45 protein-coding genes (2 of these 45 running past the window's edge) are annotated in these 57671 nt (G+C 44.7%); 29 read left to right on the top strand and 16 right to left on the bottom strand.

Features of this window, described 5'->3' with window-relative positions:
- A protein-coding gene (locus M2470_RS01440) for an MG2 domain-containing protein (protein WP_280743087.1) crosses the window boundary here: on the bottom strand, positions 1–5228 show its 5' portion. The gene continues 310 nt to the left of window position 1, outside the view; the window shows 5228 of its 5538 coding nt (coding positions 1–5228); the start codon lies at positions 5226–5228; its stop codon lies beyond the left edge, outside the window.
- 439 nt (positions 5229–5667) lie between these two features.
- On the opposite strand from M2470_RS01440, the gene M2470_RS01435 reads away from it, so the two are divergent.
- From M2470_RS01435 to M2470_RS01425, 3 genes are all read left to right on the top strand, one after another.
- Entirely contained in the window at positions 5668–5982 is a 315-nt protein-coding gene (locus M2470_RS01435) for a helix-turn-helix transcriptional regulator (protein ID WP_280743088.1), read from the top strand.
- A gap of 5 nt (positions 5983–5987) precedes the next feature.
- On the top strand, positions 5988–7250 hold the full coding sequence (locus M2470_RS01430) for a HipA domain-containing protein (RefSeq protein ID WP_280743089.1): 1263 nt from the start codon (positions 5988–5990) through the stop codon (positions 7248–7250).
- Between the two features lie 179 nt (positions 7251–7429).
- Complete coding sequence (locus M2470_RS01425) at positions 7430–9121, top strand: NERD domain-containing protein (protein WP_280743090.1); 1692 nt, start codon at positions 7430–7432, stop codon at positions 9119–9121.
- 118 nt (positions 9122–9239) lie between these two features.
- Here the strand turns inward: M2470_RS01425 and M2470_RS01420 are convergent, their stop codons facing one another.
- Positions 9240–10127 (bottom strand): AraC family transcriptional regulator, encoded by an 888-nt coding sequence (locus M2470_RS01420; protein WP_280743091.1) that lies wholly within the window; start codon positions 10125–10127, stop codon positions 9240–9242.
- Positions 10128–10221: 94 nt separating this feature from the next.
- On the opposite strand from M2470_RS01420, the gene M2470_RS01415 reads away from it, so the two are divergent.
- Genes M2470_RS01415 through M2470_RS01385 form a run of 7 tightly spaced genes read left to right on the top strand, consistent with a single transcriptional unit; the run spans position 10222 to position 21340 of the window.
- Positions 10222–11643 carry a rhamnulokinase family protein gene (locus tag M2470_RS01415; protein WP_280743092.1) on the top strand — a complete coding sequence of 474 codons (1422 nt, stop codon included), beginning with the start codon at positions 10222–10224 and terminating at the stop codon, positions 11641–11643.
- Positions 11644–11670: 27 nt separating this feature from the next.
- A complete protein-coding gene (locus M2470_RS01410) occupies positions 11671–12930 on the top strand; it encodes an L-rhamnose isomerase (protein WP_280743093.1) in 1260 nt (419 codons plus the stop codon).
- 6 nt (positions 12931–12936) lie between these two features.
- Positions 12937–13959 carry an L-rhamnose/proton symporter RhaT gene (rhaT, locus tag M2470_RS01405; protein WP_280743094.1) on the top strand — a complete coding sequence of 341 codons (1023 nt, stop codon included), beginning with the start codon at positions 12937–12939 and terminating at the stop codon, positions 13957–13959.
- A gap of 11 nt (positions 13960–13970) precedes the next feature.
- The gene (gene rhaD / locus M2470_RS01400; RefSeq protein ID WP_280743095.1) at positions 13971–14780 is read left to right on the top strand and encodes a rhamnulose-1-phosphate aldolase; all 810 of its coding nucleotides are present in this window, start codon (positions 13971–13973) and stop codon (positions 14778–14780) included.
- Positions 14777–16525, top strand: a complete 1749-nt coding sequence (locus M2470_RS01395) for an alpha-L-rhamnosidase C-terminal domain-containing protein (RefSeq protein ID WP_280743096.1) — start codon at positions 14777–14779, stop codon at positions 16523–16525. Before rhaD ends, M2470_RS01395 begins: the two co-directional genes overlap by 4 nt.
- A gap of 46 nt (positions 16526–16571) precedes the next feature.
- Complete coding sequence (locus M2470_RS01390) at positions 16572–19160, top strand: family 78 glycoside hydrolase catalytic domain (RefSeq protein WP_280743097.1); 2589 nt, start codon at positions 16572–16574, stop codon at positions 19158–19160.
- Entirely contained in the window at positions 19157–21340 is a 2184-nt protein-coding gene (locus M2470_RS01385; protein ID WP_280743098.1) for an alpha-L-rhamnosidase C-terminal domain-containing protein, read from the top strand. Before M2470_RS01390 ends, M2470_RS01385 begins: the two co-directional genes overlap by 4 nt.
- A gap of 18 nt (positions 21341–21358) precedes the next feature.
- Here M2470_RS01385 and M2470_RS01380 read toward each other — a convergent pair whose 3' ends face one another.
- Both M2470_RS01380 and M2470_RS01375 read right to left on the bottom strand, forming a co-directional pair.
- Positions 21359–22042 (bottom strand): response regulator transcription factor, encoded by a 684-nt coding sequence (locus M2470_RS01380; RefSeq protein WP_280743099.1) that lies wholly within the window; start codon positions 22040–22042, stop codon positions 21359–21361.
- Between the two features lies 1 nt (position 22043).
- The gene (locus M2470_RS01375; RefSeq protein WP_280743100.1) at positions 22044–23456 is read right to left on the bottom strand and encodes a HAMP domain-containing sensor histidine kinase; all 1413 of its coding nucleotides are present in this window, start codon (positions 23454–23456) and stop codon (positions 22044–22046) included.
- A gap of 137 nt (positions 23457–23593) precedes the next feature.
- On the opposite strand from M2470_RS01375, the gene M2470_RS01370 reads away from it, so the two are divergent.
- Both M2470_RS01370 and M2470_RS01365 read left to right on the top strand, forming a co-directional pair.
- Positions 23594–25948, top strand: coding sequence for an outer membrane beta-barrel family protein (locus tag M2470_RS01370; protein ID WP_280743101.1), 2355 nt, complete (start codon positions 23594–23596; stop codon positions 25946–25948).
- A gap of 86 nt (positions 25949–26034) precedes the next feature.
- On the top strand, positions 26035–27381 hold the full coding sequence (locus M2470_RS01365) for a PhoH family protein (RefSeq protein ID WP_280743102.1): 1347 nt from the start codon (positions 26035–26037) through the stop codon (positions 27379–27381).
- A gap of 28 nt (positions 27382–27409) precedes the next feature.
- Here M2470_RS01365 and M2470_RS01360 read toward each other — a convergent pair whose 3' ends face one another.
- Positions 27410–28315, bottom strand: coding sequence for a cation diffusion facilitator family transporter (locus M2470_RS01360; RefSeq protein ID WP_280743103.1), 906 nt, complete (start codon positions 28313–28315; stop codon positions 27410–27412).
- A 1-nt stretch (position 28316) separates the two neighbouring features.
- The gene (fsa, locus tag M2470_RS01355) at positions 28317–28973 is read right to left on the bottom strand and encodes a fructose-6-phosphate aldolase (protein ID WP_280743104.1); all 657 of its coding nucleotides are present in this window, start codon (positions 28971–28973) and stop codon (positions 28317–28319) included.
- Positions 28974–29298: 325 nt separating this feature from the next.
- Between fsa and M2470_RS01350 the strand changes: the two genes are divergently transcribed.
- Entirely contained in the window at positions 29299–30456 is a 1158-nt protein-coding gene (locus M2470_RS01350; protein ID WP_280743105.1) for a DUF6261 family protein, read from the top strand.
- A 21-nt stretch (positions 30457–30477) separates the two neighbouring features.
- On the opposite strand, the gene M2470_RS01345 is transcribed toward M2470_RS01350, so the two are convergent.
- A complete protein-coding gene (locus tag M2470_RS01345) occupies positions 30478–31821 on the bottom strand; it encodes a hypothetical protein (protein WP_280743106.1) in 1344 nt (447 codons plus the stop codon).
- Between the two features lie 38 nt (positions 31822–31859).
- Entirely contained in the window at positions 31860–33107 is a 1248-nt protein-coding gene (locus tag M2470_RS01340; protein ID WP_280743107.1) for a DUF5103 domain-containing protein, read from the bottom strand.
- 128 nt (positions 33108–33235) lie between these two features.
- On the opposite strand from M2470_RS01340, the gene M2470_RS01335 reads away from it, so the two are divergent.
- The 7 genes from M2470_RS01335 to M2470_RS01305 all read left to right on the top strand — a co-directional run bounded on the left by M2470_RS01335 (position 33236) and on the right by M2470_RS01305 (position 41187).
- Complete coding sequence (locus tag M2470_RS01335) at positions 33236–34585, top strand: Na(+)-translocating NADH-quinone reductase subunit A (RefSeq protein WP_280743108.1); 1350 nt, start codon at positions 33236–33238, stop codon at positions 34583–34585.
- 22 nt (positions 34586–34607) lie between these two features.
- Entirely contained in the window at positions 34608–35810 is a 1203-nt protein-coding gene (locus tag M2470_RS01330; RefSeq protein WP_280743109.1) for an NADH:ubiquinone reductase (Na(+)-transporting) subunit B, read from the top strand.
- 21 nt (positions 35811–35831) lie between these two features.
- A complete protein-coding gene (gene nqrC / locus M2470_RS01325) occupies positions 35832–36515 on the top strand; it encodes an NADH:ubiquinone reductase (Na(+)-transporting) subunit C (protein WP_280743110.1) in 684 nt (227 codons plus the stop codon).
- A 5-nt stretch (positions 36516–36520) separates the two neighbouring features.
- Positions 36521–37150: an NADH:ubiquinone reductase (Na(+)-transporting) subunit D gene (gene nqrD / locus M2470_RS01320; protein WP_280743111.1), complete on the top strand. Its 630-nt coding sequence runs from the start codon at positions 36521–36523 to the stop codon at positions 37148–37150.
- A gap of 27 nt (positions 37151–37177) precedes the next feature.
- On the top strand, positions 37178–37795 hold the full coding sequence (gene nqrE / locus M2470_RS01315; RefSeq protein ID WP_280743112.1) for an NADH:ubiquinone reductase (Na(+)-transporting) subunit E: 618 nt from the start codon (positions 37178–37180) through the stop codon (positions 37793–37795).
- Between the two features lie 25 nt (positions 37796–37820).
- Entirely contained in the window at positions 37821–39083 is a 1263-nt protein-coding gene (gene nqrF / locus M2470_RS01310; protein ID WP_280743113.1) for an NADH:ubiquinone reductase (Na(+)-transporting) subunit F, read from the top strand.
- Between the two features lie 358 nt (positions 39084–39441).
- Entirely contained in the window at positions 39442–41187 is a 1746-nt protein-coding gene (locus M2470_RS01305; protein ID WP_280743354.1) for a glycoside hydrolase family 9 protein, read from the top strand.
- Here the strand turns inward: M2470_RS01305 and M2470_RS01300 are convergent, their stop codons facing one another.
- Positions 41188–41643 (bottom strand): type I restriction enzyme HsdR N-terminal domain-containing protein, encoded by a 456-nt coding sequence (locus M2470_RS01300; protein ID WP_280743114.1) that lies wholly within the window; start codon positions 41641–41643, stop codon positions 41188–41190. It abuts the gene before it with no gap.
- Between the two features lie 43 nt (positions 41644–41686).
- On the opposite strand from M2470_RS01300, the gene M2470_RS01295 reads away from it, so the two are divergent.
- The 5 genes from M2470_RS01295 to M2470_RS01275 all read left to right on the top strand — a co-directional run bounded on the left by M2470_RS01295 (position 41687) and on the right by M2470_RS01275 (position 46752).
- On the top strand, positions 41687–42463 hold the full coding sequence (locus tag M2470_RS01295; RefSeq protein ID WP_280743115.1) for an AMP nucleosidase: 777 nt from the start codon (positions 41687–41689) through the stop codon (positions 42461–42463).
- A gap of 10 nt (positions 42464–42473) precedes the next feature.
- Entirely contained in the window at positions 42474–43496 is a 1023-nt protein-coding gene (gene holA / locus M2470_RS01290; RefSeq protein ID WP_280743116.1) for a DNA polymerase III subunit delta, read from the top strand.
- Positions 43497–44528: 1032 nt separating this feature from the next.
- Complete coding sequence (locus M2470_RS01285) at positions 44529–45002, top strand: helix-turn-helix transcriptional regulator (RefSeq protein ID WP_280743117.1); 474 nt, start codon at positions 44529–44531, stop codon at positions 45000–45002.
- A 71-nt stretch (positions 45003–45073) separates the two neighbouring features.
- Positions 45074–45853 (top strand): dihydroorotate dehydrogenase electron transfer subunit, encoded by a 780-nt coding sequence (locus M2470_RS01280; protein ID WP_280743118.1) that lies wholly within the window; start codon positions 45074–45076, stop codon positions 45851–45853.
- Positions 45841–46752 carry a dihydroorotate dehydrogenase gene (locus M2470_RS01275; RefSeq protein WP_280743119.1) on the top strand — a complete coding sequence of 304 codons (912 nt, stop codon included), beginning with the start codon at positions 45841–45843 and terminating at the stop codon, positions 46750–46752. Before M2470_RS01280 ends, M2470_RS01275 begins: the two co-directional genes overlap by 13 nt.
- 6 nt (positions 46753–46758) lie before the next feature.
- Here the strand turns inward: M2470_RS01275 and M2470_RS01270 are convergent, their stop codons facing one another.
- Positions 46759–47520, bottom strand: a complete 762-nt coding sequence (locus tag M2470_RS01270; protein WP_280743120.1) for an exodeoxyribonuclease III — start codon at positions 47518–47520, stop codon at positions 46759–46761.
- A gap of 89 nt (positions 47521–47609) precedes the next feature.
- Here M2470_RS01270 and M2470_RS01265 point away from each other — a divergent pair, with 89 nt between their 5' ends.
- A complete protein-coding gene (locus M2470_RS01265; protein ID WP_280743121.1) occupies positions 47610–48326 on the top strand; it encodes an MgtC/SapB family protein in 717 nt (238 codons plus the stop codon).
- On the opposite strand, the gene M2470_RS01260 is transcribed toward M2470_RS01265, so the two are convergent.
- From M2470_RS01260 to M2470_RS01250, 3 genes are all read right to left on the bottom strand, one after another.
- On the bottom strand, positions 48323–48625 hold the full coding sequence (locus tag M2470_RS01260) for a Dabb family protein (protein WP_280743122.1): 303 nt from the start codon (positions 48623–48625) through the stop codon (positions 48323–48325). The genes M2470_RS01265 and M2470_RS01260 overlap by 4 nt on opposite strands.
- Before the next feature lie 21 nt (positions 48626–48646).
- Positions 48647–49873, bottom strand: coding sequence for a phosphoserine phosphatase SerB (gene serB / locus M2470_RS01255; RefSeq protein ID WP_280743123.1), 1227 nt, complete (start codon positions 49871–49873; stop codon positions 48647–48649).
- 65 nt (positions 49874–49938) lie between these two features.
- Complete coding sequence (locus M2470_RS01250) at positions 49939–50871, bottom strand: magnesium transporter CorA family protein (protein WP_280743124.1); 933 nt, start codon at positions 50869–50871, stop codon at positions 49939–49941.
- Positions 50872–51060: 189 nt separating this feature from the next.
- On the opposite strand from M2470_RS01250, the gene dnaB reads away from it, so the two are divergent.
- Together dnaB and M2470_RS01240 are read left to right on the top strand one after the other, a co-directional pair.
- Complete coding sequence (gene dnaB / locus M2470_RS01245; RefSeq protein WP_280743125.1) at positions 51061–52572, top strand: replicative DNA helicase; 1512 nt, start codon at positions 51061–51063, stop codon at positions 52570–52572.
- A gap of 9 nt (positions 52573–52581) precedes the next feature.
- Positions 52582–53514 carry a DMT family transporter gene (locus tag M2470_RS01240; RefSeq protein WP_280743126.1) on the top strand — a complete coding sequence of 311 codons (933 nt, stop codon included), beginning with the start codon at positions 52582–52584 and terminating at the stop codon, positions 53512–53514.
- A 96-nt stretch (positions 53515–53610) separates the two neighbouring features.
- Here M2470_RS01240 and M2470_RS01235 read toward each other — a convergent pair whose 3' ends face one another.
- Both M2470_RS01235 and ettA read right to left on the bottom strand, forming a co-directional pair.
- The gene (locus tag M2470_RS01235; RefSeq protein WP_280743127.1) at positions 53611–54258 is read right to left on the bottom strand and encodes a DUF1080 domain-containing protein; all 648 of its coding nucleotides are present in this window, start codon (positions 54256–54258) and stop codon (positions 53611–53613) included.
- A 58-nt stretch (positions 54259–54316) separates the two neighbouring features.
- Complete coding sequence (gene ettA, locus M2470_RS01230) at positions 54317–56002, bottom strand: energy-dependent translational throttle protein EttA (protein WP_280743128.1); 1686 nt, start codon at positions 56000–56002, stop codon at positions 54317–54319.
- Positions 56003–56341: 339 nt separating this feature from the next.
- Between ettA and M2470_RS01225 the strand changes: the two genes are divergently transcribed.
- Positions 56342–56869, top strand: coding sequence for an FHA domain-containing protein (locus tag M2470_RS01225; RefSeq protein ID WP_280743129.1), 528 nt, complete (start codon positions 56342–56344; stop codon positions 56867–56869).
- A gap of 452 nt (positions 56870–57321) precedes the next feature.
- On the opposite strand, the gene M2470_RS01220 is transcribed toward M2470_RS01225, so the two are convergent.
- On the bottom strand, positions 57322–57671 hold the end of the coding sequence (locus tag M2470_RS01220) for a universal stress protein (RefSeq protein ID WP_280743130.1). It continues 769 nt past the right edge of the window; the window shows 350 of its 1119 coding nt (coding positions 770–1119); the start codon falls outside the window, past its right edge; its stop codon occupies positions 57322–57324.

Here is a 57671-nt window from a genome sequence, read left to right as displayed (position 1 = left end):
GGGTTTCGTACCGTTACAACAGCTGTAAAGTTGGTACCCTGCTCCAGCTTGCTTACATCTACGGTTTTACCGCTTGCGTCCTGATAACTTACACTCAGGGTGATACCGTTGGCATAAGCTGTTTCTTCCCCTTGTTCGGGTATGCCTTCCATAACAACGCGTCCGAAGAGTGTACCTTTCGTTTCGTTTTTCACTTCCAGACTGGCTGTTGAATTGCCTGTGTCAAACAGTGTTTCCGACCAGATATTCTTGTTTGTGCCAATCGATTGTGACTGACCATTACAGGTATAGCTAAAGCTTAGATTGTCAGAAGTTTTATACCGGCTCATATAGCTGGAAACACCAATCAGTGCATAAGCTGTTTCCTGTGTACTTAGCCAGGTTTCAGACGATAATATGTCCGATATCTGCCGGATAAGGGCAGAAGCCTCTTGTCCCTTTTTCAGTATACTGAGCGTCTGCAAGCGGATACCCATATCGCGGAAGGTACTACCATAGGTATAATCGTAGGAGGTATAACTGTCTGTTTGCGCTGTTGTGCTGGCTATGATCTCGTTGCCTACGTCTTCCCGTCCTACCAGGGCATAAGCTGCAGCAAGCATCCAGCGGCTTGTATTGCCTAGTTTTGTGCTTTCTTTCAGGCGGTTCATGGCTCCCAGTTCGGGTTGTGTGGCCAATGCCAGTACATATAGGCGATAGGCTTGTATCATCTCTTCCGAATGGTAGTAATATGAATTGGATACCTGTTTCCAGTTACGGGCTGATTTTTTCAGGTAATTAAGGGCATTCCGCTTGATGGCATCGGGCACCAGATATCCTCTGTTTCCTGCTTCAACCATAAAGTGAGTAGCATATACCGTTCCCCAGCCATTGCTGCTTGAACCGCCCGGCCAGTAAGCAAATGCTCCTTCGGCCATCTGGTAGGAGCGATAGCGTTGCAGTACCGATTTAACAGCCGTTTCTACAGAGGCCTCCTGTTTCTTAGATAGAGAAGCAAACTCTTTCAGATACAGCTGCGGGAAGGCCTTAGAGGTGATCTGTTCCAGGCATCCGTGCGGATATCCCAGCAGGAATTGCTGACGTGAGGCCAGGTTGAGAGGCGGAACATCCGACATCTCAAGCATCAGCGAGTTGGTACCGCTTACTCCCGGTAAGCTAAGCGACTCTTTCCATGTTTTTCCGGCATCCAATGTAAAAGCTTGGAGCTTCTTCAGCGGACGGCGTACCGAGCGTATCTCTATATCTGTTTCGTAAACGGATTTCTCTCCTTTACCGCTGGCTGTTATTGTTACCTTGGCAGCTCCGGCCTGGTCTTTCACCCGGATGCGGAACAAGGCTTGCTTATCTTCTATCTGGCTGAAGTTCAAGTCGTGTGTAGAACTGCCTATGATCTCCATATTGTCAGAGCAGGTAATAGATACCTTTACATTTCCTACATTATTTTCAGTAGCAAATACAGTAGCCGGAACAGCCATTTCTTCGCCTACACCTATCACACGAGGCAATGTACCCAGCAACATGACAGGCTTACGTACCATGACACTCTTCTCCGTGTGTCCATAAGCCGAGCCGTCACCGGCAATTACCATCACACGTACCCGTCCGTTATAATTAGGCATCGTATAGGTATGACGTTTCTTTTCTCCCTTTTTCAAGAGGAAAGGCCCTTCAAACTGTACCACCGGTTTGAAGCGGTTTACAATGGCTTTCGGACCTTTATTCAGGGCATCGTCCCCCCCTATGCTGAACAACTGCTCGATACGTCCTCCGTAAGCGCCTAATACACTGTTGTACAAGTCCCAGGTAGATACACCCAGGGCTTCTCTTGCATTAAAGGCTTTCCAGGGGTTGGGGGTTGGGAAACGGGTCAGATCCAGTAGACCTTCGTCTACAATCGCCAAGGTATAAGCCATCTGGCGTCCTTTCTCTTCGGAAACTGTTACACTGTACTTTTCTTCCGGTTTAAACTCGGCTGTCGAAGTGCTGATAACAGGATGCAGATAGCTGTCCGGCGAATTTACATTAAAGGGCACAACACCATACAGGCGAATCGGCAAGTCATTCGTGGTATTGCCGTAGGGCTGTAATAAGGTGATGTAAATATAGGCATTCGGCTGCATTTCGAGTGTTACCTCTATCTGGAGGGTTGTTTCCCCGGCCTGGCAAAGGTGTTCACTGATAGCCAATACCTTTGAGCCATTCTCTATATTTACGATAGCACGGCTTCCTTCAGGTGAGGGGAAGGTAACCTGCATTTTTTCTCCCGGAGTATATGTTTCTTTATCCGTCTTGAAGCTCAGCATGGTAGGAGCCGAACCGGCTTCTCTGTTACGTAAGGTGCCATAGTCCGGCCAATCGAAATAGCTCATAATACCGGTGGAATGGTTGCCATTCTCGTCCAACACACGGATCAGGTAGGTTCCCCATTCTTCGTAAGCCATATTCAACTTGAAACTGCCTTTACCATTGGCATCTGTCTTTATTTCCAGTTCTTCACGGGGTGAATAATAGGAGTCCGAAATGTAATTGGCCAACTGCTCATTGGAGGAGTTCCACCACCAGTACCAGCTTGTCTTGTAGACTTCTATCTTCAAGTCGGTAGGAGAGGGCTTGCCTTCATAATCTACCGATACCACTTCAAAGGTATGGTCTTTATCGGTTACCAACTGAGTTTTATCCGTCTGTGGCGACTTAATCCCTACATAGCGTTTGTAAGGTGAATAAAGTATGCTGGAACCATCGATACTGAACTCTCCCGACTCTTCAAACACACGGGTAGTAAGACTGGCCATCAGCATACCCGGAGCCGAATTGCCTACGTCGAAACGGGCATCGATACTAGCATCGCCTACATTGTCGGTAACGCCTTCTATCAGCTTGCTTTCTTCACTGCTGAATACCTTGGCAGGATCATCAAACTGGAAGTTCACATAGTTCTTAAAGCTCGTCTTGGTAGAGGTAAACACTCCCTGGATATCATATTTCAAATTACGCGCTACCGCTCCATGCAGCCACTCCGTATGTAACGGGATGCGTACAGATTCCGCTCGTAGAGCCGGTTTTTCCGGTATTGTAAGGTTTATCTTCAAGCGGTTTGGCTTGATTGTTTCGATACGGATATTCTTAGAGAAGGTAACACCTCCCACTTGTACTGTTGCATTCCAAACACCCGTAGGAGCATCCGACTCGGTAGGCATGGGGAATGAATACAAGCCCAGTTCATTATGCGTCACTGTTTTGCGCAGATACGACTGTCCCAGCGGATTGAGCAATTCCATCGTCACCGGATGGTTGGCCGGGATGCTCTTCAGTTTGTCGTTCAACATAAAGCTCAGGAACAAGGTATCACCCGGCCTCCAAACGCCTCGGTCGCCATAAATAAAGCCCTTAATGCCTTTCTGCACCACTTCGCCCGATACATCAAAGGAACTGAGCGATAGCGACGATCCCGGATCAATGCGCATATACGAACGCTGCTTGTCCAAAGAGGCAATCATATAATAGGGCCTGCCTTGTGTAAGAGACATTTTTACCTGCCCTTTATCATCTGTTATACCCGAGCCAATCACCTGATGCTGATAGTTGTAAAGCGAAACATTCACCCCCTTCTCCGGATAGGTGGTAATCAGGTTATGCACAATAGCTGTCATCTCGTTATTGCCACCCATCATGGCCATCAGCCCCAAGTTGGTAGCTAATATATTTTTGGCCCTTACCTTGTTGTAATAATAGCTGGTAGAGCAAGGATTCTCCCTATCGTAATACTCATAGTCATCGTAATCTACATCGCCATAGTAGTAGTAATAGCCTCCTTCATCAAACTTAGCCGATTCTTCCTTAAACTTCACGGCATCTTCTGCCAGTAGCTGTTCCTTGGTTTTCTGAACGATATCGTCGCAGGGATAGGCAGACAAGTCTCGGTTATACGACAGCTCAATCCTGTAAATGGCACCCGGTTCGGGAGTAATTAAGTCATTCAGTTTAAGAGCATACGTCTTCCATTCACTCAGATTGCCTTCGCCTTCTTCGTCCAGAAAGATCGTTTTGCGCATCACCAAACGGCCTACCCGCATCAACTCATTTGTTCCACCCAGCGAATTATATTGCAGGAACTGCCCCATATTCTTCTCCAATACCTTGATAACACGTACTACAACCCCGCGCAGATACACAGCCTGGAAAGGCACATTCAGGTCTTGCGACTGAGGAATGATCGTCCCTTCACCCGTAAACTTCACATCCGGCAACGCATCTATTATCTCTATTTCTTCTTCTATATCCCTTCCAAGCGTACGTCCGTTCTTACTTTTGATACTGCTACTCAGAAATATGGTTTGTGCCCCAACGCGCTTCACATCAGGGAAGAGGCGTAGTTTATTATCCTCACGTTGCACTGTTTCATTCTGATTTCCTTTAATGTAAGCCAGTCCTTCCAAGCCTTGCGATTCATCCAGCGGATCGGTAAATGTTACCTCAATATAACGTTCTGGTTCTTTTACAAACTTCAGCTCATAAATAGAAAAGTCATTCATAGCCGGAACATTGGAAGAAATGATATTTTCCTCCTTCACTCCCAGCTTATTAGAAGCTACAGACAACTTCAAGATACGCCCTCCATCCGTATCACTCACTATATTTTTTATGGTTAGCTGGTGACTCTTTTCGTCGGCATTATGTACCCATTCCAGTTCCGCTTTTTCAGAAACCTTTATTAATGATTCGATAGTTTCAGGCGTTTCCCGATCGGGGGTAGAAACGGTAAAAACAAAGTCATAGCCATTTTCATTGTCTGGATTAATATTGATAGACTCCAGGTTGGCCCGAATAACAAGCGGAAGAGTCGTAAACTTAAAGGTAAACAGCTTGTCACTCCCTTGAGCATCAAAAAAGTAACCCATATCAGCCGTAATCGTATATTCCGTATCCCGATTCAAAGCCTCTGCCGGCCTGAATACAAGCGTACGATTATTCTCGAAAGCAAATTCACCTTTCACCTCCGGTTTGATTTTCATGTACTTACCCACATCGGCATTTTCCATTTTCCCTGCCGCCAGGTCTTCATTAAAAATCAGGAAAGCCGGAGAAAAACGTGACACTTTACCAGAAGTAAACGCTTCTACATAAGGGCTAAAAGGCAGCCCCTCTTTATCCACACTCTTAGATTTACACCCTGACAATAACAAGATGAACAAACAAACGGCTAATAACAAATGGAAGGGTTTGAACATAACTATTTAGTTTTAAAAGAACATAATACTGACAAATATAATATTTTAATAAATAGTACAAAAAGAATGCACAGATATTATTATACTACAATTCTAATCCTGAAAGTTTCACCTATTTTTATTCAATGAAGCTAAAAGTTTCACCTAGGTGATCTTAAAGGATCACTGCGAAGATCTTTAAAGATCATTGGGCTGATCCTTGAGTATTTTCCAGGTGAAACTTAAAGTTTCACACCATAAAAAATAGTGAAACTCACAATACGCTGTCAATCAACTGTTTGCTACTGTAGGATTGATAAGTATAACCGGAAAACAAGGAGCGTAATCCGATATAACTATTAATCTGTTAATCCTGGAGAGTAGCAAACATGCCATTCTTCGGGATTAATGCTTTATATCTAAAACAAAAACATTATCTTTGTGTAAAATATAAAACATTATGAAAGGGACAAAAACGATATTATTGCCTCGACTAACCAGAATACTGGAAGAAATGGGTGGAAACATAAAGCTAGCCCGTTTGCGAAGAAAGTTGACAGCAGAACAAGTTGCTGAACGAGCCAGTATATCTCGTTCTACCTTATGGCAGGTTGAAAAAGGATTGTCAAGTGTTTCTTTCGGAACTTATGCACAAGTACTATTTGTTCTAGGTTTGGAAAAAGATTTGCTATCTATTGCCAAAGATGACATATTAGGCAGGAAATTGCAGGATGCCGAATTGACTGTTGGAAAGCGTGCTCCCAAAACGAAATAATCACGATGAAGCAGGGAAAGAGAAAAATATATGTCTATGCCGATTGGGTGGAGCTTGAATCTCCGACCCTAATGGGTTTTCTTTCCGTCGAATATTCAAGGGGGAAAGAAATCTTTTCTTTTGAGTATGCGGAAGAATGGTTGAATTCTGATAATACACGAATGTTAGATCCGGATCTTGGGCTATACTCCGGAGTTCAATATCTAAGGGACGAAAAAGCGAACTTTGGATTATTTTTAGATTCTTCTCCTGATCGGTGGGGGCGAGTATTGATGAAACGAAGAGAAGCAATTCTTGCTAAATCTGAGGGGAGACCAATTAACACACTTCACGAATCGGATTTTCTGTTAGGAGTTTATGACTTGCATCGCATGGGTGCATTGCGATTCAAACTTGATCCAGACGGGGATTTCTTAGATAATAATAAAGACTATGCAGCTCCCCCATGGACTTCCATACGAGAATTGGAGCATGCAAGTCTTGAACTAGAAAAGAATATTGAACAAGATAACCCCGATATATTAAAATGGCTGAATATCTTAATGGCTCCTGGTTCTTCATTGGGAGGAGCCAGACCCAAAGCAAGTGTACAACACACAGATGGTTCTCTTTGGATTGCAAAATTTCCCAGCAATAATGATGATACGGATATTGGTGCATGGGAAATGGTTGTAAATAAATTAGCACAAAAGTCTGGAATAACTATGGCGAAAGCAACTGCTAAGAAATACAATAGCAAGCAACATACTTACTTAACAAAACGTTTCGACCGGACAGCGGAGGGGAAACGGATTCATTTTTCTTCGGCAATGACTTTATTAGGATATACGGATGGAATGGGCGCGGAAGAAGGTGTTAGTTATCTTGAATTAGTTGAATTCATTATTCAACATGGAGCTAATGTGAAAGAAGATTTGACGGAACTATTCCGGCGAATTGTATTTTCTATTGCTATTAGTAATACGGATGACCATTTGCGAAATCATGGTTTTATCTTGACAAAATATGGATGGATATTATCTCCGGCTTATGATATTAATCCCAATCCATATGGAACAGGATTAAAACTTAATATCTCGGAAGAAGATAATTCTTTGGATTTCGATTTAGTATTAAGCGTTGCTCCTTATTTCCGATTGGCAGAACAAGAAGCGGGTGGTGTAGTTGAAAATATCAAGCGAGTGGTGTCAGAGTGGGAAGATATTGCTGTTAAGTATCAAATCTCTAAATCGGAACGAGATATGATGAGTGTAGCTTTTAGATATTAGCAAAAAACAACTAAGAATTCTCTCTAAACATGCAAAATATAGAGTTACAATCAAAGAATCTGAAAACTTATATATCACAATTTGATATAAATAAAGCAATTCCATTGTGGATATTTTTTTTCAATTGTCAAATAAAGACAGAGAGTAAGTTTATTCGATTAACTTCTATAGTTAGACAAATGGCATATCTAATAAATTTAGGATTGTCCAATTCTAAAAAAGGCAAAGACTCTATTTATAGTTTTTCTGAGATAGTAGAGATGCTTGAGAATGTTGAAAAATACTACAAAGAACAATATGACTTCAACGAAGTTGTAGATTATTACGGAGAAGCTTATAGAAAGAATTTAGTGGCACAAACTACTTATCTTAACTACTTCCTCAACACTTCTTTAGTATATGTTGAACAAGTAATTGAACGAATTCAAGGAACATTCTCATCACTGGATGATTTTGTAAACAATTCTATAAATATTAGCATAAATGATTTAATAACATTTTATTTTGAAACAACACAAATATCATCTTTAAGATTCTTTGAATGTTATTCTAATTTTATTAGTCAAAATGTTGATAAAAATGCTGATGGTACATATTGTTATCCTAGTTCCGAAAACGAAAGCGATGTCAAATTTATATCTTTCGATCTTGTAAATCAACAAACATTTTCGATTAATGATTATAATAGATTAGAAAAATCAAAAATTAAGAGAATCTTATCTTTATTATCTCTTAAACAGACTTCTAATTTGGATTATTTATATTATACCGACTCTTGTGAATTACTGAACAAACCAGTAATACAGCTTTCAAATGATCGATACATTTTGTTTTTTAATAATCAATTAATTATAGCCATCTATAATCTTTTATATAATTTATGTAAAGATAAATCTGGTAAAAATAGTGATCGAGCAAGAGCTATATATTTAGAGGAAAAAGCTGTAGATATTTTCACAGAGTTTCTTCCTCAAGATGAAATCAAGATATATACAAACTATTATATTAATGGACAGGATAAAGAAAAAGATATTTTAATCTTTCATAGGAGGACAGCATTTATAATAGAATGTAAATCAGATTTCTACAAAGAACCTTTTAGAGATGTAGAAAAATCGTATAAAAGAATAGAACGGGAATTTAAAACATCCATTCAAAAGGCATATGATCAAGCACTAGAAGTCCAATATGCAATCTACAATGAAAATGAATTAACTATTTCAGATAAAAATAAGAATAAAATAGAATGTATAAAAACTAATAGGATAGAAAATGCTTTTATTATTCTAGTCACACAAGAGCGTTTTGGTCAAATACAATGTGATCTTGGTTTACTATTGGATAAGGAAGAAAGTGCATTTTATCCATGGTCTGTTTCAATCGATGATATAGAGTCAATCTTATTAACAATCTCGAGAAAAGAAAATGCAGTCGGAGAGTTAATAACATATTTGATTAATCGTGAAAAACTGCATGAAAGACTGATATGCTCTGATGAATTAGATATCGTAGGTTATTTTATAATGCAACGACAGATTTTTATTAAAAATTGTAATAGAGACGAAATATATATCACCTTTCCTGATATTTGTCAGCTTTTTGATGACCTTTACTATTATGGAGGATTCGGCTTTAAAAATGAGTTGTATTTGAATACTAAATTTGAAGTTTCAATACCAGCTTTTATAACTTCTGAATTATGTAAGAAACTTAGATTAAGGACTCCCCATAATATTCAAAAATTTAAAAAGGAGAATAATATTGATAATAAGCGAATGAATGAATTCAGGAAAAAATTCTACGATACTACAGAAATTCTCAAAAAACATCCTGAAAAGAAAGATTTATTAAAACAAGTATTGGGAATATAATTTTCTATTATAAAAATTATTTTGAACCATGTCTATAAATTGGAATAATATAAGACCTTTAAATAATAGCCTAAATGATGGATTTGAAGAATTAATCTGCCAGTTAGCAGAACAGGTCTTAATGGGCTCTTTCGCGGAATTTGGAGGGGGTTAGGCCTTCTTTTTTCTTGAAGAAAGTGGAGAATTGGCTGGCGTTTTCGAACTTTAGAGCGTAGGCTATTTCGCTGATGTTGAGAGAGGTGGTGGTGAGTAGTTCCTTGGCTCTTAATAGCTTCTGCTGTAGTTGGTATTGGGCGGGGGATACGCCGGTGTATTCCTTGAACATGCGACGAAACCAGGAGTAGCCCAAACCCAGTCGGGAGGCTATTTCTTCGGGGCTGAGCGGGTGTTCTGTCTGTTCTTTCATCAGGATGCGGGCTTCGTTGATCTTGTCTACTACATAAGCGTTTGTAAACGAGATATTTCTTTTCTTATAATAAACAGAACCCAGGATGTGTAATACGATACTGGATATCATCTGTTGGTAGCCTGCTTTTTCTAACGAAGCGAGCTTTAAGATATCATTGTACAATCCTACAATAGTGGCACTTAAGCCGATATGGTGAAGTGGTTCTTTCATGTTGAAAAACTGTTTTTCTACCCTTCGGTCGATGTGCGGTCCCCGGAATCCCACCCAGTATTCGTCCCATCCGGTCTCAGGGTCGGGATAGTAGCTGTGCCATTCGCCGGGAAAGAGCAAGATCATAGTTCCGGTGGATATTTTCTGTCTGCCGGGGCAAGACTGCGAAGAGAAATATCCGCTACCTTTGGTGATGTAAACCAACTGATATTCATTGAGGATACGTCCGTTTTGCGGTTTGAAATCATAATCCTCGGGATGGCGCGAAAGGGGATAGCGGCCTTTAGGAGGTACAAACTGGTAGCCGACAGTCGTAACCACAATTCCCCAGTCTTCATCCATGTTGCTGATAGTCAGATAGCGCAGTTGATCGTTTTGTTTATTCATGTCAGATTTGAAAGGTTTAATATCATTTTCGTAAGCAAAGATAAGAAACTAAGCATTATTTTTGTATCATTACCGGAAGTAATATTTTCGTACCATGAAGAAACATAACTTTTTAGCCGTTGATATCGGCGCAACGAGCGGACGGGCTGTCGTAGCTTCCGTGAGCAGTGGCAAATTTGAAATGCAGGAGATACACCGGTTTCCGAATAATATGCTTGAACTGCATGGCCGCTATTACTGGGATATATTCAGTTTATATGAATCGATAAAAACCGCTCTTAGCATCTGTTCCCAACAAGGAATAGCGATTGATTCTCTGGGAATTGACACCTGGGGGGTAGACTATGGCTTTGTTGGAGCCGACGGCACCTTAACAGGTATTCCCCGCGCATACCGTGACCCGTATACAGACGGGGCTCCCGAAGATTTTTTCAAGATTATACCCCGCGACAAAGTATATCAGCTGACCGGTATACAGATCATGAATTTCAACAGCTTATTTCAGCTATATCGGTCTAAACAACAGAAGTTTACATCCCTTCATGCGGCGGAAGAAATATTGTTTACACCGGATTTGCTATCGTATATGCTGACCGGTGAACGGGTATGCGAATATACGATTGCCTCTACCTCACAGATACTGAATCCGGTAACAAAGCAATTTGAGACATCTTTGCTAGAAGCAGCAGGGGTTTCGCCAAGTATCCTACGCAAACCGATTATGCCCGGTACGCGTGTAGGGTATCTGACAGATGCTTTGGCAAAGGAAACAGGTATCGGTAAAGTTCCCGTTATAGCAGTTGCCGGACATGATACAGCCTCGGCAGTAGCAGCTGTTCCGGCTACAGATACTCACTTTGCCTATCTGAGCAGTGGAACCTGGAGCCTGATGGGGATTGAAGTAGAAGAACCCATTATCAACGAAGCTTCCTTCAATCATAATTTCACCAATGAAGGTGGCATTGAGGGTACAACACGCTTCCTGAAGAATATTACAGGGATGTGGCTACTCGAACAATGCAGGAAAGAGTGGGAGAGAAGCGGTAAAACCTACACCTATCACCAGATAGTAGAAATGGCGGAAACGGCCTCCTCTTTTACCTCTATCGTAAACCCGGACGATGCCTTGTTTGCCAATCCACCCAGTATGACGGAAGCGATTGCTACCTATTGCAAAGCCTCCGGACAAGCCGCCCCGGCTACCGATGCGGAATATATACGTTGCATCTTCTGCAGCCTGGCCGCCCGCTACAAGGAGGTCCTGGATGTATTGAAAGAATTGGCACCCTTTCCGATAGAAAAACTCCATGTAATAGGAGGAGGTTCACGAAACGGCCTGTTGAATCAATTTACAGCCAATGCTATCGGCATACCTGTAATAGCCGGGCCTGCAGAGGCAACAGCCATTGGTAATGTGATGATGCAAGCCAAAGTAGCTGGATTGGTGAAGGATCGCTGGGAGATGCGCCAGCTAATTGCAGAGGTCTTCTCTCCCGAAACATTTTTACCTGAATAAGAATCCATCATAAAAATAAAGCAAACCATGAAGAAAGAACAAAGCATTCAAGCCGCTTTTGAGGCAGCCACAGAGCGCTACGCCGCCTTGGGCGTCAATGTAAACGAAGCCTTGAGTAAAATGAATAAAATATCCCTGTCCCTGCATTGTTGGCAGGCAGACGACGTGAGCGGTTTCGAGAATCAGGGAGGCGAGCTGACCGGAGGTATACAGGTTACAGGAAACTATCCCGGACGCGCCCGTAACATTGACGAATTACGCGCCGATATTAAGGAAGCTACCTCTTATATAGCAGGTACTCATCGCTTGAGCCTGCATGAGATATATGGGGATTTCGGAGGCAAAAAAGTAGATCGCAACGAGGCAGAACCTTCTCATTTTACATCCTGGATGCAATGGGCAAAGGACAACAACATGAAACTGGACTTCAACTCCACCTCCTTCTCCCACCCAAAGAGCGGCGACCTGACATTGGCCAATCCGGACAAGGACATCCGCAACTTCTGGATCGAGCATACCAAGCGTTGCCGCTGGATCAGTGACGAAATGGGCGCTTTCCAAGGGGATCCTTGCATGATGAACCTATGGATCCATGACGGCAGCAAGGAAGTTCCGGCCAACCGCCTGAAATACCGCCGCCTCTTGGAGCAGTCATTAGACGAGATATTCGCCACAGAGTACAACAACATGAAGGATTGCATCGAGGCCAAGCTGTTTGGCATCGGCCTGGAGAGCTACACCGTTGGCTCATACGACTTCTACTTGGGCTATGGGGCCAAGAAGGGCAAGATCGTAACCTTGGATACGGGCCACTTCCACCTGACGGAAAGTGTAGCGGATAAAATATCCTCCTTGTTGCTCTTTACCCCTGAGATCATGCTGCACGTGAGCCGTCCGATACGCTGGGACAGCGACCATGTGGTGATACTGAATGACGACTTGCAAGACCTGGCACGCGAGATCATCCGCTACGACGCCCTGGATCGTGTACACATCGGGCTGGACTACTTTGATGCTACCATCAACCGTATCGGTGCATACGTCATCGGCTGCCGGGCTACTCAGAAAGCCTTCCTGATGGCTCTGTTGGAGCCGTCCGCCCTCTTGGAGCAGTACGAGGCCGAAGGGAAATACTTCGAGCGCTTAGCCTTGCAGGAAGAGGCCAAATCCCTCCCCTGGAATGCCGTATGGGATATGTACTGCCTCAAGAGCAACGTCCCCGTAGGCGAAGACTACATCCCGGCCATCCAAGGCTACGAGAAGAATGTAACAAGCAAAAGGAACTAAGGCTGTATGAATATACTAATAGGCTTAATAATCATCGCGATAGGCAGCTTCGGGCAGAGTAGCTCGTATGTGCCGATCAATAAGGTAAAGTCCTGGAGCTGGGAGTGCTTCTGGCTGGTGCAGGGGATCTTTGCCTGGCTGGTTTTTCCCTTTTTAGGCGCTTTATTAGCTGTTCCGGCAGAGAGTAGTCTGATACAAATTTTGTCTGTCGATTCGTCAGCCACTTTTAAGGCCATGGGCTTTGGGGTCTTGTGGGGAGTAGGAGGGCTTACCTTCGGGCTGAGTATGCGCTACCTGGGGATTGCCTTGGGGCAGTCCATCGCCTTGGGCACCTGCTCGGCTTTCGGTACCCTTATCCCTGCCTTGATGAAGGGTACGGATCTGTTCCGGGGAAATGGCTTGATCTTGCTTATCGGCGTATGTATCACCCTGGCAGGTATCGCTGTAATCGGTTATGCCGGAAGTCTTCGCGCCAAAAATATGACGGAAGAAGAGAAAAAAGCGGCTGTTAAGGATTTTGCACTGACGAAAGGTTTGCTGGTAGCCTTACTGGCAGGGGTAATGAGCGCCTGTTTTGCCTTGGGGCTGGAAGCTGGAGCTCCCCTGTTTGTATCAGGCACAAACGAGTTATTCAAAACATTGCCTGCAACGCTTATGGTAACAACAGGAGGCTTCTTTACCAATGCCGTTTACTGCATTTTCCAGAACATTAAAAACAAAAGCGGGAAAGATTATTTCACCGTTTCTGGCGGAATTTTAGTAAATAATGTGTTATTTTGCGCATTGGCCGGTATCTTGTGGTATTCCCAGTTTTTTGGGCTTAGCATGGGTAAAAGTTTCTTTACGGAATCGCCCGTTATGCTGGCATTTTCATGGAGTATACTGATGTCGCTTAATGTCATATTCAGTAATGTATGGGGAATTGTGCTGAAAGAATGGAAAGGGGTAGGTAGTAAAACCATCCTTGTCCTGACAATCGGTATTTGTATTCTTATATTTTCATTGTTTTTCCCCAATATAGCAGGTTAATTAACTAAGAAATGATGATACGAAATAACAAAGAATTAATGGCCGAAATAGGCCGTATTGCCGAAGTAGCCGGATACCTGTGGACCAAAGGCTGGGCCGAACGTAACGGGGGAAATATCTCCGTAAATGTAACTGCTCTGGTACGCGAGGAAGAGAAAAAAATGCCGGCTATAACTCCTCCGATTGCCTTGCAGGAAGCTGTTCCTGCGCTTGGTGGACATATCTTTTATGTAACGGGAACAGGTAAACGGATGCGCTACGTAGCCAAAGAGCCATTGGCCAACGGTTCTATTATCCGTATCTCGTATGACGGGATGTCGTTTGAGATCATTGCCGAAGAGGCCATTGCCCCAACTTCTGAGCTACCATCTCATTTGCTGATGCACAACTATCTTCGCTCATCCGGAAAGGATAGCCGGGTGGTATTACATACACATCCTACGGACCTGATCGGGCTAAGCCATTGCAAACCCTTTATGCAGTCGGAAACGATCACCCGTTTATTGTGGAGCATGATTCCGGAATGCCGGATTATCGTACCCAGAGGTATTGGTATCGTACCTTACGAAATACCCGGTACGATAGAGCTGGCGCACGCTACGATCAAACAACTTCAGAAACATGATGTGGTATTTTGGGAGAAACATGGTATACTGGCTGTAGGAGAGGATATTATTGATTGTTTTGATGCGATTGATACACTCAGTAAATCGGCCCAGATATATTTCTCTGCCCGCATGGCAGGTTACGAACCGGAAGGTATGACAGACAAACAATTAGAAGATCTGGTTCCGGCTTTCGGACTGGATAAAATAGGATGAAAAAAACGCTGCTTTTATTTTTACTGTTGCACTCTATAATAGCTCTGAGCCAACAACGAGACAAGAGGGTAAGAGAATATATACCGCCTGTCAGAATCGTATGGCAACAGGGAGATACGTTGATTAAAGGAGCCGACAATCTCCTGCTGCCGGGAAACGGACAGGCAGATATGTCAAACACCAATCTATGTGTATTAAGGAGTACGGAATCGGAGTGTTCGGCTCTGCTGCTTGATTTCGGAAAAGAGTTGCAGGGAGGTATCCAACTGGTAACGGGAATGCCCTCTTCATCAACACCTGTAGAGGTACGTATACGCTTTGGTGAATCGGTGAGTGAAGCCATGAGTGATATAGGAGAGAAAGGGGCTACGAATGATCATGCCATGCGCGATTTTACAGTTAAGCTACCTTGGCTTGGTGTAATGGAAGTAGGGAACTCCGGCTTTCGCTTTGCCCGGATAGACCTTGTTACCCCATCGACCGAATTACATCTGAAAGAGGCCAGAGCCATCTTTTCCTATCGCGATATTGCCTACAAAGGCTCCTTCCGCTGCAATGACGAACGCTTAAACAAGATCTGGCAGACCGGCGCCTACACAGTTCACCTGAATATGCAGGATTACCTGTGGGATGGCATCAAGCGAGACCGCTTGGTGTGGGTTGGCGACCTCCATCCGGAGGTAATGACCATCAATTCCGTGTTCGGATACAACGAATGCGTACCGAAAAGCTTAGACCTGATACGGGACATCACTCCGCTACCTTCATGGATGAATGGCATCAGTTCGTATTCGATCTGGTGGATACTCATTCAGCGCGACTGGTATTACTATCAGGGAGATATCCGCTACCTGAAAAAGCAACAAGCCTACCTAACCGATTTATTGCGTCTACTGATCAGTAAAACAGACAAAGACGGGAAGGAACAGTTAGATGGGCACCGTTTTCTGGACTGGCCCTCCAGCGAAAACAAAGAAGCTATTGATGCCGGACTGCAAGCTCTTATGATCATGGCATTCAGAGCGGGAGAAGAGCTCTGTGCCATCCTGGGAGAGTTTGACCTGGCAACTCAATGTAATAAAGCTGCCAAGAAGGCTCTTAAAGCCTCTTCCAAGGTACAACAAGCGCTGGTTTCCTCGTCCAAAGAGCCAGACGCTCCCGGTTCTAAACAGGCGGCTGCTCTGATGGCGTTGGCAGGTATGATGCCGGCTGACGATGCCGATAGCAAGTATCTGTCGGTCAACAACGCCAAGGGTTTCTCTACTTTCTACGGATACTACATGTTGCGAGCTATGGCAGCAGCAGATAATTATCAGGGAGCCTTAGACGTAATCCGCCGCTACTGGGGAGCGATGCTCGACCTGGGAGCCACCACCTTCTGGGAAGACTTCAACATAGACTGGCTAACCGATGCCGGGCAGATAGACGAGCTTATACCCGAAGGAAAGAAAGACATTCACGGCGACTATGGCGACTATTGCTACAAAGGCTTCCGACACAGCCTCTGCCACGGTTGGGCTTCCGGACCCACCTCCTGGCTGAGCGAATACGTCCTCGGTGTACAAGTAATAGAGCCCGGTTGCTCCAAGGTGAGGATCAAACCGAACTTAGGCGACCTTCAATGGGTAGAAGGAAGCTTTCCAACACCCAAAGGCATCATCAGCATCCGCCACGAAAAGAAGCCCGACGGCCAGATCGAAAGCTCCATCAAAGCCCCCGAAGGAATAATAATCGTAAAGGATTAAGTTCATTAAGTCTATTAAGTCCATTATACTTACTAAGTCTACTATTATGAAAACAAAAGTCTTTATCGTTGTCTGTACCGTTGCCCTGTTCTTTTTGTACATGTGTAAGTCGGAAAACAAGGATATAAAGCCTGTTGACTTACGCACCGAATATCTGGTAGATCCTATTGGTATCGGGACATCTGCTCCGCGTTTTACATGGATCTATGATGATATAAATGAAAGCCAAACCACCATCTCACGACACCAGATCAACATCGGGACAGACCCCAAAAACCTGCAGCCCTATCAGGAAGATATGCAGTTTGAACCACACACCCGTTATTACTGGAGCGTTACAGTCTGGGATGATAAAGACAGAAAATGCCGCCCTTCAGAGATAGCCTCTTTCGAGACTGCCAAACTGGAATCCTCCGACTGGAGCGCCCAATGGATCACCGATCAGTACGACAAAGAACACGAGCCGTCTCCACTCTTCCGAAAGAAAATCTCACTTGAAAAGAAGGTAAAAGAGGCTCGCATATACATTGCTTCGGCTGGCTATTACGAGTTGTTTATCAACGAAGAACGGGTAGGGGATAACTACCTCGACCCAGGCTATACACACTTCGACAAACGTATCCTGTATGTTACACACGACGTCAGTAGTCATCTGAAAGAAGGCGACAACATCCTGGCCTCCGTCCTTGGAAATGGCTGGTACAACGAACAGTCGGTAGCCGTCTGGAACTTCCATGAGGCTCGCTGGCGTGATCGTCCACGCCTCCTCTGCGAATTGCGTGTTACCTACGAGGACGACAGTGTAGACACCTTTGGGACAGACGAGAGCTGGAAAAGCTCGACCGGCCCTTACCTGTATAACAACCTCTACAGCAGCGATATATACGACGCTCGCTTGGAGAAAGGTTGGAAAACCTTAGCTTACGACGACTCCCATTGGCAAATGGCTCAAAAGACCTCCGCGCCCGCTCCCCTCGTCGTAGCGCAACATGTACCGGGGATTACCATTACGGATGCTTTCATGGCCGACTCTGTCCGGAAGTTCAGCGACCGGCTTTATGTCTTCTCTTTCCCTAAAAACATAGCGGGCTTGTGCCAACTCTACGTCAAAGGCCCTGCCGGAACCAAAATAACCCTGAAATACGGCGAATTGCTGAAAGCCGACGGTCGGCTGGAGCAAGGCAATATTGATGTTTACTACCATCCGGTGAAGCCGTACGAGATTTTCCAGACAGACGTCTACTACCTGGCAGGCGAAGACGAGGATGAAGTCTTCATGCCTTCTTTCTCGTATCATGGTTTCCAGCATGTAGAAGTGGAGGCCTCCGCGCCTATTGAGCTAAGCTCCGAAAGTCTGCTGGCGTACGTCCTGCGGACGGGGATTGATCCGGTAGGCCGTTTTTCTTCTTCCAATGACTTGCTCAACAAGATATGGGGCGCTACGATGAGTGCCTATGAGAGCAACATCCATAGTATCCCTACCGACTGTCCACAGCGCGAAAAGAACGGTTGGACTGCAGATGCACATGTAGCCATCGATTTAGCCTTGCTCGGTTATGACGGAATTACGTTCTACGAGAAGTGGATGGACGACTTCATCGACAATCAAAGACCTCAGGGAGATATCTCCGGCATCATCCCTTCCAGCGGATGGGGATATGGCGAATGGCCGGGACCCGTCTGGGATGCAGCGATGTTTATCATCCCCGATGCATTGTACAATTATTATGGGGACACCCGCTGCATCGAAAATCTATACCCCAGCATGCAACGATACCTCGACTATCTTCAAACGAAAGAGATAGACGGCTACCTCACCTACGGGCTGGGCGACTGGGTGTATTGGAAAGCCACAACGAACAATGAATTTACCTCCACAGCCTATTATTACCTCGACAATAAGCTCATGGCGCGTTTCGCCAAGCTGCTTGGAAAAGAATCCAGACCCTATGAAGAGAAGGCAGCCCGCCTGAAGGAGTTGATCAACCGCAAATTTTTCGACGCAGCTTCCGCCACCTACGCAGAGGGTACGCAAACGGCTCAGGCGCTCCCGCTTTACCTGGGGCTGGTTCCCGAAGGCATGGAGCAGACCGTTGCCGACAAACTCCGCGACGTCGTAGCAGCCAACAAGCACTTCCTCGATTTCGGACTAATCGGCAGCAAGACAGTACCCGCAATGCTCACGAAATACGGCTTCGTAGACGACGCCATGAAGATGCTGTTCCAAACGGAGGCTCCTTCCTGGGGTTATTGGGTAGAGACGTTGGGATACACCACCTTGCCGGAAACCTGGACGCTCAGCCCCAAGTTTAACGACGCCTCTCTGAACCACGTTTTTCTCGGCGACGTGTCGGCTTGGATGATGAACCACCTGGCAGGTATCAATTATGACACGGAGAAGCCTGGCTTCAGGAATATACGCTTCACCCCGCAATTCGTGAAAGAACTCGACTGGGCAGAAGGTGAGTACAATTCCGTTTCCGGTCTCATCTACTCTTACTGGCGAAGAGAAGGCGATAACATCGTCTACAACATCTATGTGCCGCTCAACTGTACAGCGGATATCATCGTCGGAGGAACGACACAGTCGGTTGGCTCCGGGGCGCATACATTTACTTATCCGAACGATTTATGAAAACATTACTAACGGCGGCAGCTCTTACGTTGCTGTCTCTTTCCCTGTCGGCTACCGAGTGGAAAGCCCGTTGGATAAACACCGAAAGATGCCAAAGTGCCACCAATACCTGGCTCGTCTATCGCAAAACGCTGACGCTTGACAACCTCCCCGCCACACTTCCCGCACGAATTGCGGCCGACAGCAAGTACTGGCTCTGGATAAACGGACAGTTGGTTGTCTTCGAGGGAGGGCTCAAAAGAGGTCCAACGCCACGGGACACCTATTACGATCTAGTAGACATTGCCCCCTTTCTGACAGAGGGTGAAAACCTCATAGCTGTCCTGCTCTGGCACTTCGGACAAGATGGATTCAGCCACCTGAACAGCGGAAAAGCCGCCTTACTCTTCGACGCACAGTCCGAGGAGGTAAATATCCTCTCCGACGAGAGCTGGCAGTGCGCCCTCTACGAGGCCTACCAGAATACTGGTCCCCCTTATCCCAATTACCGTCTTCCGGAAAGTAACATCCGTTTCGATGCCCGCCGGGAACTGGCCTATTGGAATCATCCCGTCTTCCAGAGCTCGCTGCCCTCTGCTGTTGTTATCGGAAAGGCCGGCGAAGCTCCTTTCGGACGTCTTATCGAGCGCCCCATCCCTCAGTGGAAAGACTTCGGACTGTCCAATTACGTAGGAGCTCGTCAGTCGGGTGACACCATGTTTTGCAAGCTCCCATACAATGCCCAGGTAACTCCTTACCTGAAGATTGAAGCCCAAGCAGGGCAAGTTATCCATATGTTTACAGATAATTATGAAGGTGGAAGCGAGCTAAACGTTCGCGCAGAGTATGTAACCCGTCAGGGAGTGCAGGAATACGAAAGCTACGGCTGGATGAACGGTCATGAGGTCTGTTACATCATACCCCAAGGAGTAAAAATCCTGGGGCTTAAATACCGCGAAACAGGCTACAATGCCGAGTTTACGGGAAGTTTCCAATGCAGCGATCCGTTCTTCACCGAATTGTGGAAGCGTTCCGCACGTACACTATATGTAACGATGCGCGATAATTATATGGACTGTCCCGACCGCGAACGTGCTCAATGGTGGGGCGACGAAGTGAACGAACTGGGAGAAACCTTCTACGCCCTTTCACCCCCTGCTCACAAACTAGCGGTGAAGGGTATTTACGAGTTGATGAACTGGCAACGTCCGGACGGCACACTCTTTTCTCCGTTACCTGCCGGAAACTGGTCTAAAGAGCTCCCGCTGCAAATGCTGGCTTCCGTAGGCTGGTATGGCTTCTATACTCAGTATTATTACAGTGCCGACAGCACTTTTGTACCGCATATCTACGACCGGCTGCGTCACTACCTCCACAAGGTATGGAGATTAGACAAGAGCGGGCTCCCCAGGGAACGCTCGGGCGAGTGGAACTGGGGAGACTGGGGCGAGAACGTCGATATAGGCGTCCTCACTACCTGTTGGTATTACCTGGCGCTCAAAGCTGAACACGCCTTTGCAATACAGCTAGGCAAAGAACAGGATGCCCTCCGGATTGCTGAACAGATGTCTACCATCAGCAAGTGCTTCGACACTAAATACTGGACAGGCTCCGCCTACCGTGCGCCAGGCTACCGGGGCGAAACCGACGACCGCTCCCAAGCTATGGCCGTCCTTTCAGGCCTTGCCTCCCGCGACAAGTATTCCGCCTTATTAAAAGTTCTTAAAACCGAGTACCACGCCAGCCCCTACATGGAGAAATACGTCCTCGAAGCCCTCTTTGCAATGGGAGAGAGTACGTTTGCCCTCGAAAGGATGAAAGAGCGCTACAGCCGTATGCTTCAATACCCTTATACCACTCTTTTCGAAGGATGGGGCATAGGCGCTGAAGGCTTCGGAGGAGGAACCATTAATCATGCGTGGAGTGGTGGCCCTTTAACCTTGCTCAGTCAGAAGGTATGCGGTATCGAACCTACTTCGCCCGGCTTTAAAACCTTCCGGATAGCCCCTCAAATGGGCTCACTCAGCGAAGCCAAAGCCAGCATACATACCCTGCACGGCATGATAGAAGTCATCATCAAAAAAAGAAACAACAAACTACAGATAGAAACCACCATTCCCCAGGGAACAGCTGCCGAATACCTGTCACCCACCGGCAAAAAGAAACTGCTACTTCCCGGAACACATTCTTTTTCTCTCTGAGAAGGAAATAAGGGGTATTTAATCCGCAATAAGCTTATATCCAATCCCCCGGACATTCAGAATTTGAATAGAGGGGTCGGCAGAGAGTTTACGGCGTAGTTTAGTAATAAAGACGTGCAAGCTGCGGGCGTTGAAGAAGGAATCGTCGCCCCAGAGTTCCAGCAAGACATCCCGCATAGGAAGCACTTGTTCGCGGAAGTCGTACAAGCGTCTCAGTATCTCCGATTCACGGTTACTTAGCTGCTGCATTGTTCCGTAGATGCTTAATGTTTGTTTTACCGGATCGAAACTGTAGTTGCCAATCCGGCAAATGCCTTCTTTTCCTTTTCCTGCTGACACCTTGTTCATCAAAGCTTTGATACGGATCACCAACTCCGCCATGCCGAAGGGTTTTTTCAAGTAATCGTTTCCTCCGGTCTCAAATCCCTCTACCACATCGCTGGCAGCTGACCGCGCGGAAAGGAAGAGTACCGGTATAGATGTATCATTCTTCCGAATGTGGCTCACCATAGTAAACCCATCCATTTCGGGCATCATAATGTCTGTCACGATCACGTCCGGCTTTACGTCTCTGTACATCAGGAGCCCTTGAACGCCATCAGCTGCTACAATTACTTCAAATTCGTCACCATCGAGGGTATCTTTGATAATCATCGCCAGTGTAGACTCGTCTTCAACCAATAAAACCTTTATCTTTCCCATATCAGCCTTTTTTGAAGTGTAACGTAAAGGTAGAGCCTTTCCCCGGCTGGCTGCTTACCGTTACATATCCATTATGTTTCTCCATGATGTCTTTGATGTAAAACAATCCAAGTCCATAGCCCTTCACATCATGCAAGTTACCCTGAGGGACACGAAAAAACTTGTCAAACACCCGCTTCTGGTTGGTCTCACTGATGCCTATGCCTTTGTCGGCTACCGAGAGAAGGGTATAGTAGTTGTTCTCCGAAGCACAGACCGTAATAGAGACAATCTCCGTTGCGGTATACTTTATGGCATTCTCTATCAGGTTACTTAATATGTTATACAGATGCGCCCGGTCTGCTGTGAGGGTCAGTCCATCGGGAATATCGACTGTAAACCGTACGTCCTTTTCGGTTTTCAAGGTATGTTGCTCCATCAGTGAAGGGAAAAGGTCGCCTACGCGTATGGACTCCGGATTCAGCCGGAATGTAGCCCGATTCTCAACGGAAAGGGTTAGAATTTGCTCAACCATGCCTGATAGACGCGACAACTGCTCCCGGATGATCGTCAGGTACCTCTCCTGCTTGGCAGAGGGTTTCTCACTATGGTTCAGCAGCACATCATTAGCTGCAAATGCCACTGCTATAGGTGTTTTAAGTTCGTGCGTTACGTTGTTTGTAAAGTCTGTCTTCAGTTCTTCTACGGTTTTCTGTTTAAAGATCGTACGTAGCAGGTAGGCAAAGGCTATGATGATAAAAAATAGTAATAAGCCCGATGAGAGAAGGATCCCACCCATTTGCCGAAGTACGATACGCTCCGGATAATCGATATACAAACGATAGACCTGATCTTCACGCCCAGCCACAGGATAATCAAAAAAGTATTCTTTCTCGTGGATGCCGAAAGTCTTCGTTGAATCAAACTGCATATACGCAAAAGGTATAGAAGAGTCCCTCAATTGATAGATCCTTAGCGCATGCGGCGTAAAGATTTCCCGGTTTTTCAGCTCTGTTGTTAGTATGCTGTCATACACGGAATAGCGGATGGGGAGTACATCATCTACCGTACTATGCATCTTTTTTTGCAGGCGCTCTTCCAGTTCGCTAATGATCTGAAGATAGCTGAGCAGATAATTCAGTGAGTCCAGCTGGGCGTTATCCGACACATTGAGCTTGTTTTCCTTATCTTCGTGGTTAAGGTCTAACTCAATCCATCCCGGCAGGCTGTCGTTTCTTGCTTTCTTCAGCTGCTCTACGCGCAAAAAGAGCTCTTGGTAGTCGGCCATCCGCATAGCGTCGCGTATATTGGCCTCTGTCTTCTCCCATAAGGAGTTATAGAGCCCTTTCAGCCAGTATGCCTGCCAGCCTACAACAGTTGCGACAGCCAAAACGATCAGAAAGGCGATGAGTTTTACCCGCAGCTTTGTCTCCATATTTATTCTTACTTCTTTCTCACAAATGTAGAATATCCCCGTCAGAAATACAGCATCCGATAAGACTAAATAACACTTCGTAAGCAAGCGATAACACTAACTATAGAGAAAAAATGTTTCATTTGCATAAAAAAACCATGAATAAATACACTATATCCTTTCTCTTCCTTCTTTGTAGCCTGGTTTCTTCCGCAGATGGTATCAAAGGCAGGGTAGTAGACTCCCACAAGGCTGCTATAGACGGTGTAGCCGTTGTATTGCAAACATCCGACTCTGTATACGTAGATGCCATCGTTACCGATAGTCTTGGTTCTTTTGTTTTCCAGGCTGCCAGGGGTAATTACATCCTTGTTTTCCAGCATTTATTGTATGAGGCGAAGCGGCTGGAAGTGTCCGATGGAGATGTGGGAGAGATCGTACTTCAAGAGAAAGATATCGAACTGGGGGAGGTAGTCGTCAGGGGCGAACGGCCTCAGGTAAAGGTGAGCGGAGGTTCGCTTATCTACGATACACCCCAACTCATACAGAATAAGCCTGTCAGCAATGCTTTCGAGGCGATTAAAGAGCTACCGGGCATTAGCGGAGACGATGAGAAGCTTGAACTGTTGGGGGCAGGTTCCCTTAATATCGTGATAAATGGGCAACTGACGGGTATGACGCTCAGCCAACTCATCGGACTGCTCAAAAGTATTCCTGCCTCCCGCGTGCTCAGTACCGAGGTGATGTACAGTGCACCAGCTCGTTACAACGTAAAAGGGGCACTTATCAATGTGGTTATTAATCAGGAAGTAAGCCAAGGCGAGAGTTTGCAAGGCGAAGCCGGTATCGAATACCGCCAGCGGCATCAGGCTTGGGGATTGGCGCGTGGAAATGTAGTCTATACAACACCCCGCCTCAGTCTGGATCTCCTGGCAGAGGGTCAGAAGGGCAGGGCTTACGGCGGAGAGGATATGTTTGCCCGCCACACGCTCGGTAACAGCCTGGTAGAGGTTGAACAGCTCAACCGGAGTCATGGTAAACCGAATATAGGCTCTCTACGGCTGGGTGTGGACTATACTTTTGCCAATAAAGACAAGCTCTCGGCTTCGTATTACCTACAGGCAGGAAAGAGCAGCACTACACGCACCTCGGAAACCACCTTTAACTGGTTGGCCGACAATCTAATCATACCGGCATTCAGCACTACTACTGTAGACGGTAACAATACCCTGCAGAATGCTCAGTTACAATATAAGGGGCATCAGGGACTTACCGCCGGAGTAGACTTTACACATTACCGAGCCCCAGACCATCAACACTTTGTGAATAACAGCGTAGATAGCCTTACCGTAGACCTGCACAATAATACCCGCCAGGAAATTTCCCGCTGGATGCTCTTTGCAGACCATAATCATTCGTTTAGCGGAGGCTGGAGACTCAATTACGGCTTCAATCTCTCGCATACCTCCTCCGATACCTGGGTAGAATACCTCTACAATGATCGTAATGGCAGCAATCCATCCGGCAAGGATAGCCGCTCCGACAACGAGCAAACTGAGTATGGCGGCAACGTCTTCGCTGAGGTGTCGAAAACCTTCGGACGCTTCTCGGCCACCGTTTCGCTGAAGGCGGAGTATTTCCGTTCCGATTATACCTCCAATGGACAGAAGACAGTCCTATGGGACGATGTGGCGCTCTTTCCCAACGCGTCGCTGAGCTACAACTTCTCGGCAAGGCATATTTTACAGTTTAATTTCTCAAGCGATAAAACGTATCCTTCCTATTGGAGTATCAATCCTCAGACAAGCTATCTGAATGCCTACTCTGTAATCAAGGGTAACCCCTCGCTCAAACCCAGCCGCTCCTATGACGGGCAGTTGCTCTACATCTTCCGGCAGAAGTATATATTGATGCTCTTTGCTAATTATGAGCCTGATAAGTTCACCCAACTACCTTACCAGAGTCCCACGGAGCTTCAGAATGTTTTCCTTTTCGAGAATCTCAATTACCAACTAATGAGCGGGGTAGGGATCATTGTACCCCTTCGCCTCTGGAAGCGCCTCGACAGTCGCATTACCCTCCAGGAGATCCGCATGCAGGAAAAGAACGACCATTTTTACGATATCCCCTTCGACAACAACTGCTGGTTTACAAACATACGTATAAACAATACCTTGAGCATCTCCGACAGCCGCCCCAACCTAAAACTCACCCTGAGCGGCTTCTACCGGACTTCCGCTATCCAGGGAATATACAAACTGGGCAGTGCTTACGATGTCTCCGCCGGTATGAAATGGCTCTTTGCCAATAACAAAGGCTCCCTCAGTATGACCTTCAACAACATCTTCAGCAGCAACATGCCCTCTTACATCAGAGTAAACACCGGCCATCAGTACAGCAACATGAAAAACATAGACAGCTCCCGCTACTTCTCCATAGCCTTCTCCTGGAAATTCGGCGGCTACAAAGAACAAAAACACGACAAACCCGATGCCACCCGCTTTGGTAAATAAATTTTCGCCGGAAAATTTATATTTTGGACTTTTTCCCTATATTTGGGAAAGTTATTTACAATGGAAAACTATAAATCGAAATGATCATGAAAGAGAAAAAGAAAAAGGGAGCGAAGAAAAATTTCGTATTAGACACCAATGTTATATTACACGACTACAAATGCCTGGAAAATTTCCAGGAGAACGATATATTTCTTCCCATCGTAGTGCTGGAAGAGCTCGATAAATTTAAGAGAGGAAGCGAACAGATCAATTACAACGCCCGCGAATTTGTACGCGAGCTCGACCTGCTGACCAGCAACGACCTCTTCGTAAAAGGCGCTCCACTGGGGCAGGGCCTGGGAACTTTACGCGTAGTAACGGGTAGCGAGTATCCGCAAGAGATCGCCCTTTCGTTTCCCGAGAAGACGGCAGACCACCGGATCATTGCTTGTGCGTGGACAGTCTCTCGCCAGCATCCGGACATGACCACCATCTTTGTAACTAAAGACGTGAACCTCCGCATGAAGGCTCGCTCCTTAGGTATAGAAGTAGAAGACTATATTAACGATAAAGTAGTGGATGTAGACCTTTTCGAGCGCGAGCATCCCACCTATGAAGATATAGACCCTGATGTAATAGACCAGCTCTATGCTTCTACAGACGGTGTAGACCCTGAGCAGATAGACAATATCAAAACCATCATACAACCGAACGATTGCTTCATCCTGAAGAGCGTACGCGCCTCTGTTTTGGCACGTTACAACCCCTTCACGGGCAAAGTCCACCGGGTGGAGAAATCAAACAACTACGGGATACAGCCTCGGAATGCGGAACAAACTTTCGCCTTCGAAGTATTGAACGATCCGGAAATCAAACTGGTTGGCCTGACCGGTAAGGCTGGTACCGGCAAAACGCTGCTGGCTCTTGCTGCCGCTCTGAAGCAGGCCGGAGCCTATCAACAGATCCTGCTGGCCCGTCCAATCGTAGCGTTGGCGAACAAAGATATCGGCTTCCTTCCGGGAGACGAGAAACAAAAAGTGGCACCTTACATGCAGCCTTTGTTCGATAACCTGAACGTAATTAAGTCGCACCTGCCCCAGGGAGGTACCGATGCACGGAAGATAGACGACCTACAGAAGAATAACCAGCTCGTCATCGAAGCGCTGGCGTTCATCCGTGGCCGTAGCCTCTCCGAAACCTTCTGCATCATAGACGAGGCTCAAAACCTAACGCCTCACGAGGTAAAAACAATCATCACCCGTGCAGGCGAGGGTACTAAAATGGTTTTCACAGGAGACATCCAGCAAATAGACTCTCCCTACCTCGATGCCCAAAGCAATGGCCTCGCCTACATGATCGACAAAATGAAAGGCAACAACCTCTTCGCCCACGTAAATCTCCTAAAAGGCGAACGCTCCGCCCTGGCAGAGCTGGCATCCAATATATTGTAAAGCAAGTTTGTTTTACAAGGCGGAGAGCTTAGCAGTCAGCAAGACTGCATAGTTCTCCGCTTTGCTCGAACTCGATAGTGGCATGCGCTATGTCAGCGTTGATGCAGAGGGTGCGGACTTCGCTCTTGATGGTGGCTTGTTGGTCTACGGTGATGCCGTCGGCCAAGACGATGTGGAGGGTGAGGATGTTTTCCTCGCCGTCGAGTGTCCAGAGGTGTATATCATGCAGGGAGAGGACGCCGGGTATCTGTCTGATCTTGTCTTCCAGTCCCTCTAGGTCTATGTTTTGCGGTACTTGTTGTAAGAGGATATGGAAGGTATCCTTCAGGTTACGATATACATTGGTAAGTATCCAGATGCTGATGGCGATAGACAATAAGGGGTCCAGAATAGGTAAATTGACAAACATCATCACAATACTGACGATGAAGACTGCTATCCAGCCCAGTACATCCTCCATCATATGTAGGGAGACGGCTCGTTCGTTAATGCTCGATCCCTTTTTCAGCCGGAGCACTGCCGCGCCGTTCACAATGATCCCCAAGATAGAGAGGAGAAACATTCCCTGCGCGTTGGGTGCCTGTGGTTCCAGGATACGTTTGACACACTCTTCTATTACGAAGACCGAGCCCACAAGCAGTATAATGGAGATAAAAAGCGCTCCCAACAACGAGAAACGCTTGTAGCCATACGAGTAGTACTTGTCTCGCCCTTTCTCGGAGAACTTCTGCAAATACCAGGCGATCCCCAGCGATACGGAGTCTCCGAAATCGTGCAAAGCATCCGACAGTATGGCGACGCTGTTTGTAATAAGCCCGCCGGCCAGCTCAATGATGGCGAAGAAGAGGTTCAGAAAGAAAGCCAGGCGGATATTACCGCTACCCGTTGTTCCGTGCGAATGACTATGATTATGCTTGAGACTATCTTGGGACATATCATTCCTTAATCTTATTATAATCAGCCATAAAGGTCGCTAATCCACTATCGGTTAAAGGATGCTTTAGAAGGCCTTTAATGGCTGTCAACGGACAGGTGGCAACGTCGGCTCCAACTTCCACACATTGCATAATATGCTGGGTAGTACGGATAGAAGCGGCGAGCACTTTCGTAGTATAATTATAATAGCGATACATCTGTACAATTTTCTTCACCAGCTCGATGCCGTCGCTTGCAATGTCATCCAGTCTTCCTACGAAGGGGGAGACGTAGGTCGCGCCTGCTTTGGCAGCCAGCAAGGCTTGTCCGGGCGAAAATACCAGGGTACAGTTGGTGCGGATGCCGCTGTCGGTAAAGAAGCGGATGGCTTTGATGCCGTCTTCGGTACAGGGAACCTTCACTACGATGTTGGGATGTAGCGCGGCCAGCTCTTTGCCTTCGGTTACCATACCGTCAAAGTCCAGCGCTGTTACTTCGGCGCTCACGTCGCCATCTACCAGTTCGCAGATCTGTGTATAATGCTTCCGCTGATTGGCTACACCTTTAATGCCTTCTTTGGCCATTAATGAAGGGTTTGTAGTTACCCCGTCGAGCACGCCCAGGTTATTTGCTTCCTTGATTTGCTCTAAATTTGCCGTGTCGATAAAAAATTTCATATGTTCGCGTTTTAAAGTTCTTCATTTAAATCTCTATTGCAAATGTATAACAATTCATTAGAATAAAAAGTTTCACTATTTTATTTAGTGTGAAACTCAAAATTTCACTCGGGATGATACTTAAGTATCACTCAGGTGACCTTTAAGTATTATTACAGTGATCCTTTAAGATCACCTAGGTGAAACTTTTAGTTTCACAAATAAAAAATAAGTGAAACTTTCAACAAAAAGTAAAAAGACAGAGAACCTATATCTCTATGCCTTTTTTGACAAACTTTTTGACGCGTTTATTTGTTATATATATAACCACAAAGATTAGGCTACTATGAAATCAATTCTTAAAAATGCCAGATTGCTCTATAGTATAAGACATGCAGAGCACTATGACACGCATGAAGCTATCTGCGAGGCAGTAGAATCTCTCAATACGGAAATACCTCGCCTTGAATCTTTTTTGAATATTTACAAAAGTTCGTTTGAACAGGAATCCAACTATTTCGGTATTAGCTTAAGGAAGGAGTTTACTCCTAATCTAAAAGAAGTCGACGCAGCCCGCGACGACACCTACATGTATTTGAAAAGAACAGTTGAATACAAGCAGTACAGCCGCGACGAGAATGAAAAAGCGGCTGCCGACAAGCTAAAAATCATCCTCGACAATTACAAGCATACCAAGACAGCCTACACCAAGAATTCTGTCCAGATAACAAAACTCTTGGAGGACTTGAGGAAAGATGAAAACTCTGGAGCTGTCAGCTTGCTCAATTTGACGACTGTTGTAGATAAATTAGATACTCAGAATGAGCGGTTTAAGGAAATTTCCCAGCAGCGTTCGCAGAACATGTTCCTACTAAACGAAGAATCGATGGACAGAGCTCGTCGGAATACAGACCGGGCTTTCATGGATCTGGCAGATTGTATCAACGCGATATACATCACTAACGAATTAACGGAGAAGGACGAAACGATAAAAGAGACCCTGGGAAAGGTGATAGACTTCATCAACGCATACATAGACCAGGCCGGGCGGAATTACTCGCGCCGCGTGAAACGCTGCAAGCCGGATACTTCCGATCCTTCGAAAAAGCCGCACCTGACGTTTACAAACCTCGTTGTATTTAGTTCGGAAGTCCCAAACTCGGAAGGTATCGGTAACAAATTTTCGCTGGAAGCTGAAGACCCGGAGGCCTTCCGCAAAGCCTTATACCCTGATGGGGCTGTGGGTGGTATGATAGTGTATGACACGAATCCGGATTATCCTTTTCCGGTAGAGGATTATCTGGTAAGTGAGACGGATTCCTCGATAGCTATCGGGCTGATCATGGATCCGTATGATACCGAATCATGGTTTTTCGCACCTGATGACAATACAAAGATCATAAGCGGCAAATTGGTAAAAGAAGGCAAAATATTGGCCATAATCGATGCCATGCCGGAGACTAATTTCATGAAATTAGAAGTAAGTAAAACTACCGGAACGTAAAGGCTCCGGTAGTCTGGGAAGCTATTCGATGGTAGTCTTCATCAGGAATCTTTCGTTCAAAGGATAATAGAGGGTGTTGTTGTCGAGCCATCCGAAAACGGCCCCTCCCGGATACACACTCTCAGAGAGCTCGAATCCGGTAAGTAACCGAGGCTGGGGATTGGAAAGTTCGTAAAGCCATAATTGCGGATCTCCTGTCCAGATATTGGTACAAACCAAATGCCGACCGTCCGGCGAGATACCGAAGGTAGAGCTCTCTTTGGGGAGTTGTATCAACAGCTCGGGCTGACTGCCCGGGTTGTTGATATCCAATTTGCAGAAGTATTTTTCATACCCCGTAAATGTATTCATAAAGTAAAGCATCCCCTGGGCATCGAAGCCCGGAAGGGAGGGACTCCACAGCTTGTCGCCGATAGGGTTAAACAAATCGGAGACCTCTCCCGAAGCCAGATCCACCATACGTAAGTATTGCACGGAGTTATCTATTGATTCATAGATGATCTTATCTCCCGAGGGAGTGAATACGGGCGCAGCATCGACGGTTTCCCCCTCAGTAAGGCAAGTGATTTCATGCGTATCAAGATCGTAAACCGAGATGGAAGGGTTTCCATCCGGCAAATGATGATAAGAAACAAAAGCAATCTTCCTGCCGTCGGGCGACCAGGCCGGAAAATCAACATTGATGATTGCCTCTCCAATGAGATTTCCCTCAATATCGGCAATATACAGGTTAGACCAATACAGACCACACTCCGTTCCCTTATCGATAAAGACCAGCATATCTTGCTGGGGTGAAATTCTCACTCCACGGAAGGGTTTGATAGAGTCTTCGGCATCCTTGAAAAATAATTCTCTTTCCGAACGAGCGCCGGGATAGATCATAACCGTTGGAGAAGTCATTGGGTTGCATCCTTTTTTATATCCTACCATAAAAAAGCTGTGAGAGGCATTATTCTGAAGGTTCTCTACCTTGTAGGCATAGGTGCGTAATGGCCATTCGGAAGGGGTAATATCCAGCCAAGCTTCTTCTTCTATACGAGCAATGAGGCTCGGTGTGCCACAGTCTCCCGTAGCCATGTAGACCTCGCAATACTCCGGCGTTTCGGTTCCCAGGATAGTGGTGCGGGTATACGAAGCTGGCGCTTTCTCTGCGTGGATATAGTTGATATAGTGCCAAGTGAGGGTTACTTCACCATCGCCTCCGAGTACCTTCAGATCAATGGGATAGAGGTAGGTCTGATCGGGATTGCCTCCTCCAGGTCCAGGTTCGGGGCATTCTATAATTGGGAGCTCTTTATCGTCTCCACAAGCCGTAAGCAGTGTCACAGCAAATAGTATGAAGAAGATATAATATGTACATTTCATAAGGATTAGGATAAAATTTATGTTATATGCATGTGCTATCAGAGCTGGCAGATTCCTATCAGACGGTCGTATCTTGTGCCGATGGGGCGGAAGTAAACATAGATTGCGTACTCGTTCTCTGTCTGGTATGAGTTTCCTTCTATATCAATAGATTGTCCCATGTTTGTTCCATGCTCTAAATATAGATATTGGAAGTTATAACTGCCTTGTTTGAGCAGGAGGGCTTTCTCATAGCAGTTGCGTTCGTAGTTGTATTCCATCTTGCTGTCTTCATTGAGTATGTTGTATGTCAGGTCGCCGTTCAGGTAGACATCACCATCCAGGAAGGGCTCTGCCGCAAGGGTAAAATGGACGATATAATAGTCCGCCTCGGTATAGGGATCGTTGCAACTGCTGCAGCGGATAAAATAGCGTCCGTTCTGATCCTGGTCGTAGAAATAGGACTGTCCGCTACGAGGCCGGTCTACGAGGAGCTCTACATTATAATATGGATTGAAGTATTCGATACTGTTCACTCCCATACCGTTGTACTTATTGCTCAGGAATTCCATCCTGCGGTATTCTTTTCCTCCCTCGAAAATGAGGGCACGGTTGTTATTGTAGACAAGCTGCTTGCTGAGTATGCCAGTAGGCTTCAGATTGGTGACGGCATTGTCGAAGCGGCGGTTTTGATAGACGAAAATCTTGAGGTCGGTCTGCGGATAGGTGATATCGACATTCCCATGCTGAATGGTGAAATCCAACTGCTGATGCTCGCGATTTGAGTCTATCAGGGTCTTTCCCGAGACGGTGGCGCTGACAGTCACCAATGGCTCTACAACAGAGAAGCAGGCGGTAAAGAGTGTTCGGGATGGGTCGTCTTCCCTGTAGAAGCGGACGGCATAGTTTCCGGAGACTTTGAACTGCACATCGTCGTTGGGAAGCGTCAGGATGTAGTTCGTGTACTGCGTGCTGGTGCTCATAGAGGTAGCAAAATCGTCGACCGTTAGTCCCTGGAATCCTGTAAGATACTCCAGTGGAGAGAGGGAAGAGGGTGTCCAGTCGGCATCGCAATGCACGATGGCCCAGCCAAAGCGGTTGTAATTATGCTCAAGCGCATCAAAACTAATTTCTATTTGCTGGTCACTGTCCAGTTCTATAATAGGGGTAGATATCAGTTCTCCTGCTTGCTTCACCTGAAGAGTTTTAATCTGGTTGGTGAACACGCGGGTCTGGTATTTTTCTTGTGCCGCGCCTGCGACAACAAGCCCCAAACTCAGAAAAAAAATAAGATAATATCGTTTCATATCTGTCAATATCTCTATTCGGGTATAAAATTATGGAATTATTTCTTTATTTGTGTCTTTTATTGTTATAAAGGACGAAAATAATGTTTACTTTTGCGCTGAAATTTTAATAACATTTATAAGTTGTCATGGCAAGTGTGATAAAGATTAAAAAGGGTTTAGACATTAATCTGAAAGGCAAGGCTTCTGACGTATTGTTAACTGGCAAGGCTAGCGATAGTTACGCTATCGTGCCGGACAGTTTTAACGGTATCGTGCCGAAGGTCACCGCCAAGGTAGGAGATAAGGTCAAAGCCGGTTCTGTTCTGATGACAGATAAGAACCATCCGGAAATTAAATTTGTATCGCCCGTCAGCGGCGAGGTAAGTGCCGTCAACCGTGGGGAGAAGCGCAAGGTGCTCAGCATCGTTGTAAAACCCGACGCGGAAGTTGAATACGTAGCATTCGGCGCCAAAAATCCATCTTCACTAAAACCGGAAGAAATTAAAGAAGCCATCCTGGAAGCGGGAATGTGGCCCTTCATCAAGCAACGTCCGTACGACATTGTGGCATCTACCACAGAAAGTCCGAGGGACATTTTTGTTTCTACGTATTATTCGGCACCCTTGGCTCCCTCCTTTGAGTACATTCTGAAGGGTCAGGAAGCAGATTTCCAGACCGGACTGAATGCGCTTGCAAAACTTACCTCCGGAAAGGTATATGTAGGTGTGAAGAGCGGCTCGGCTATTAAAACCGAAGGTGCAGAAAGGGTAGAGGTAGAAGGTCCCCATCCGGCAGGAAACGTAGGTGTACTGATCAATCACACCAAGCCTGTAAACAAGGGTGAAACGGTGTGGACCATAAATCCCGACGATGTAATCCTGATTGGCCGCTTATTTAATAAAGGTGTAGCCGATTTTACCCGCTTGGTAGCACTCTGCGGATCGGAAACCAGCGAACGGGGCTATATCAAAACTATTGCCGGATGTACTATCCGCAGTCTGACAGAAGGAAAAGTATTAGAAGGAAAAGCGCATATCCGTATCATTAGCGGAAACGTGCTGACCGGACACAAGGTAACCAAAGACGACTACCTGCATGCTTATGACAACCAGGTTACTGTTATCCCCGAAGGCGACGACGTGGATGAGTTTGCCGGTTGGGCCATGCCGGGCTTTAACAAGTACAGCACGAGCCGTACCTACTTCAGCTGGCTGCTTGGCAAGAACAAAGAGTATGTAATTGACGCACGTATCAGAGGCGGCAAACGCGCCATGATCATGTCTAACGAATACGACAAGGTATTCCCGATGGATATCTATCCCGAATACCTGCTCAAAGCCATTATCGCTTTCGATATCGACAAGATGGAAAATCTCGGAATCTATGAAGTAGCTCCGGAGGACTTCGCCTTGTGTGAGTTTGTCGATACATCGAAGATCGAAATACAGAAGATCGTGCGGAACGGCTTAAATCTTTTGTATAAAGAAATGAATTAATAACATTTAAACTCAGAATACATTGAAAGCGTTAAGGAATTATCTCAACAAGATTAAGCCAAACTTCGAGAAGGGGGGGAAGCTGTCGATGTTCCATTCTGTTTTTGACGGATTCGAAACATTTTTATTTGTTCCGAACAGAACCTCAAAATCAGGTGTCCACATACACGACAGTATTGATTCAAAGCGTACGATGTCTGTTGTTATCGTAGCGTTGCTTCCTGCTTTATTATTTGGTATGTATAATACCGGTTACCAACACAATCTGGCAACCGGAACCGATCCGGGCTTCTGGATGACATTCCTGTTTGGTTTTCTGGCTGTCCTGCCGAAAATCATTGTTTCTTATGTAGTGGGCTTGGGTATCGAATTTATTATTGCCCAGCTGAAGAATGAGGAAATACAGGAAGGATTCCTGGTTTCCGGTATGCTTATCCCGATGATTGTCCCCATCGATACACCGCTCTGGATGATAGCAGTGGCAACAGCCTTTGCCGTAATCTTCGCCAAGGAAGTGTTCGGCGGGACAGGTTATAATGTATTTAACGTAGCCTTGGTTACACGTGCATTCCTATTCTTTGCGTATCCGGCAGCTATGTCGGGCGACCAAGTGTTTGTCCGCACGGACAGTACCTTTGGCATTGGCGCAGGAAATATCGTAGACGGCTTCTCGGGAGCTACTCCGCTGGGACAAGTCGGTATCGCCGGAAAAGAACTGATCGGTTCGTTCCAAACGGTAGACGTATTAGGCAATCCGCTTAGTACCTGGGATATGTTCCTTGGTTTGATACCGGGCTCTATCGGTGAAACTTCCGTACTGGCTATCCTGCTGGGAGCGGCTGTTTTGATCTTTACAGGTATCGGAAGCTGGAAAACCATGCTGTCTTGCTTTGTGGGAGGAGCTGCTATGGCTGCCATCTTCAACGCAATAGGTACTACTGTTGCCATGACCGTATCTCCGATAGACCATTTGCTCTTGGGAGGCTTTGCTTTTGGTGCCGTATTTATGGCTACCGACCCGGTAACGTCTGCCCGTACAGAGACAGGTAAATATATCTATGGCTTCCTTATCGGTGCCATGGCGATCATTATCCGTGTGCTGAACCCGGGATATCCCGAAGGTATGATGCTTGCTATCCTGTTGATGAATGTGTTTGCTCCGCTGATCGACTACTACGTAGTTGAAAGCAATATCAAACAACGTTTAAAGAGAGCCCTAAAGTAACTTTTAAACAAGCGTAAGATTATGAATAGAGATAGTAACGTATATACGATCGTTTATGCTTCAGTAATGGTGGTTCTGGTGGCTGTAATACTTGCCTTTACATCCCAGTCACTACGTGAATACCAGAAGAAAAACGAAGATAATGACAAAAGACAACAAATATTGCGGTCTATCAACGTAGGCGTTAAAGCTAACGAGGCCGAAGAGAAATACAACAGTCTGATTACAGAAGCATTCCTCATTAACGATAATGGCAAGAAGGTAGAAGGCGACGCATTTGCTGCTGATGTGGTAAAAGCATTTGCTCAACACACATATCCTGTTTTCGTAGCCAAAGTAGATGGTAAAACCAAATATATCATGGCTATGCAGGGTGCAGGTCTTTGGGGCCCTCTTTGGGGATACATTTCCCTGAATGATGACAAGAATACTGTTTTCGGAGCCGACTTCAGCCATGCAGGTGAGACTCCGGGCTTGGGTGCCGAAATCACAAACAAAGCTTTCAGCGGACAATTTGCCGGAAAGAAAGTATTCCAGAACAGTGAGTTTAAGTCTATTGCGGTTGTTAAACCAGGCAAAAGCGCCGCCGGACAGGATTATGTAGACGGTATTTCGGGTGGAACAATCACCAGCCAGGGAGTTGACAAGATGCTCTATACCAGCCTGAGCGGTTATGTTAAGTTTTTAACCTCACAAAATCAGTAAAGAAGATGGGATTGTTATCAAATAAAAATAAAGAAATTCTGGTAAGCCCGTTGAGCAAAAACAACCCTGTTATCGTGCAGATGCTGGGTATCTGCTCGGCTCTGGCTGTAACATCCAAGCTGGAACCATCTATTGTGATGGCTCTGTCGGTAACGGCTGTAGTTGCATTTGCCAATGTAATTATCTCGCTGTTGCGTAATACGATACCGAACCGTATCCGTATCATCGTACAGTTGGTAGTAGTTGCCGCTCTCGTAACCATCGTAAGCGAAGTATTGAAAGCTTTTGCTTATGACGTGAACAAGCAACTCTCCGTATTTGTGGGACTTATCATTACCAACTGTATCCTGATGGGACGTCTGGAAGCCTTTGCTCTGGGTAACGGGCCCTGGGAGTCTTTCTTAGACGGTGTAGGTAACGGACTGGGATATGGAATTATCCTTGTTATTGTAGGATTCTTCCGTGAATTGCTGGGTTCCGGCACTTTGCTGGGTATTCAGGTGATTCCGCAAGTCTTCTATGATTTTGGCTATGTGAACAATGGTTTGATGATTCTTCCTCCGATGGCGCTGATTGTTGTGGCTGTCATTATATGGGTTCATCGTTCAAGGAACAAAGACCTGCAGGAAAATTAATGTCTAACATCTAAAGATTTATTCAGAATGGGAGAAATATTAAGCACCTTCGTGCGATCTATATTTGTTGAGAACATGATTTTCGCATATTACCTGGGAATGTGTTCCTTCCTGGCTGTTTCCAAAAACGTGAAGACAGCTTTGGGACTGGGTATGGCGGTGACATTCATCCTTACCTGCACATTGCCTATCAACTATATGCTTGAAAATTACGTATTGAAAGAAGGAGCCTTGAGCTGGCTGGGAGCAGACTTTGCCGGCGTAGACCTGAGCTTCCTTTCTTTATTGATATTCATTGCTATTATTGCATCTTTCACGCAATTGGTAGAAATGGTTGTTGAAAAATTTGCTCCGGCCTTGTATGCGTCACTGGGTATCTTTTTGCCGCTTATAGCTGTAAACTGCGCCATCCTGGGAGGTTCTTTGTTTATGCAACAGAAAGCATTTTCAAACGTGGGAGTAGCTACTGTCTATGGCTTTGGTTCCGGTATCGGCTGGTTGCTGGCAATTGTCGGTATGGCTGCTATACGTGAAAAGCTGGCTTACTCTGATATACCAAAGCCCTTGAAAGGTCTTGGTATGGCCTTCATTATTACGGGTTTGATGGGTATCGGGTTCATGTGCTTCTCCGGCCTTAATATTTAATTTTTAACAGCGAAATACAAGAATTATGATAATATTAATGTCAGGCGGACTTACCATTATGGCAGGAGCTATCATCTTTTTGATAATCACCCTGATCCTGGTAGGAGCCTTACTGATTGCAAAAGCAAAACTGATACCATCCGGCAACGTAAAAGTGGTGGTAAATGATGAGAAAGAGTTCGAGGTTCCGATGGGTGGGACAGTAATCAGCGCTCTGCAAGGCCAGGGGATTTTCCTGTCTTCAGCCTGTGGGGGTAGCGGTAGCTGCGGACAGTGTCGCTGTCAGGTTCCCGAAGGTGGCGGAAATATCCTGCCTACCGAAGTTGGGTTCTTCAGCCGCAAACAGATCAAAGACAACTGGCGCTTAGGCTGTCAGACAAAGATCAAAGAAGACATCAAAATACAGGTGCCCGAAGAAGTATTCGGAGTAAAAGAGTGGGAGTGTACTGTTGTATCCAACCATAACGTAGCTTCATTCATCAAAGAATTTACCGTGAGACTTCCCGAAGGCGAAGTGATGAACTTCAAACCGGGTAGCTATGCCCAGATCAAGATTCCTACATATGATTTGAAATTCACAGACTTCGATGTAGAAGCTCCTTTCAAACCGGAATGGGATAAATTCAAGATGTGGGATCTGGCTTGCAAGAATGAAGAAGAAACCGTACGTGCATACTCCATGGCTAACTATCCTGCCGAAGGAAATATCATTACCCTGAACGTACGTATCGCAACACCTCCGTTCGACCGGGCTACAAACGGCTGGAAGGCAGGTATTAAACCGGGTATAGGTTCTTCCTATATCTTCAACTTGAAACCGGGTGATAAAGTAATGATGTCAGGTCCTTACGGAGACTTCCACATCTTAGATACGAAGCGCGAAATGCTTTACATCGGAGGTGGTGCCGGTATGGCTCCATTGCGTTCTCACTTATTGCATATATTCAATACGCTGAAGATTACCGACCGTAAGATATCTTACTGGTACGGAGCTCGTTCGAAAGCTGAAATATTCTACGAAGAAGACTTCCGCGCAATCGAGAAAGAATTCCCGAATTTCAAGTTCAATATCGCCTTGTCTGAACCTCGTCCGGAAGATAACTGGACTGGTTATGTAGGATTTATCCATCAGGTAATCCATGATCATTATCTGGTAGAGCATGATGCTCCTGAAGATATTGAATACTACATGTGCGGTCCCGGACCAATGGCCAATGCTGTTAAGGTAATGCTCGACAGCCTGGGTGTACCTCCTGAAATGTTGATGTTCGACGATTTCGGAGCATAAGATGTAAGAATACGATCTTATAATAAAGAAGAAAAGCAGGGATTTCTGATAATTCCTGCTTTTTTCATTCTTTTTATACAATATAATGCAGCATTATGCGTTTAAATTACATCTTTGTTAATATAGCCATCAAAATTTTTATTTATGAAGCCTCTTATACTATCTTTTTTTCTGATAATTCTCGGCTATTCTTTTTTCTTTAATAAGAAAGAAGAAACAAAGCAACCTGTAATTACACCTACTATGGAGAAGAATTCTGTTTACTATGAAAACTCGGAAACGCAAAGTCAGGACTCCGTATATCATATTAAATATTCAAATTATGCACAACTCAACCCTTGATCAATTTGGCAAAACAATATCTTTACTTCTAGTATCATTTTTAGTTTTAACATCCTGTTCACATAAGGAACTTCCCGTCAGTGACTTGATTCGCCTGAATCAAATCGGGTTTTATCCGTCCGAAGAAAAAACAGCAATTGTGGCATCCGATAAGGGGGCTTATAAAAAGTTTGAGATCAGGGATCTTCAGACTAGTAAGATCGTATACAGAGGTTTGCTATCTGTCTCTCGCTCTTCGTCCTTCTCTCCTAAGAAAACAACTGTTCTTTCTTTTTCTGCTTTAGACACTCCGGGAGAATATCAGATAGAGATACTGGGTATTGGTAAGTCGCAACCTTTTGTTGTCAAAGAGCATTTGCTGCAAGACGTTACCCTGGCTAGTCTGAAAGGTTTCTACTACCAACGGATGTCTACCCCGATTGAAGAAACCTATGCCGGCAAGTGGCATCGACCCTTCGCCCATCCGGACGATCAAGTTATGATACACCCTTCGGCGGTTTCTCCTAAAAGGCCTGCCGGAACGATTATATCTTCTTCCAAAGGCTGGTATGATGCGGGAGACTACAACAAGTATATTGTCAACTCCGGTTTTACGGTAGGTGTACTGCTTTCATTACTTGAAGATTATCCTGAGTATGTGTTACAAATGAATACCAATATTCCGGAGAGTGGAAATACTACTCCCGATTTGTTGGACGAAGTAGCCTGGAACATCGACTGGATGCTCACCATGCAAGACCCTGCCGACGGAGGCGTTTACCACAAGCTAACGACTCCTAACTTTGAGGGCTTTATCAAACCGGAAGATTGCCAGCAACAACGATACGTCATCACCAAGTCTGTTACTGCCTCTTTGGATTTTGCCGCTTCTATGGCACAGGCCGCCCGTATCTTCACGACAGTAGAAGAAGACTATCCCGGCTATTCGGACAAAATGCTTGCTGCTTCGCGTCGGGCTTTCGAGTGGGCATCAAAGAATCCACTGGCACTTTACCGTCAGGAAGAACTGAACAAAAAATATGAACCGGCTATACAGACAGGCGCTTATGGCGATCGCTCGGCTGAAGATGAATTCTTCTGGGCAGCCAGCGAACTATACGTCACCACCGGAGAAGATAAATACCTGGAAATAGCCGAGCAAATTGCCCCCGAGCAATTTACTCCTCCTGTTTGGAGCCGAGTGGCCGGCATGGGGTGCCTTACGTTTATCCGCTACGGAGGCTCATTCGACGAAAGGGGAAAGGAACTGGCTAACAGGATGAAATCCCTATTATTGGACTACACGGAAAGTGCTGTCCGCAATTTGGAGATGTCACCCTATGCTGCTCCGTACGGACGAGAAGCGAAAGACTTTTTCTGGGGATGTAATTCCGATGCCGCTTCAAACCAGGGAATTGCTTTTCTATATGCTTGGTTGCTGACCGGTGACAAGAAGTACCAGACAGCCGCCCTCTCCAACATGGATTATATTCTGGGAAGAAATGCCACTGGCTACTGCTACATAACCGGTTTCGGATATAAGAGCCCGATGCATCCGCACCACCGCCTGTCGGCCAGTGACGATATCGTAGAACCCATTCCCGGACTCCTGATTGGAGGGCCTAATCCTGGCAAGCAAGACAAGTGCGAATATCCTTCCGATATCCCTGACGAATGCTATGTAGACGACCAGGCTTCATATGCTTCCAATGAGATGGCTATTAACTGGCAAGGTCTATTTACTTATTTCTCAGCTGCTTTAGACGCTTCTTTGGAAAAGTGATTATTCGCCCAATTCATCGTAAGCGGGCAGGGATTCCAGGAAAGTATAGGTCTGAGTGTCATAATCAATCCGGCAGCAAAAATGTTGCATACCGTTACTTACGATCAGGTAGCGCACCCTTAATGAGGCGTTATAACGTGCTATTTGGTCAAATACAGCCCTTTTTACCGGTACGGAGGGGGCTTTATACTCTATGATCATAATCGGGGCTAAGAAGCGATTATATACGATTGTATCACAACGTTTAGTCGTACCATTCAGTTTGATCGTAATTTCATTGGCCAGCAGTTCCTTCGGGTATTTCTTTTCGGCAACCAGGTAGTTGATAAAGTGCTGCCTTACCCATTCCTCGGGAGTAAGGGCAACATATTTGCGTCGCAAAGAATCGAAAATAAATGGCTTTCCATCCTTTTGTGTCACTTTCGCGTCGAATCCTGGCAAATTTAAAGAGAGCATTTAGTATCTTTGCATTTATACAAGAAACAAAGTTAGTTTTTATATGAAGACAAAACAAGAGATCGTAGAAAATTGGTTACCCCGCTATACCAACAGACCCCTGGAAGAATTCACCGACTATATCTTACTTACCAACTTCACCAAGTATGTAGAGCTGTTTGCCGAGCATTTCAATGTAGAGATCCAAGGCCTGAAAAGCTCCATGCCTAATGCCTCTTACGGTAAGATTATGATTATAAACTTCGGGATGGGAAGCGCCAATGCGGCTACTATTATGGACTTATTATCAGCCATTAAGCCCAAAGCTGTTTTGTTTTTAGGCAAATGCGGAGGATTGAAGAAGGCCAATAAAGAAGGGGATTTTGTATTACCCATTGCTGCGATCCGGGGCGAAGGAACATCCAACGAATACCTGCCGCCCGAGGTACCGTCGCTGCCGGCCTTTTCCATGCTGCGTGCTATTTCTTCGGCTATCCGTGATAACGGGCACGACTACTGGACCGGCACGGTATACACCACCAACCGCCGCGTGTGGGAGTACGACGACACCTTTAAAGAATACCTCAAAAAAACCCATGCCACCGGTATAGACATGGAAACAGCTACTTTGCTGACTGCCGGATTTGCCAACGAAATACCTACCGGAGCCCTCCTGATGATATCGGACAAGCCTATGCTGGAGGAAGGGGTGAAAACCGAAGAAAGCGACCGCAAGGTTACCCAGCTATATGCCAAAGGACATGTAACAATGGGGATTCAGGCATTGCAACAAATTATCGACGGAAAGAAAACAATTCGCCATATCCGTTTCAGTTGGTAAACAATAGTTTATGGCTAAAAAAGAATATACCTTCGACGAAATCGCCCAGGATATCCGGGCACGAAAGTTTCAACCCATCTACTGTTTTATGGGTGAAGAACCTTACTTTATCGACAAGCTGACTGAACTGTTGATTGAAACTGTACTGAACGAATCCGAACGTGATTTTAACCAAACCATCCTCTACGGAGCCGATACCGATGCCGTACAAGTACTCAATGCCGCGCGCCGCTTCCCCATGATGTCGGAATACCAGCTGGTGGTGGTTCGCGAGGCGCAACTGATACGTAATATAGAATTACTAAGCAACTATGCAGCCAATCCGTTAAAGTCTACCGTTCTGGTAATCAACTATAAATACAAGGCATTAGACCGACGTAAGTCCCTGGCGAACGCGATTGACAAAAACGGTATCTTGTTTACCTCCAATAAGATCAAGGACTACAAAATGCCCGCTTTCATCGTTACGTTTTTACAACAACGATCCACAACTATCGACCCGAAAGCTGCACAAATGTTATCTGATTTCTTAGGAAATGATCTGAGCCGGCTAAGCAAAGAACTTGATAAACTGGCTATTTTAATGCCTGAAAATACTCCTAAACGGATCACGCCCGAGCTGGTAGAGCAAAACATTGGTATAAGCAAAGAATACAATAACTTCGAATTGCTCAACGCCATTACCTCAAAAGATATTCTAAAGGCAAACAGGATTGCTCAGTACTTTGAAAAGAACCCCAAGAACAATCCGCTGACGATGACCCTTCCTGTATTATTTAATTATTTCTCCAACCTGTTAATCTGCCACTACGCCAAAGACCGGTCGGAAAGGGGCATCATGAGTGCTCTAGACCTGTACAATGCCTATCAGACCAAAGACTATATAGCCGGCCTTAAAAACTATTCGGCCATGAAAACCTTCAACCTGATTAGCGACATCCGCAATACAGATGCACAAGCCAAAGGAGTAGATAACAATTCTACACCAGACGGAGAACTCCTTAAAGAGCTACTGTATAGAATATTACACTAAAAATTTCATTTATTTTTATTCGTTGAGAAAAAGTTCTCATGCGGGTGAGAAAAAATTCTCATCGGCATGAAACTTTTTTCTCAACGGCATGAGAATTTATTCTCATCCAGATGAAACTTTTAGTTTTTTGCAAAAAAAGAGTGAAATTATGAGGGAAGAAAAAATACCAATAAGATAGTTTTAAACATATAATGCAATATAATAGATAGGGAATAAATAATTATACGTTCGATTTATCATTTTTATTTTCAAAATCATTACTTATCGAAAAAAACAAAGTGCCAAATTCAGCCGTTTTTTGCAAGCAGGCTCTCCAATGACCCGGAAAATCGCTCAAATTTGAAGGTTAGGGTGTAATATTAAATTAGGCAAAGCTGTAAGGAAAAAAATCCGGAGGCGATAAGTTATGCCTGTTCGGCTTTTTGTTTACAATAGGATATATCCGCCAATTTGACAGAAATATATATTATAGAATTGTTATAGGTAAGAATTGTTTATTTGAAGTAGGTTTACAAATGTAAATATACAAATGTTTTAATCTGAATATTCGTAAATTTACATTTGTATCTACAATAATAAACACAGATATAGACCTGATTAGAATTATAAATGTATACATTTATATATGTTCTATATTGATTATATTATTGTATAATCTCTATTTAATATGATATAAACCAGTAAAATATGATCATTTTATAAAGTAATACATTAACTATATGATAGATTAGGGGCGGGTAGGGGGTACAATCCTAAATTTAGGCTTAAATACGGATATATATGAATATTTTATATGCTTATAGCCATCACTTTAAGATAATATTTTAAAGTTTTACTTTAATATGATATTTATGATTATTTACTAGTTTACAATTGTATTGTTTATCTTTATATATTCATATATTACATTTGTAAAGTATATTTTTATAATTATATATTTCGTTTTCTAAATAAATTGTTTATATTTGTAACATGGTATTTAGAAGTTACACTTATATATAAATAAGTCATTTTGTCAGTAATTTACATATTATGAAAGCAAGGATCGAAGAAATAATGAGACATGAAAGACTTACGTCTACCAGTTTTGCAGATATGATAGGTATACAACGTGCCGCTATGTCTCATATACTAAAAGAAAGAAATAATGTAAGCATTGATGTGTATAAGAAAATTCTTGATAAATTTAAATATGTGGATCCGGACTGGTTATTATCGGGAGTTGGAAGTATGATGCGGAATACCCCACCTACCAGTTCGCCCAAACAACAGGATTTATTTGAAAGTAACCCTCAAAATTTGCCCGAAAATCGACCCAAAGTACAGGACGCTCCCGAATATCGCCCGAAAATGGAGGTTGAGAAGCCTCAAATTGAGGGTAAAGACCTTTTTACAGAGGTAGTTATACCAAAAAAAACTGAGTCGAGAATTATTAGCAAAATTATGATATATTACACCGATAATACGTTTGAAACATTTATTCCCGAAAAAAACGAGAAAGACTGAGCCTGCTACTACAAACTATTGTACGAATCATGTATCTTTGTATTCGATTTGATATTGATATACTTTAATATATGAAGAAGTACATGCTTGACATGAAGGTGACTGAAAACAAGGACCTTCATTCTAATTATTGCCTGCTGAAACTGACTTCCGACGAGAAATTGCCCGAAATGCTTCCGGGACAATTCGTGCAAGTACAGGTAGACAGGTCTCCCACAACTTTTCTTCGCCGCCCTATTTCCATAAACTTCTATGACAAAGAGAAAAACGAAGTTTGGCTGCTTGTACAGAAAATTGGCGACGGAACCAGAGCCATGGCCAGATACAAACCCGGCGATACGATGAATTTGTTGCTTCCGCTGGGAAATAGTTTCAGCATTCCTGGAATAAAGTCAGAAAAGTCCCTATTGATCGGAGGCGGTGTAGGAATGGCGCCGATGCTCTTTCTGGGAAATTACCTGAAAAAGGAAGCCGGAGTAGAACCAACCTTTTTACTGGGTGCCCGTTCTCAAAAGGACTTGATACAGCTGGATGATTTCCGTAAACTCGGCAGCGTACTTATCACAACAGAAGACGGTTCTATCGGTGATAAAGGATATGTTACCGACCATCATATACTGACTAAAGTACGTTTTCACCGGATTTACACCTGCGGGCCCAAACCCATGATGATGGCGGTTGCCCGATACGCGGTTTCGCAATCTATCCCATGCGAGGTATCCCTTGAAAACACAATGGCTTGCGGTATAGGTGCCTGCCTGTGCTGCGTAGAACAAACCACCAAAGGACATGTTTGTGTATGCACGGAAGGTCCTGTTTTTAACATAGACAAATTAAAATGGCAGATTTAAGAGTAAATATAGGCAACTTGCCACTGAAAAATCCGGTGATGACAGCTTCCGGAACCTTTGGATATGGTACGGAATATGCTGATTTCATGGATATTGAACGATTGGGAGGTATATTTGTAAAAGGGACCACCATTGAACATCGCGAAGGCAATCCTTATCCCCGGATGGCCGAAACCCCGGCCGGTATGCTAAATGCCGTAGGGCTTCAAAACAAAGGGGCGGACTACTTTGTAGACCATATATATCCCAAAATCAAGGATTATAATACACATATGATTGTAAATGTAAGTGGTTCATCGATAGAATCGTATGTGGAATGCGCCGAAAAAATAGCCGCTCTGGAACAGATCCCTGCCATAGAGCTGAATATTTCGTGCCCGAATGTAAAGCAAGGAGGCATGGCTTTTGGGGTAACTTGTGCCGGAGCAGCAGAAGTAGTACGCGCCGTACGCAAGGTATATCCTAAGGTACTTATTGTAAAACTTTCTCCTAATGTAACAGACATTACCGAGATTGCCAAGGCTGTAGAAACTGAAGGAGCCGACGCTGTTTCGCTGATAAACACCTTGTTGGGAATGGCTATTGACCCGATGAAAAGGAAACCTATATTATCTACAATAACCGGCGGCCTTTCCGGACCATGCGTTAAACCCATCGCCCTGCGAATGGTATGGCAAACCTATAAAGCCGTAAAAATTCCTATCATCGGACTGGGAGGTATCTCCAACTGGAAAGATGCCGTAGAATTTATGCTTGCCGGAGCAACTGCCATACAAGTAGGTACTTACAATTTCATCGATCCCACCGCTTCCGTCAAAATAATCAACGGATTGAATGCATATTGCGATCAATTCGGCTTTAAGTCAGTTTCCGAACTTACCGGGGCACTGGAGGTTTGATGAAGTTTATTCTATCGTAAGGACGGCTGGGCAATGGTCTGAGTGCTCGGCATCGTTCAGGATGTAAGCATCAGTTATCCGCGACTTCATCGGTTCGTTTACCATGCAGTAGTCGATACGCCATCCTTTGTTGTTCATCCTTGCATTGGCGCGGTAACTCCACCAGGTATACTGTTGTTTTTCAGGATTTTTGTAGCGGAAGGTGTCGATGAAACCGCTGTTTAGGAAGCCTGTCATCCATTCGCGTTCTTCGGGTAAAAAACCGCTGCTTTTGGCGTTTCGTATCGGATCGTGAATGTCGATGGGTTCGTGACAAATATTATAGTCGCCGCACAATATTAAGTGGGGACGTGTTTTCTGCAACTCCAATACATACTTCTGAAAAGCATCCAGCCACTCCATCTTGAAACTCTGGCGTTCGTCTCCACTGGTTCCCGAAGGATGATAAACGCTTACGATAGAGACATCTCCAAAATCGGCACGAAGGAATCTTCCCTCATTATCATACTTTTCAATACCCATTCCCACCTCTACATGATCGGGCTTCTTTTTGGTAAGAATAGCAACGCCGCTATAACCTTTCTTCTGCGCGCTGAACAGATAGACATAATAGCCCAGTCCGGTAAAGGCTTCGGAAGGAAATTGGTCGGGCTGCAATTTTGTTTCCTGTATGCAAAGTACATCCGGATTTTCAGTTGCCAACCAATCCGTAAACCCCTTATTCACTGCGGCTCTCAGGCCATTTACGTTGTATGTAATGATCTTCATTTCTAACTACATTTATAATTTCAAACTTCAAATATAACAACTTACTTCAGAATTTGTTATGTTTGTTGATAAAATATAGATAGTAGGATATGATAGAGAATTTAGTAGAACAATTAGATATAATACTGAATAGTACGGAAATAACTCCATACACTGCTTTGGCCAGGCTTCTTATCAGCTGTTTTTTGGGCGCCATTATCGGCATTGAGCGCCAGTTCAGGCGCCGGGATGCCGGGATGCGGACGTTTACCTTGATCTGTGTAGGTTCAACTGCCGCTATGCTGATATCGATATGGATTCCGCAGACCTACACCAACTTCCTGAACGGGGATCCGGGACGTATTGCTGCACAGGTACTTACGGGGATTGGTTTTCTGGGAGCAGGTGCTATCATACAAAGCCATGGCAGCGTGCACGGGCTGACTACCGCCGCCTGTATCTGGGTGATGGCTGTTATCGGACTGGCTGTGGGTGCGGGAATGTTCCTTCCGGCCGGTATTACTACACTGGTTGCTTTATTTATCCTGCTTTCGCTGGAGCGGGTGGAAAAACGGATGTACCTCGACGGAGTAAACAAGATAATGACCATTACCTGCTCTACCTCCACGCCTGATTTCAAGGAAATTCGGAGGATTTTGGTGAAGAATAATGTCTTTATCGTAAGTGTCTCTTACGACAATATATACGAAAAGGATATGGCCATTGTTACCTACAAGGTAAACCTGAAATCCATATCCTCTTATACTGAGTTATTCAGCGAAATACGTAGTTTGGGGTATATTTCGCAAATCAAGCTGATGGCTTAAAAGACGTAATCTACGCAAGCCCGGTCTGCCTTTACCGGAGCGATGCAGTTTTTAGTAACCTCTACATGTTCGGGATGGTTGGCGTAAACAGCCAGGTCTTCCAGCGACTTAAACTCTGTAGTCAGGATAAGATCCCAGGTTTCGGCAGGGTTTACGTTGAAGTCTACGCTGATATGTAATAAGATATCGATCCGGCCTTTCAGGGCTTCCAGGCGGGTTTTAATCTCTTCTATTTTTGTCTGCTTTTCGGCTTGAGTAGCAAACTCCTTCAATTTGAACATTACGATATGTCTGATCATATTTGCTTGAAATTTAGTTTTTTATATCTGTTCGTTTAAATAAGAATCCTTATATCCGAGGAAATACAACACACCGTCGAGTCCGATGGTAGAGATAGACTGTTGGGCGGTTTCCTTCACTTTGGGTTTGGCATGGAAAGCAATCCCCAGGCCTGCAATACTAATCATCGGCAGGTCGTTAGCTCCGTCACCAACAGCCACTGTCTGGCGGATGTCCACATTTTCAACCTGAGAAATCAAGCGTAACAGCTCCGCTTTCCGCTTTCCATCAACGATATCGCCAATATGTCGTCCGGTTAGTTTTCCGTCTACAATCTCCAACTCATTGGCATATACATAGTCGATACCATACTTCTGTTTCAGATAGTTACCGAAATAAGTGAATCCTCCCGAGAGGATAGCAATTTTGAAACCAACCTTTTTAAGAATGTGCATCAAACGTTCAACCCCTTCGGTAATCGGTAAATTCTCGGCAATTTCCTGCATAACAGAGACATCCAAGCCCTTTAGTAAGGCGCAACGTTCGCGAAAACTTTCGGCAAAATCGATTTCCCCACGCATGGCTGATTCGGTGATGGCTCTTACCTGCTCACCAACGCCTGCCCGCTCTGCCAGTTCGTCAATCACCTCTGTTTTGATCAGGGTTGAGTCCATATCAAAACAAATCAGGCGACGCATCCGGCGATACATACTGTCTTCCTGGAAAGAGATATCCATTTCCAATTCGGAAGAGAGTTCCAGAAAAGCCAACTGCATCTGCTCCCTGTTTTTGGGTGTACCTCTGACTGAAAATTCCACACTGGCCTTAGGCGTACGCTGCGTTTCATCAAGGGGGATACGTCCGGTCAAACGGCGGATATCGTCAATGTTCATCCCCTGGTCGGCAACAATGCGGGTAACACTGGCGATCTGTCTGGCAGAAAGCTTGCGCCCCAGAATGGTGATGATGTAACGATTTTTTCCCTGTAAACCAACCCATTCGGTATATTGCTTTTCCGAAATAGGATTGAAACGAATATTCACGTCTAATTCATAGCTCTTGAACAACAGATCTTTTAAGATATCCCCCGAGTCACCTTCCGTACTCTGGAAAAGGATACCTAATGAAAGGTTATTGTGTATATCAGCCTGGCCGATATCCAATATTAAAGCATTCTTTTTAGCTAATATTTCGGTAAGAGCAGCAGTTACTCCCGGACGATCGGGGCCACTGATGTTGATAAAGATTATCTCACTTTTCTGTGACATATTTAATTGATTTTGGGACAAAGTTAAAAAGTTATAGGTAATATCTCTCTAAATTGCCTGCAAAATCAAAACCATTTGATCTTCTTGAATATATAGAAAGCCATTGCTGAAAAGAAAAGTGACGCGATAATGATCACTATAAACCCGTATGGTAATTCCTCGGCATAATTAATAATATTCATCCCGTAAAAGCTGGCTATAAGCGTAGGTACCATCAAGATAATAGAGATGGACGTCATGCGTTTCATGATGGTGTTTACATTGTTGGAGATAACGGAAGCAAAGGCATCCATCGTGCCGGTAAGGATATCGCTGTATATATTCACGGTATTATGTGCCTGCTTCAGCTCTGTGTCTACATCTTCCAGCAATTCGGAATCAATGCGAAAGGCCGGTTCCTGAAAGATACTTTGTAGTTTATTAAACATCACTTCATTGCCCCGGATAGAGGTATTAAAGTAAACCAGGCTTTTCTGAAGATTCATCAGGTGGAGCAAGTCTTCATTCCTGATACTTTTGGCCAGAGCATTCTCGGCGTCCGTTACTTCATTATTGATCTTTTTCAGGTATTTAAGGAACCAGACAGCCGAAGAGTGGATCAGACGCATGATCAGCTCGTATTTATTCCGGATCAGGACACCTTTTCGACGGGTATGAAGAATGAAATCCTTTACTACATCTGTCCGGTAATAGCACAAGGTTACGATTACATCATCATTCGTCATAATACCAATAGGCACAGTAGTATAGGGAATAGACTTTCCGTTTTCTACTATCGGGATACGTAAGATAGTTAATAGCCAATTTCCTTCATGCTCTACGCGGGGACGTTCGTCCGTATCTTCAATATCGGCAATAAATGATTCGGGAACCTTCAGTTCTTCGGTAAGATAAAGGATATCATCCTGTGTGGGAGTTTCTACTTTTATCCAGCTGTTGGGCAGCCAGTGGTCTTTTTCAACAAAGCCCGTAACTTCGCTATAAAGAAAACTTCTCATATTCGCCTCTTTTTTTGTACACAGAGGGACATGAAAAGCCTCTCTGTATCACTAATTAATACTTTTTAATCTACTTCGCGGGATTGTGTCGTCCATAATTCTTAATTACTTTTTACAAATGCAAAGGTACAAAAAATGACTCAAACCCAAATAAAAGCACTAAATTTGATGCGCTAAAAACAAACCAGAATGGCTGAAGGGACTAGAAATACAGGAAGAAGTAAACAAAAGACAATCGTTGTACCGGAAATGGGGCGCCTGCAACCACAGGCCAGGGAGCTTGAAGAGGCCGTACTCGGCGCATTAATGCTCGAAAAAGACGCCTATTTTATCATTAGTGATATCCTGAAACCGGAGTGCTTCTACGAAAAAGCACATGAAACGATCTATTCGGCGATTGTAGACCTGGCTGTCAGCCAGCGCCCTATCGACATGCTTACCGTAACGGATCAGCTAAAGAAACGTGGCGATCTGGATGCTGTAGGCGGGCCCTTCTACATCTCGCAACTCACCAGCAAAGTAGCCAGTAGCGCGCACATTGAATATCATGCCCGTATCATTGCACAGAAGTTTCTTGCCAGAGAGTTGATCTCCTTTACAGCCTCTATTCAGGGACAAGCATTCGACGAATCGATAGACGTAGACGACCTGATGCAGCTGGCCGAAGCTCGCTTGTTTGAGATATCTCAGCAAAACGTAAAGAAGGACGTAACACAGATCAACCCCGTTATTGGCGAAGCCATCGAACTGATCAAAAAAGCAGCCGAACAGCCGGAAGGTTTAAGTGGCCTGCGATCAGGATTTCATGGTTTGGATAAGATGACACACGGCTGGCAAAATTCAGACCTGGTGATCATCGCAGCCCGTCCCGCCATGGGTAAAACGGCCTTCGTATTGTCTATGGCCAAAAACATGGCCGTTCAGCACAATACACCAGTAGCCCTCTTTTCATTGGAAATGAGTAACGTACAGCTGGTAAACCGTTTGATTGTCAACATTACGGAGATTACGGCAGATAAGATCAAAAGCGGACGCCTGGAGAAGTACGAATGGGAGCAGCTGGACTTTAAACTGGCAGGCCTGTACGACGCTCCGATCTATATTGACGATACCCCCAGTTTATCCGTCTTTGAATTAAGGACAAAGGCACGCCGCCTGGTGCGTGAACATCATGTAAGATGTATCATTATTGACTATTTACAGTTGATGAATGCCAGCGGAATGAACTTTGGTAGCCGCGAACAGGAGGTGAGTATGATTTCCCGCTCGCTAAAAGGGCTTGCCAAAGAGCTGAACATCCCGATTATCGCGCTTTCGCAGCTAAACCGTGGTGTAGAGAGCCGTCAGGGAGAAGGAAAACGCCCGCAGCTGGCCGACCTTCGTGAATCCGGAGCCATTGAGCAGGATGCCGATATGGTTTGCTTCATACACCGTCCGGAATACTATAAAATCACAGAAGATGAGAGGGGAAACTCGCTGATAGGGATGGCCGAAATTATTATCGCCAAGCATCGTAACGGAGCAACCGGAGATGTGCGTCTACGCTTCAAAGGCGAATACGCCAAGTTCATCAATGTGGATGAAGACATCCCTGTACGCGAATTTGCATCGTCTATCGGCGCGGAAGCAGACCATGCACAACCCATTCCGCCTGCCGGACCCGATTTTCTGGCTCAAACCAACAACGATTATCCCTTCTGATAAATCTATATGTATAAAGGTGAGATCATTTCGCTCGGTGTAGCCGTTTCCTGGACGATTACAGCCCTTTTCTTCGAGTTTGCAGGTAAGCGCATGGGCTCGCTCAGTTTGAACATTATACGGCTTGGAATGGCCTTTCTGATGCTAGGTATCACCTTGTTGATCTTTACCGGTCAGTTTATCCCCTGGGATGCGGGCTATGAAGCCTGGTTTTGGTTGGCAGTATCAGGTTTTATCGGGTATGTATTAGGCGATTACTGCTTGTTCAGTTCCTACATACTGATCGGCTCCCGCTTCGGACAGCTCTTTATGACTTTATCGCCTCCTTCCGCCGCCCTGGCAGGTATGTTTATCCTGGGAGAGCGCATGAATGCACATGCCATCGCCGGTATGTTCGTCACGATGTTCGGAATTGGCCTCTCCATCATCGGACGAAGCAGTAAAGAATCAAAAAAATTACAATTCAACCTCCCGCTGAAAGGTATCCTTTTCGGCATAGGGGCAGGTGTAGGGCAAGGTGTAGGACTTGTATTCAGCAAATTAGGGATGGAGTACTATATGCAAACCATAGACACCAGCAACGCAACAGCCGTATTCATGGTACCTTTCGCTTCCACACAAATCAGAGCGATAGTAGGGCTACTGGGCTTTCTTATTATCATACTCTGGTCCGGAAAAGGAGCCGCATTTATCAAAGCCTTCAGAGACAATAAAGCTATGGGAGCCGCAACAGTAGGCACATTCTTCGGCCCCTTCATAGGTGTTTCCTTTTCGCTAATGGCCGTTCAGTATACCGAAGCAGGCATTGCCTCCACACTCATGGCCCTGACTCCCATACTCATCCTCATACCATCTTATTTCTTCTTCAAACAAAAAGTAACCCCCAAAGAAACCCTCGGCGCCATCATCAGCGTAATAGGCGTATCCTTGTTCTTCCTATAAAAATTCAGACGCAAGCAATTAAAAATAGGTTGTTACCTAAAAATAATAGCTCACGTCTGAATTCACAATGGCTCGTTAGCCATTTTCAATGTTCAATTACCACTTTGTGAGTGTCACATTGCGGAACTGGATGTCTTTTCCTTCGCTTTGGAGGCCGATATGGCCGGATTTTACTTTGTTGTTTCCGGTGTTTTGATATACGCCGTTGATGTAGACGGTTATCGTTCCGTTTTTTACGAAAATATTAGCCTCATTCCATTCGCCAACGGGTTTCTCGCTCGATGGATTCGCTTTCTTTACTACAGGGAAGGCAGGACGTGCTTCGCCCGGACGTTGCAGAAATTCTACCAGATCAGATCCGCCCAGACAGACAAAATCCCCGGCATTTCCAGCAGCCAGCTGACATTCGATACCATTGGGGAATGGATTTTTCACATCTTCGATCAACAGGAAAATCCCACTATTGGTAGCTTCCTGAGGCCAACGCCATTCTACATGTAGCTTAAAGTTATCGTATTTTTCCTTCGTGTACATATAGCCAAACGGGTTTCCGGCAATATGGATCATACCATCTTTTACCGAATAGACCTGATCGGCAGGCACTGCATTCTTATCTACAATAAAATCCCAATTAGAGAGGTTTTTCCCATTAAACAGTTTAATTACCTGTTGAGCATTCGATTCACTGGTAACACAAAACAGAGCGCCACAGATAAGCGCCAGTAAAAGCATACTTTTCTTCATGATCATTTTCAGTTATATTGAACTTATTAAGTATATTAGATTTACTAAGTCTATTAAGTCACTCCATCAAGTTACGATAACGTACGCGTTTGGGCTCTTCATATCCCGATTGCTTCTTCTTATATTCTTCATACTCTGAATAGGAACCTTCATAATATACCACATTAGAATTGCCTTCAAAAGACAGGATATGTGTACAGATACGGTCGAGGAACCAACGGTCGTGCGAGATAACGACAGCGCAACCGGCAAAGTTTTCCAAACCTTCTTCCAGTGCACGTAAGGTGTTCACGTCTATATCGTTGGTAGGTTCGTCTAAGAGCAACACATTGGCTTCTGCCTTCAAGGTAAGCGCCAGATGGAGTCTGTTACGTTCACCACCGGACAATACGCCGCAAAGTTTTTCCTGATCGCCTCCGGAGAAGTTAAACTTAGACAGGTAAGCACGCGAATTGATCTCTTTTCCTCCCACGCGGATGAACTCCTGACCACCGGAAATAACCTGGTAGACCGTCTTATTCGGGTCGATATCTTTATGTGTCTGGTCTGCATATCCCAAAGCCACTGTTTCACCCACTTCAAACGTTCCTTTATCAATGCTTTCCATTCCCATAATCATCTTGAAAAGCGTTGTTTTTCCAGCACCATTCGGCCCGATAACGCCTACAATACCGTTAGGAGGAAGCATAAAGTTCAGATCATCAAACAGTAGTTTGTCACCAAAAGCCTTAGCTACCTGCTGCGCTTCGATCACCTTATTACCCAGGCGAGGGCCATTCGGGATAAAGAGTTCCAGCTTGGCTTCCCGTTCTTTCTGGTCTTCATTCAGCAATCGTTCATACGAATTCAGACGGGCTTTACCTTTGGCCTGGCGAGCCTTAGGAGCCATATTGATCCATTCCAACTCGCGCTCCAACGTCTTCCGGCGCTTGCTGACTTGTTTTTCCTCCTGAGCCATCCGCTTAGTCTTCTGATCCAGCCAAGATGAGTAGTTACCTTTCCAGGGGATGCCTTCGCCACGATCCAGCTCCAGAATCCAGCCGGCTACATGGTCCAGGAAGTAGCGGTCGTGCGTAATACAGATCACGGTTCCCTCATACTGCTGCAAATGCTGTTCCAGCCAGTCGATAGACTCGGCGTCCAGGTGGTTGGTAGGCTCATCTAGCAACAATACATCTGGCTTCTGGAGTAATAAACGACACAGAGCAATCCGCCTGCGTTCGCCACCGGAAAGGGTATCCACCAGCTGATCTTCCGGAGGGCAACGGAGGGCATCCATCGCGCGCTCCAGGCGGCTGTCTATATTCCAGGCGTCGGCAGCATCTATCTGATCCTGTAATTCAGCCTGACGGGTGATTAATTTATCCATTTTGTCCGGATCGTCCAATACTTCCGGATCAGCAAACTTTTCATTTACTTCTTCAAACTCTTTCAGCAAGTCTACAATACCCTGTACACCTTCCTGTACAATCTCTTTAACCGTCTTACCTGCTTCCAGTTGCGGATCCTGTTCCAGGTAACCGACTGAATATCCGGGAGAGAATACCACTTCACCCTGATATTCCTTCTCAATACCGGCTATAATCTTCAGCAAAGTAGATTTACCGGAGCCATTCAAACCGATAATACCGATTTTCGCTCCATAAAAGAAAGAAAGATAAATGTTTTTAAGAACTTGTTTTTGAGGTGGATAGATTTTATTTACACCCACCATTGAGAAAATAATCTTTTTGTCGTCTGCCATAGTTTTATATAATTCAATATTATTTCGTCAGCTATTTTTCATTTGCAGACAAAGATAACCAAAATAACAAGTAGTAGGAGAGAGGCCTGGTGTTTGTATATAAAAAATTGACTTTAGAGTGCTTAAAAATATGTTTTAAAACACCTATTTGTTAAACATGGTTAATAAAGAAGATTTTATCGTCGAAAGATTATGCTGTATAACATAAAGTGCTTATATTTGCAATGTGTTTTTCATGGTATTAGATTTAAGGTTAACAATGAAGATTGGTTGTCGCGATGACAACCTTTTCTTTTTTATATACTTATCTTTGTACCCAGTTTAAATCTAGAATGAATAATGAAACGAATTTTTTGCCCAAAATGTGATAATCAGCTGTCTTTTGATGAAACCAAGTATCCGGAAGGAAAAGTATTGGCTTTTGTTTGCCCACAATGCACACATCAGTTTAAAATCCGCCTGGGAAGGAAGATTGTGCGCTCTAAATCCGGTGAAGAGAAGGAAGTAAAAGAGCCTGATTTTACATATGGCTTTATACGTGTAATAGAAAATAACTTCGGATTTAAGCAGGATCTGCCTCTTGTATTGGGAGATAACGTTATCGGACGCAGAAATAAAGATACCGATGGGGTAGACATCCCCATCATTACCAGCGACCCCAGTATGGGCCGCAAACACTGCATAATAAACGTAAAACAAAAATCAGAAGACGAGATAATCTATACCTTACGCGACTATCCAAGCCTGACCGGCACATTCCTCAAAAACGTATGCCTTGGCAAAAACGAACAAGTCCGCTTAGACAACGATGACATCATAACCATCGGTGCCACCACATTTATATTGAAAGCCAAAGACTCAGAATAGGAGGTATATAAATCCCTGTTACAGTCGTAAATTTGCTTTCTTATATTTTCTATTAAACATAATCGTAATTATAAAAATCAACGGTCGTTTTGCGAGACAAGCCTGATTAAACCGTTATTTTAGTCCAATCGGAAAAAAGTTTCACCGTGGTGAGAATTTTTTCTCACCCGCATGAGAACTTTTTCTCAACGGCATGAGATTTTTTTCTCATCCAGATGAAACTTTTAGTTTTTTGAATAAAAAAAAGCCCGTATAGAACTTCACAGTTACATACGGACCAAACAAATAACAAACTCTACTTATATGAAAAAACAAATACTACTACTTACTTTATATATGATAAAAAAGAATTTTCTTTTTATATTTTATCCCTCTTTTTATCATATAACAGTAGAATGAGTAAATTGGTTTAATATTTATCCTAAATAAATGTTAATTCTTACCTGTTTGTATCATGAATGTAAAACAAGCAAAGGAGTATCTGTATGAAACAGCATTTTACGGGCAATACCGGGATTGAACATCCGGGCAAGAATATTCCGTCGATGCGTTGTAAGAGCGATCAAATCTATCTGTTTATCACGTACAAACTTCTCTATAGACAATAGAAGATCGCCATCGTCTAACACAGTATAAGCAATGTCTGCTTTGGGGTATTGTTTTGCAAAATAATCTTTTATACCCGACAAACGGATTTCATTCCATTCGTCTTTACTGGTCGATATATTAAACAGATGTATCTTAATATCAAAGCCTTTCATCAGATCCATGAATGTATCAAAGGCCACCAGATCGCGTTGGT

Source organism: Parabacteroides sp. PH5-46 (assembly GCF_029892785.1).
GTDB lineage: Bacteria > Bacteroidota > Bacteroidia > Bacteroidales > Tannerellaceae > DFXE01.
This window is presented reverse-complemented; position numbering and strand designations above follow the sequence as displayed.

What these genes read in the sequence shown, in the direction of transcription:
- M2470_RS01435 (WP_280743088.1), top strand. Translation starts at nt 5,668, where the DNA reads ATGAAAGGGACAAAAACGATATTATTGCCTCGACTAACCAGAATACTG.
- M2470_RS01430 (WP_280743089.1), top strand. Translation starts at nt 5,988, where the DNA reads ATGAAGCAGGGAAAGAGAAAAATATATGTCTATGCCGATTGGGTGGAG.
- M2470_RS01425 (WP_280743090.1), top strand. Translation starts at nt 7,430, where the DNA reads ATGGCATATCTAATAAATTTAGGATTGTCCAATTCTAAAAAAGGCAAA.
- M2470_RS01420 (WP_280743091.1), bottom strand. Translation starts at nt 10,127, where the DNA reads ATGAATAAACAAAACGATCAACTGCGCTATCTGACTATCAGCAACATG.
- M2470_RS01415 (WP_280743092.1), top strand. Translation starts at nt 10,222, where the DNA reads ATGAAGAAACATAACTTTTTAGCCGTTGATATCGGCGCAACGAGCGGA.
- M2470_RS01410 (WP_280743093.1), top strand. Translation starts at nt 11,671, where the DNA reads ATGAAGAAAGAACAAAGCATTCAAGCCGCTTTTGAGGCAGCCACAGAG.
- rhaT (WP_280743094.1), top strand. Translation starts at nt 12,937, where the DNA reads ATGAATATACTAATAGGCTTAATAATCATCGCGATAGGCAGCTTCGGG.
- rhaD (WP_280743095.1), top strand. Translation starts at nt 13,971, where the DNA reads ATGATGATACGAAATAACAAAGAATTAATGGCCGAAATAGGCCGTATT.
- M2470_RS01395 (WP_280743096.1), top strand. Translation starts at nt 14,777, where the DNA reads ATGAAAAAAACGCTGCTTTTATTTTTACTGTTGCACTCTATAATAGCT.
- M2470_RS01390 (WP_280743097.1), top strand. Translation starts at nt 16,572, where the DNA reads ATGAAAACAAAAGTCTTTATCGTTGTCTGTACCGTTGCCCTGTTCTTT.
- M2470_RS01385 (WP_280743098.1), top strand. Translation starts at nt 19,157, where the DNA reads ATGAAAACATTACTAACGGCGGCAGCTCTTACGTTGCTGTCTCTTTCC.
- M2470_RS01380 (WP_280743099.1), bottom strand. Translation starts at nt 22,042, where the DNA reads ATGGGAAAGATAAAGGTTTTATTGGTTGAAGACGAGTCTACACTGGCG.
- M2470_RS01375 (WP_280743100.1), bottom strand. Translation starts at nt 23,456, where the DNA reads ATGGAGACAAAGCTGCGGGTAAAACTCATCGCCTTTCTGATCGTTTTG.
- M2470_RS01370 (WP_280743101.1), top strand. Translation starts at nt 23,594, where the DNA reads ATGAATAAATACACTATATCCTTTCTCTTCCTTCTTTGTAGCCTGGTT.
- M2470_RS01365 (WP_280743102.1), top strand. Translation starts at nt 26,035, where the DNA reads ATGAAAGAGAAAAAGAAAAAGGGAGCGAAGAAAAATTTCGTATTAGAC.
- M2470_RS01360 (WP_280743103.1), bottom strand. Translation starts at nt 28,315, where the DNA reads ATGTCCCAAGATAGTCTCAAGCATAATCATAGTCATTCGCACGGAACA.
- fsa (WP_280743104.1), bottom strand. Translation starts at nt 28,973, where the DNA reads ATGAAATTTTTTATCGACACGGCAAATTTAGAGCAAATCAAGGAAGCA.
- M2470_RS01350 (WP_280743105.1), top strand. Translation starts at nt 29,299, where the DNA reads ATGAAATCAATTCTTAAAAATGCCAGATTGCTCTATAGTATAAGACAT.
- M2470_RS01345 (WP_280743106.1), bottom strand. Translation starts at nt 31,821, where the DNA reads ATGAAATGTACATATTATATCTTCTTCATACTATTTGCTGTGACACTG.
- M2470_RS01340 (WP_280743107.1), bottom strand. Translation starts at nt 33,107, where the DNA reads ATGAAACGATATTATCTTATTTTTTTTCTGAGTTTGGGGCTTGTTGTC.
- M2470_RS01335 (WP_280743108.1), top strand. Translation starts at nt 33,236, where the DNA reads ATGGCAAGTGTGATAAAGATTAAAAAGGGTTTAGACATTAATCTGAAA.
- nqrC (WP_280743110.1), top strand. Translation starts at nt 35,832, where the DNA reads ATGAATAGAGATAGTAACGTATATACGATCGTTTATGCTTCAGTAATG.
- nqrD (WP_280743111.1), top strand. Translation starts at nt 36,521, where the DNA reads ATGGGATTGTTATCAAATAAAAATAAAGAAATTCTGGTAAGCCCGTTG.
- nqrE (WP_280743112.1), top strand. Translation starts at nt 37,178, where the DNA reads ATGGGAGAAATATTAAGCACCTTCGTGCGATCTATATTTGTTGAGAAC.
- nqrF (WP_280743113.1), top strand. Translation starts at nt 37,821, where the DNA reads ATGATAATATTAATGTCAGGCGGACTTACCATTATGGCAGGAGCTATC.
- M2470_RS01300 (WP_280743114.1), bottom strand. Translation starts at nt 41,643, where the DNA reads ATGCTCTCTTTAAATTTGCCAGGATTCGACGCGAAAGTGACACAAAAG.
- M2470_RS01295 (WP_280743115.1), top strand. Translation starts at nt 41,687, where the DNA reads ATGAAGACAAAACAAGAGATCGTAGAAAATTGGTTACCCCGCTATACC.
- holA (WP_280743116.1), top strand. Translation starts at nt 42,474, where the DNA reads ATGGCTAAAAAAGAATATACCTTCGACGAAATCGCCCAGGATATCCGG.
- M2470_RS01285 (WP_280743117.1), top strand. Translation starts at nt 44,529, where the DNA reads ATGAAAGCAAGGATCGAAGAAATAATGAGACATGAAAGACTTACGTCT.
- M2470_RS01280 (WP_280743118.1), top strand. Translation starts at nt 45,074, where the DNA reads ATGAAGAAGTACATGCTTGACATGAAGGTGACTGAAAACAAGGACCTT.
- M2470_RS01275 (WP_280743119.1), top strand. Translation starts at nt 45,841, where the DNA reads ATGGCAGATTTAAGAGTAAATATAGGCAACTTGCCACTGAAAAATCCG.
- M2470_RS01270 (WP_280743120.1), bottom strand. Translation starts at nt 47,520, where the DNA reads ATGAAGATCATTACATACAACGTAAATGGCCTGAGAGCCGCAGTGAAT.
- M2470_RS01265 (WP_280743121.1), top strand. Translation starts at nt 47,610, where the DNA reads ATGATAGAGAATTTAGTAGAACAATTAGATATAATACTGAATAGTACG.
- M2470_RS01260 (WP_280743122.1), bottom strand. Translation starts at nt 48,625, where the DNA reads ATGATCAGACATATCGTAATGTTCAAATTGAAGGAGTTTGCTACTCAA.
- serB (WP_280743123.1), bottom strand. Translation starts at nt 49,873, where the DNA reads ATGTCACAGAAAAGTGAGATAATCTTTATCAACATCAGTGGCCCCGAT.
- M2470_RS01250 (WP_280743124.1), bottom strand. Translation starts at nt 50,871, where the DNA reads ATGAGAAGTTTTCTTTATAGCGAAGTTACGGGCTTTGTTGAAAAAGAC.
- dnaB (WP_280743125.1), top strand. Translation starts at nt 51,061, where the DNA reads ATGGCTGAAGGGACTAGAAATACAGGAAGAAGTAAACAAAAGACAATC.
- M2470_RS01240 (WP_280743126.1), top strand. Translation starts at nt 52,582, where the DNA reads ATGTATAAAGGTGAGATCATTTCGCTCGGTGTAGCCGTTTCCTGGACG.
- M2470_RS01235 (WP_280743127.1), bottom strand. Translation starts at nt 54,258, where the DNA reads ATGAAGAAAAGTATGCTTTTACTGGCGCTTATCTGTGGCGCTCTGTTT.
- ettA (WP_280743128.1), bottom strand. Translation starts at nt 56,002, where the DNA reads ATGGCAGACGACAAAAAGATTATTTTCTCAATGGTGGGTGTAAATAAA.
- M2470_RS01225 (WP_280743129.1), top strand. Translation starts at nt 56,342, where the DNA reads ATGAAACGAATTTTTTGCCCAAAATGTGATAATCAGCTGTCTTTTGAT.